The 57,299-nt window shown below is 61.6% G+C and carries 50 protein-coding genes and 7 pseudogenes (1 of these 57 running past the window's edge); 16 read left to right on the top strand and 41 right to left on the bottom strand.

Annotated features, from left to right (window positions below):
* Positions 1-1,105: the 3' portion of an aldehyde dehydrogenase family protein gene (locus tag G3N58_RS07040; protein ID WP_167283392.1), read on the top strand. Its footprint begins 272 nt before the window's first position; 1,105 of the gene's 1,377 nt are visible here — the last part of the coding sequence; its start codon lies beyond the left edge, outside the window; its stop codon occupies positions 1,103-1,105.
* 523 nt (positions 1,106-1,628) lie between these two features.
* On the opposite strand, the gene G3N58_RS07035 is transcribed toward G3N58_RS07040, so the two are convergent.
* From G3N58_RS07035 to G3N58_RS07015, 5 genes are read right to left on the bottom strand one after another with little or no spacing between them, the layout of a single operon-like run.
* Positions 1,629-2,564, bottom strand: coding sequence for an FAD-binding protein (locus tag G3N58_RS07035; RefSeq protein WP_167048534.1), 936 nt, complete (start codon positions 2,562-2,564; stop codon positions 1,629-1,631).
* Positions 2,565-2,594: 30 nt separating this feature from the next.
* Positions 2,595-3,344: an electron transfer flavoprotein subunit beta/FixA family protein gene (locus G3N58_RS07030; RefSeq protein WP_167048532.1), complete on the bottom strand. Its 750-nt coding sequence runs from the start codon at positions 3,342-3,344 to the stop codon at positions 2,595-2,597.
* Between the two features lie 55 nt (positions 3,345-3,399).
* Positions 3,400-5,478: a 3-hydroxyacyl-CoA dehydrogenase NAD-binding domain-containing protein gene (locus G3N58_RS07025; protein ID WP_167048530.1), complete on the bottom strand. Its 2,079-nt coding sequence runs from the start codon at positions 5,476-5,478 to the stop codon at positions 3,400-3,402.
* Between the two features lies 1 nt (position 5,479).
* Positions 5,480-7,588 (bottom strand): acetate--CoA ligase family protein, encoded by a 2,109-nt coding sequence (locus tag G3N58_RS07020; RefSeq protein ID WP_167048528.1) that lies wholly within the window; start codon positions 7,586-7,588, stop codon positions 5,480-5,482.
* 29 nt (positions 7,589-7,617) lie between these two features.
* The gene (locus G3N58_RS07015) at positions 7,618-8,763 is read right to left on the bottom strand and encodes an acyl-CoA dehydrogenase family protein (RefSeq protein WP_167048517.1); all 1,146 of its coding nucleotides are present in this window, start codon (positions 8,761-8,763) and stop codon (positions 7,618-7,620) included.
* A 106-nt stretch (positions 8,764-8,869) separates the two neighbouring features.
* Between G3N58_RS07015 and gcvA the strand changes: the two genes are divergently transcribed.
* Complete coding sequence (gene gcvA, locus G3N58_RS07010; protein ID WP_167048515.1) at positions 8,870-9,775, top strand: transcriptional regulator GcvA; 906 nt, start codon at positions 8,870-8,872, stop codon at positions 9,773-9,775.
* A 56-nt stretch (positions 9,776-9,831) separates the two neighbouring features.
* Here the strand turns inward: gcvA and G3N58_RS07005 are convergent, their stop codons facing one another.
* The 3 genes from G3N58_RS07005 to G3N58_RS06995 form a co-directional block, all read right to left on the bottom strand.
* Complete coding sequence (locus G3N58_RS07005; RefSeq protein WP_167048513.1) at positions 9,832-11,214, bottom strand: MmgE/PrpD family protein; 1,383 nt, start codon at positions 11,212-11,214, stop codon at positions 9,832-9,834.
* 62 nt (positions 11,215-11,276) lie between these two features.
* Positions 11,277-12,092 carry an alpha/beta fold hydrolase gene (locus G3N58_RS07000; protein WP_167048511.1) on the bottom strand — a complete coding sequence of 272 codons (816 nt, stop codon included), beginning with the start codon at positions 12,090-12,092 and terminating at the stop codon, positions 11,277-11,279.
* Positions 12,089-13,408: an MFS transporter gene (locus G3N58_RS06995; protein WP_167048509.1), complete on the bottom strand. Its 1,320-nt coding sequence runs from the start codon at positions 13,406-13,408 to the stop codon at positions 12,089-12,091. The genes G3N58_RS07000 and G3N58_RS06995 overlap by 4 nt, the downstream gene beginning before the upstream one ends.
* Before the next feature lie 730 nt (positions 13,409-14,138).
* Here G3N58_RS06995 and G3N58_RS06990 point away from each other — a divergent pair.
* Complete coding sequence (locus G3N58_RS06990; protein ID WP_241017026.1) at positions 14,139-16,007, top strand: DUF3857 domain-containing protein; 1,869 nt, start codon at positions 14,139-14,141, stop codon at positions 16,005-16,007.
* Between the two features lie 151 nt (positions 16,008-16,158).
* On the opposite strand, the gene G3N58_RS06985 is transcribed toward G3N58_RS06990, so the two are convergent.
* Positions 16,159-17,067, bottom strand: coding sequence for a DMT family transporter (locus G3N58_RS06985; protein ID WP_205998837.1), 909 nt, complete (start codon positions 17,065-17,067; stop codon positions 16,159-16,161).
* 364 nt (positions 17,068-17,431) lie between these two features.
* Between G3N58_RS06985 and G3N58_RS06980 the strand changes: the two genes are divergently transcribed.
* Positions 17,432-18,157, top strand: a complete 726-nt coding sequence (locus G3N58_RS06980) for a helix-turn-helix transcriptional regulator (RefSeq protein WP_167048647.1) — start codon at positions 17,432-17,434, stop codon at positions 18,155-18,157.
* A 500-nt stretch (positions 18,158-18,657) separates the two neighbouring features.
* On the opposite strand, the gene G3N58_RS34615 is transcribed toward G3N58_RS06980, so the two are convergent.
* The 9 genes and pseudogenes from G3N58_RS34615 to G3N58_RS06945 all read right to left on the bottom strand — a co-directional run bounded on the left by G3N58_RS34615 (position 18,658) and on the right by G3N58_RS06945 (position 26,263).
* Complete coding sequence (locus G3N58_RS34615) at positions 18,658-18,843, bottom strand: YadA C-terminal domain-containing protein (RefSeq protein ID WP_275692082.1); 186 nt, start codon at positions 18,841-18,843, stop codon at positions 18,658-18,660.
* Between the two features lie 95 nt (positions 18,844-18,938).
* Positions 18,939-19,252 (bottom strand): annotated as a pseudogene (locus tag G3N58_RS34610) (hypothetical protein); the annotation flags it as partial.
* A gap of 220 nt (positions 19,253-19,472) precedes the next feature.
* Entirely contained in the window at positions 19,473-19,919 is a 447-nt protein-coding gene (locus G3N58_RS06970) for an SRPBCC family protein (RefSeq protein ID WP_167048503.1), read from the bottom strand.
* A gap of 112 nt (positions 19,920-20,031) precedes the next feature.
* A complete protein-coding gene (locus G3N58_RS34050; protein ID WP_167048645.1) occupies positions 20,032-20,424 on the bottom strand; it encodes a VOC family protein in 393 nt (130 codons plus the stop codon).
* A gap of 114 nt (positions 20,425-20,538) precedes the next feature.
* A pseudogene (locus G3N58_RS34045) lies at positions 20,539-21,384 on the bottom strand (DMT family transporter); the annotation flags it as partial.
* A 139-nt stretch (positions 21,385-21,523) separates the two neighbouring features.
* A complete protein-coding gene (locus G3N58_RS06960) occupies positions 21,524-22,543 on the bottom strand; it encodes an alpha/beta hydrolase (RefSeq protein ID WP_167048501.1) in 1,020 nt (339 codons plus the stop codon).
* Positions 22,540-23,934 carry an MFS transporter gene (locus tag G3N58_RS06955; RefSeq protein ID WP_167048499.1) on the bottom strand — a complete coding sequence of 465 codons (1,395 nt, stop codon included), beginning with the start codon at positions 23,932-23,934 and terminating at the stop codon, positions 22,540-22,542. The genes G3N58_RS06960 and G3N58_RS06955 overlap by 4 nt, the downstream gene beginning before the upstream one ends.
* The gene (locus G3N58_RS06950) at positions 23,931-25,079 is read right to left on the bottom strand and encodes an alpha/beta hydrolase (protein ID WP_240159266.1); all 1,149 of its coding nucleotides are present in this window, start codon (positions 25,077-25,079) and stop codon (positions 23,931-23,933) included. Before G3N58_RS06950 ends, G3N58_RS06955 begins: the two co-directional genes overlap by 4 nt.
* A 62-nt stretch (positions 25,080-25,141) precedes the next feature.
* Complete coding sequence (locus G3N58_RS06945; protein WP_346778244.1) at positions 25,142-26,263, bottom strand: porin; 1,122 nt, start codon at positions 26,261-26,263, stop codon at positions 25,142-25,144.
* Positions 26,264-26,439: 176 nt separating this feature from the next.
* On the opposite strand from G3N58_RS06945, the gene G3N58_RS06940 reads away from it, so the two are divergent.
* Positions 26,440-27,363: a LysR family transcriptional regulator gene (locus G3N58_RS06940; protein ID WP_167048497.1), complete on the top strand. Its 924-nt coding sequence runs from the start codon at positions 26,440-26,442 to the stop codon at positions 27,361-27,363.
* Positions 27,364-27,497: 134 nt separating this feature from the next.
* A complete protein-coding gene (locus G3N58_RS06935) occupies positions 27,498-27,890 on the top strand; it encodes a VOC family protein (RefSeq protein ID WP_167048495.1) in 393 nt (130 codons plus the stop codon).
* 36 nt (positions 27,891-27,926) lie between these two features.
* On the opposite strand, the gene G3N58_RS06930 is transcribed toward G3N58_RS06935, so the two are convergent.
* The 5 genes from G3N58_RS06930 to G3N58_RS06910 are packed head-to-tail and all read right to left on the bottom strand — an operon-like array spanning position 27,927 to position 32,604.
* A complete protein-coding gene (locus G3N58_RS06930; protein ID WP_167048493.1) occupies positions 27,927-28,829 on the bottom strand; it encodes a transporter substrate-binding domain-containing protein in 903 nt (300 codons plus the stop codon).
* 41 nt (positions 28,830-28,870) lie between these two features.
* Positions 28,871-30,076, bottom strand: coding sequence for an aminotransferase class I/II-fold pyridoxal phosphate-dependent enzyme (locus tag G3N58_RS06925; protein ID WP_167048491.1), 1,206 nt, complete (start codon positions 30,074-30,076; stop codon positions 28,871-28,873).
* 39 nt (positions 30,077-30,115) lie between these two features.
* On the bottom strand, positions 30,116-30,796 hold the full coding sequence (locus tag G3N58_RS06920; protein ID WP_167048489.1) for an RraA family protein: 681 nt from the start codon (positions 30,794-30,796) through the stop codon (positions 30,116-30,118).
* Between the two features lie 33 nt (positions 30,797-30,829).
* Positions 30,830-31,330, bottom strand: a complete 501-nt coding sequence (locus G3N58_RS06915) for an alpha-IPM isomerase (protein WP_167048487.1) — start codon at positions 31,328-31,330, stop codon at positions 30,830-30,832.
* Positions 31,327-32,604 carry an aconitase/3-isopropylmalate dehydratase large subunit family protein gene (locus G3N58_RS06910; protein WP_167283391.1) on the bottom strand — a complete coding sequence of 426 codons (1,278 nt, stop codon included), beginning with the start codon at positions 32,602-32,604 and terminating at the stop codon, positions 31,327-31,329. The genes G3N58_RS06915 and G3N58_RS06910 overlap by 4 nt, the downstream gene beginning before the upstream one ends.
* A gap of 250 nt (positions 32,605-32,854) precedes the next feature.
* Between G3N58_RS06910 and G3N58_RS06905 the strand changes: the two genes are divergently transcribed.
* On the top strand, positions 32,855-33,778 hold the full coding sequence (locus G3N58_RS06905) for a LysR family transcriptional regulator (RefSeq protein WP_167048483.1): 924 nt from the start codon (positions 32,855-32,857) through the stop codon (positions 33,776-33,778).
* A 136-nt stretch (positions 33,779-33,914) separates the two neighbouring features.
* Positions 33,915-34,718, top strand: a complete 804-nt coding sequence (locus G3N58_RS06900) for a transporter substrate-binding domain-containing protein (RefSeq protein WP_167048481.1) — start codon at positions 33,915-33,917, stop codon at positions 34,716-34,718.
* Between the two features lie 236 nt (positions 34,719-34,954).
* Here G3N58_RS06900 and G3N58_RS06895 read toward each other — a convergent pair whose 3' ends face one another.
* From G3N58_RS06895 to G3N58_RS34040, 4 genes are all read right to left on the bottom strand, one after another.
* Positions 34,955-35,371: a VOC family protein gene (locus tag G3N58_RS06895; RefSeq protein WP_167048479.1), complete on the bottom strand. Its 417-nt coding sequence runs from the start codon at positions 35,369-35,371 to the stop codon at positions 34,955-34,957.
* Complete coding sequence (locus G3N58_RS06890; protein ID WP_167048477.1) at positions 35,368-35,907, bottom strand: AraC family transcriptional regulator; 540 nt, start codon at positions 35,905-35,907, stop codon at positions 35,368-35,370. The genes G3N58_RS06895 and G3N58_RS06890 overlap by 4 nt, the downstream gene beginning before the upstream one ends.
* Positions 35,908-35,954: 47 nt before the next feature.
* Positions 35,955-37,028 carry an AI-2E family transporter gene (locus G3N58_RS06885; protein WP_167048475.1) on the bottom strand — a complete coding sequence of 358 codons (1,074 nt, stop codon included), beginning with the start codon at positions 37,026-37,028 and terminating at the stop codon, positions 35,955-35,957.
* Positions 37,029-37,324: 296 nt separating this feature from the next.
* Positions 37,325-37,801, bottom strand: a complete 477-nt coding sequence (locus G3N58_RS34040; RefSeq protein ID WP_241017025.1) for a hypothetical protein — start codon at positions 37,799-37,801, stop codon at positions 37,325-37,327.
* A 626-nt stretch (positions 37,802-38,427) separates the two neighbouring features.
* On the opposite strand from G3N58_RS34040, the gene G3N58_RS06875 reads away from it, so the two are divergent.
* The gene (locus G3N58_RS06875; RefSeq protein WP_167048471.1) at positions 38,428-40,023 is read left to right on the top strand and encodes a phospholipase D family protein; all 1,596 of its coding nucleotides are present in this window, start codon (positions 38,428-38,430) and stop codon (positions 40,021-40,023) included.
* A gap of 141 nt (positions 40,024-40,164) precedes the next feature.
* On the opposite strand, the gene G3N58_RS06870 is transcribed toward G3N58_RS06875, so the two are convergent.
* Together G3N58_RS06870 and G3N58_RS06865 are read right to left on the bottom strand one after the other, a co-directional pair.
* The gene (locus G3N58_RS06870; protein ID WP_167048639.1) at positions 40,165-40,632 is read right to left on the bottom strand and encodes a hypothetical protein; all 468 of its coding nucleotides are present in this window, start codon (positions 40,630-40,632) and stop codon (positions 40,165-40,167) included.
* Positions 40,633-40,930: 298 nt separating this feature from the next.
* Positions 40,931-41,314, bottom strand: a complete 384-nt coding sequence (locus tag G3N58_RS06865) for an SHOCT domain-containing protein (protein ID WP_167048469.1) — start codon at positions 41,312-41,314, stop codon at positions 40,931-40,933.
* Positions 41,315-43,319: 2,005 nt separating this feature from the next.
* Here G3N58_RS06865 and G3N58_RS06860 point away from each other — a divergent pair.
* Positions 43,320-44,637: pseudogene (locus tag G3N58_RS06860) on the top strand (IS5 family transposase).
* A gap of 170 nt (positions 44,638-44,807) precedes the next feature.
* Positions 44,808-44,900, top strand: a pseudogene (locus tag G3N58_RS34605) (3-hydroxyacyl-CoA dehydrogenase family protein); the annotation flags it as partial.
* 25 nt (positions 44,901-44,925) lie between these two features.
* Here the strand turns inward: G3N58_RS34605 and G3N58_RS34030 are convergent.
* The gene (locus tag G3N58_RS34030) at positions 44,926-45,108 is read right to left on the bottom strand and encodes a hypothetical protein (protein WP_240159394.1); all 183 of its coding nucleotides are present in this window, start codon (positions 45,106-45,108) and stop codon (positions 44,926-44,928) included.
* A 44-nt stretch (positions 45,109-45,152) separates the two neighbouring features.
* Here G3N58_RS34030 and G3N58_RS06850 point away from each other — a divergent pair, with 44 nt between their 5' ends.
* The 4 genes from G3N58_RS06850 (at position 45,153) to hisI (ending at position 47,502) form a co-directional block, all read left to right on the top strand.
* The gene (locus G3N58_RS06850) at positions 45,153-45,662 is read left to right on the top strand and encodes an SET domain-containing protein-lysine N-methyltransferase (RefSeq protein ID WP_345889867.1); all 510 of its coding nucleotides are present in this window, start codon (positions 45,153-45,155) and stop codon (positions 45,660-45,662) included.
* A 303-nt stretch (positions 45,663-45,965) separates the two neighbouring features.
* Positions 45,966-46,451, top strand: coding sequence for a transcriptional repressor (locus G3N58_RS06845; protein ID WP_167283388.1), 486 nt, complete (start codon positions 45,966-45,968; stop codon positions 46,449-46,451).
* Positions 46,452-46,756: 305 nt separating this feature from the next.
* A complete protein-coding gene (locus G3N58_RS06840; protein WP_167050401.1) occupies positions 46,757-46,981 on the top strand; it encodes a hypothetical protein in 225 nt (74 codons plus the stop codon).
* A 53-nt stretch (positions 46,982-47,034) separates the two neighbouring features.
* Positions 47,035-47,502 carry a phosphoribosyl-AMP cyclohydrolase gene (gene hisI, locus G3N58_RS06835; protein ID WP_167050400.1) on the top strand — a complete coding sequence of 156 codons (468 nt, stop codon included), beginning with the start codon at positions 47,035-47,037 and terminating at the stop codon, positions 47,500-47,502.
* An 11-nt stretch (positions 47,503-47,513) separates the two neighbouring features.
* On the opposite strand, the gene G3N58_RS06830 is transcribed toward hisI, so the two are convergent.
* The 10 genes and pseudogenes from G3N58_RS06830 to G3N58_RS06785 all read right to left on the bottom strand — a co-directional run bounded on the left by G3N58_RS06830 (position 47,514) and on the right by G3N58_RS06785 (position 56,342).
* A complete protein-coding gene (locus tag G3N58_RS06830; protein WP_241017024.1) occupies positions 47,514-48,866 on the bottom strand; it encodes a dihydroorotase in 1,353 nt (450 codons plus the stop codon).
* Positions 48,867-48,874: 8 nt separating this feature from the next.
* The gene (locus tag G3N58_RS06825) at positions 48,875-49,447 is read right to left on the bottom strand and encodes a 6-carboxytetrahydropterin synthase (protein ID WP_167050398.1); all 573 of its coding nucleotides are present in this window, start codon (positions 49,445-49,447) and stop codon (positions 48,875-48,877) included.
* 16 nt (positions 49,448-49,463) lie between these two features.
* The gene (locus G3N58_RS06820; RefSeq protein ID WP_167050397.1) at positions 49,464-50,024 is read right to left on the bottom strand and encodes a carbonate dehydratase; all 561 of its coding nucleotides are present in this window, start codon (positions 50,022-50,024) and stop codon (positions 49,464-49,466) included.
* Complete coding sequence (cysS, locus tag G3N58_RS06815) at positions 50,021-51,415, bottom strand: cysteine--tRNA ligase (protein ID WP_241017023.1); 1,395 nt, start codon at positions 51,413-51,415, stop codon at positions 50,021-50,023. The genes G3N58_RS06820 and cysS overlap by 4 nt, the downstream gene beginning before the upstream one ends.
* Positions 51,416-51,429: 14 nt before the next feature.
* On the bottom strand, positions 51,430-52,614 hold the full coding sequence (locus tag G3N58_RS06810) for a GTP-binding protein (protein ID WP_167050395.1): 1,185 nt from the start codon (positions 52,612-52,614) through the stop codon (positions 51,430-51,432).
* A gap of 103 nt (positions 52,615-52,717) precedes the next feature.
* Positions 52,718-52,903: pseudogene (locus G3N58_RS06805) on the bottom strand (hypothetical protein); the annotation flags it as partial.
* 543 nt (positions 52,904-53,446) lie between these two features.
* Positions 53,447-53,851 (bottom strand): hypothetical protein, encoded by a 405-nt coding sequence (locus G3N58_RS06795; RefSeq protein WP_205193434.1) that lies wholly within the window; start codon positions 53,849-53,851, stop codon positions 53,447-53,449.
* Positions 53,852-54,130: 279 nt separating this feature from the next.
* Positions 54,131-54,739, bottom strand: a complete 609-nt coding sequence (locus G3N58_RS34600; protein WP_345889866.1) for an amidohydrolase family protein — start codon at positions 54,737-54,739, stop codon at positions 54,131-54,133.
* 53 nt (positions 54,740-54,792) lie between these two features.
* Complete coding sequence (locus G3N58_RS34595) at positions 54,793-55,155, bottom strand: hypothetical protein (RefSeq protein ID WP_345889865.1); 363 nt, start codon at positions 55,153-55,155, stop codon at positions 54,793-54,795.
* On the bottom strand, positions 55,152-56,342 hold the full coding sequence (locus G3N58_RS06785) for an MFS transporter (RefSeq protein WP_167050394.1): 1,191 nt from the start codon (positions 56,340-56,342) through the stop codon (positions 55,152-55,154). Before G3N58_RS06785 ends, G3N58_RS34595 begins: the two co-directional genes overlap by 4 nt.
* Here G3N58_RS06785 and G3N58_RS06780 point away from each other — a divergent pair.
* Positions 56,269-56,829, top strand: a pseudogene (locus G3N58_RS06780) (DUF2950 family protein); the annotation flags it as partial. The gene G3N58_RS06785 and the pseudogene G3N58_RS06780 sit on opposite strands and share 74 nt — an antisense overlap.
* Before the next feature lie 250 nt (positions 56,830-57,079).
* On the opposite strand, the pseudogene G3N58_RS06775 reads toward G3N58_RS06780, so the two are convergent.
* Positions 57,080-57,232, bottom strand: a pseudogene (locus G3N58_RS06775) (IS6 family transposase); the annotation flags it as partial.
* Between the last annotated feature and the right edge of the window lie 67 nt (positions 57,233-57,299).

Here is a 57,299-nt window from a genome sequence, read left to right as displayed (position 1 = left end):
CCTCGACTATTACGCCAGGAACGGCGAACGCTTCCTCGCCACGCGGACTTTGCCCGACGCGCCTGGCGCCATGGTGGTGTCCGAGCCGATCGGCGTCATCCTCGCGATCGAACCGTGGAACTTCCCCTTCTATCAGTTGGCCCGCGTGGCGGGGCCGCAACTCGTCGCAGGAAACGTGGTGCTAATGAAGCATGCACCGAACGTGCCGCAGTGCGCGCTTGCGTTTGCGCGGCTGTTCGAGGAAGCCGGCGCTCCGCTCGGCGCATACACCAACCTCTTCTGCAGCGTCGAGCAGATAGCGGACCTCATCGACGACTTCCGTGTGCGCGGCGTGGCGCTCACCGGTAGCGAGCGCGCCGGCATGTCGGTCGGTGAACGCGCCGGGCGCAACGTCAAGAAGACGATCCTCGAACTGGGCAGCAGCGACCCCGCTCTGATCCTGCCGGGCGCGCCGCTCGAACACGCGATCGAGCAGGTCGTGATGGGCCGCACCTTCAATTCAGGCCAGGGTTGCGTGAACATCAAGCGCGTCATCGTGGTCGGCAAGGAGCGCGGCGAACAGATGCTGACCGCCTTGAAAGAACGATTCTCCGCGATCAGGGTAGGCGATCCGACCGACGCGGCAACCGATATCGGCCCGCTCGTCAGCGAACGCGCACTGGCAACGCTGTTGCAGCAGATCGCCGATGCGAAGGCAGCGGGCGCGGAAGTCGTGTTCGGCGGCAAGCGCGTCGAGCGGCCCGGCTTTTTCCTGGAGCCGACGATCATGACGAACATCTCGCCCGAGAATCCGCTGTTCGACCAGGAAGCATTTGGTCCGGTCCTGTCCTTCTATGTCGTCGATAGCGAGGAAGAGGCCATCAAGCTCGCCAACGCCACGCGATTTGGTCTGAGCGGCTATGTTTTCGACGCCGACACCGCGCATGCTCAAAAGGTCGCGGCACAGCTCGATTCCGGCATGGTGTACATCAACACCTGCTTCATGGATGCACCGGAAACGCCCTTTGGCGGCACCAAGAATTCCGGCTTTGGGCGCGAGCTTTCGGAACTTGGTATCGGCGAATTTCTCAATCACAAGCTGATCAAGGTCACGGAGATCGCCTGAGCGCGGTACCTGTGGCGATCGCCCTGTGCGCGCCCGCTGGCGGCCAAAGCTGTTCCGGCGGGCGCACAATTTCAAAGCATGAAGCGCTTGCGCAATGCAGGCGCTTCGATCATGTTCTCGCCCGAGCATGCCGGTTCAGGCGTGCAGACTATCGGCCTGAAGAGCTGCGCGACGATGACGGACTCCCTTCGACAGCGCGACGTGTCTTCCTTACGGGCGATTGCGCCTGGCTTGCGGCCCACTGCAGTCGGGAGATGGCGCGGCGGATGGCCTCGTCGAAACTTGGTTCGCTTGCGAGGTGGCGGTGATCGATCGATACGAGCCATCCTTGCGGCGAGTTACACCAGCGAATACGCCGTTCCTCGTACAGTTGTGAAAATGTTCTCCACAGACAGGCATCTTCCTGATTCGCGGAAGCTGCCGCGGCCAGCCGGCGCATCTCAAAGCCAGTCATTGCATTCACGAGCCCCTCCGGCTGCCACGTTGCAAGAATCAAATACGCTCGATAGCGATGGACACCGCTTTACCCGAGCGCGTCGACAAGCTCCGGAACGATTGTGAACAGGTCGCCCACGAGACCGTAGTCGGCGACACTGAAGATCGGCGCTTCGGGGTCCTTGTTGATGGCCACGATGACCTTCGAATCCTTCATGCCTGCCAGATGCTGGATCGCGCCGGAAATGCCAACCGCGATGTACAGTTGCGGCGCGACAATCTTGCCGGTTTGTCCGACCTGAAAATCATTCGGAACGTACCCCGCGTCAACGGCGGCTCGCGAGGCACCCAAAGCAGCACCCAGCTTATCGGCAAGCGGCTCCAGCACCTTCGTGTAGTGCTCGCCGCTGCCGAGGCCTCGGCCGCCCGACACGACGATGTTTGCTGCCGTCAGTTCCGGACGGTCCAGCTTCGTCACTTCACGGCTCACGAATTGCGACACGCCAGCGTCCGCTGCCGCTTCGACCCGGTCGATCGATGCGCTACCGCCTTCTGCCGCAACGGGGTCGAAACCCGTCGCGCGCACCGTGATGACCTTGATCGGATCACTCGACTGCACCGTCGCGATCGCGTTGCCAGCGTAAATCGGGCGCTCGAATGTGTCGGCCGAATCGACCGCTGTGATGTCTGAAATCTGCGCCACGTCCAGCTTCGCCGCGATACGCGGTACGACGTTCTTGCCGTAGGCCGTTGCCGGCGCCAGGATGTACGAGTAATCCTTCGCGATGTTCAGCACGGTCGCCGCGACGTTTTCCGCGAGACCTTCAGCGAGTTGTGGCGCGTCGGCGAGCAGCACCTTGCTGACGCCCGCGATTTTCGCTGCCGCATCAGCCGTCGCCTGGGCATTGTGGCCTGCAATCAGTACGTGTATCTCGCCGCCGATCTTCTGGGCCGCGGCGACCGTATTGAATGTTGCGGCCTTCAGTTGCCTGCCGTCGTGTTCGGCAATCACCAGAATCGTCATATCCCCTTTCTCCACCACCTGCGGTTGTCTTCAAAGCACCCTGGCTTCGGTCCTGAGCTTGTCGACCAGCGTCATCACGTCCGGCACTTTCACGCCTCCCGCACGCTTCGGCGGTTCGCTGACCCTCAGCGTCTTCAGGCGAGGCGAGACGTCGACACCCAGATCCTCAGGCTTCAGGGATTCCAATGGCTTCTTCTTCGCCTTCATGATGTTCGGCAGGGTGACGTAGCGCGGCTCGTTCAGCCGGAGGTCGGTGGTGACGACCGCGGGCAATCGCACTGAAAGCGTCTCGATTCCCCCGTCGACTTCGCGCGATACGATGGCCCGCCCCTCTTCGAGCACCACTCTGGAAGCGAACGTGGCCTGCGCAAATCCCGTGAGTGCCGCGACCATCTGGCCGGTCTGGTTGGCATCGTCGTCGATGGCCTGTTTGCCAAGGATCACGAGCCCGGGCTGCTCCCGGTCGATCACAGCCTTCAGCAATCGGGCAACGGCAAGCGGTTGCAACTCCACGTCGGTCTCGATCAGCACCGCCCGGTCCGCGCCCATCGCCAGCGCCGTACGCAACGTCTCCTGACATTGCACGACGCCTGCCGACACCGCGACCACCTCGCTCGCCACGCCGGCTTCCTTCAGGCGGACAGCCTCTTCGATGGCGATTTCATCGAACGGATTCATCGCCATTTTCAGGTTGTTCAGGTTCACCCCCGAATTGTCCGAGGCGACCGTCACTTTCACGTTAGCGTCCACGACACGCTTCACTGCCACGACAATTTTCACTCCATCACCTCTACTGTCCGGTCGTTCAGAGCGAGATCGACGCTCGCCCGATCCTTCATTTTGCGAGCATCGCGTCGATATCGCCCACAACGAAGTCTGGGCCAGATGCGGCTTGCACGCGCTTTATCATGTCGTGCATCTCGTCAGTACCACGCTGCCGTGCCCAGAAAACGGGGCCGCCCAGGTAACGCGGGAACCCGTAGCCATGCACGAGCGCCACGTCGATATCACTGGTACGAGAGGCAACGCCCTCTTCCATCACTTTCGCCGCTTCGTTGACGATGGCGGCCATCGCACGCTCGACGATTTCATCGTTGCCCAGCGAGCGCGGAACGATGCCCCTCTTCCGCTGCTCACGAGCAATGATCGTGTGCACCTCCGGATCGGGAACACCGCGCCGGCCACCGGCCTCGTACAGGTAATACCCGGCACCGGTCTTGCGGCCAAACCGGCCGGCTTCGCACAACGCGTCCGGAATCGTCACATAGCGGGCGGGCCTGCTCACCGCATTCAGGCGCTGACGCATCTTCCAGGCGATGTCGAGCCCGGAAAGATCCGCGACGGCGAACGGGCCCATCGCGAAGCCGAATTCCTCCAGTGCTTCATCGATCTGCTCGGGCAACGCGCCCTCTTCCAGCATGTACTCGCACTGCTTGCGGTAGGCCGCAAAAATACGGTTGCCGATAAAACCTTCGGCGACCCGAGCGACCACCGGCACCTTTCCCAGACGTTTCGCGATTGCAATCGCGATGTCTACCGTCGCGGCATCCGTGTGCTCCGTTTCGACGATCTCCAGAAGCCGCATCGCCTGTGCCGGACTGAAGAAATGCAGGCCCACAGTACGGCGTGGACGACCCGCGTCCGCCGCAAGCCGGTTGAGGTCGAGATACGAAGTATTCGAAGCCAGAATGGCATCGGGCGGCAAGACATCGTGCAGCTTTGCCATGATGTCGCGCTTGACGTCGAAATCTTCGAAAACAGCTTCGATAGCGAGGTCGACCTTGTTCAATTGCCCGAGATCGCTGACCGTACGGACTCGTGCGAGCCGCTCGCGCATCTCGCGTTCGTCGAGCTTGCCCTTTTTCAGCAGCGAGTCGTAGGTGCGCTGAAGCTTCTCCGCGACTGCCGCCAGTGCGATGTCATGGGTGTCGAACAGAACGACTTCATAGCCCGCGTCGGCAAAGCATCCGGCAATGCCGACACCCATGGTGCCCGCGCCGACCACGCCGATTCGACGAATACCCGCCGTGTCGGGACGACCGCCATAACGCGAACGCTGGCACTCCCGCTCGGCGAAAAACAGATGGCGGAATGCGCGCGCGGCAACGCTCGTGCGCAGCACGTCGAAAACCGCGCGCTCCCGTGAGAGTGCCTCATCGAACGGCACGTCGCCGGCCATGTTGACCGCGTCGACCGCCTGCTGGATATGAGGCAGGTTCTTGCGCAGCCGCATGGCGGCGCCGATGGCCGACTCGATTTCCCCGGCCGATGCAAACGGAACCTCGCGGTCGCGAATCCGCCGCTTCCTTGCCGCGAACGTCAGCGCGAACTGTGCGGCGGCATCGGCCAGATCGTCGTCGACGAGCTGGTCGATGAGTCCGAGCTGCAACGCTTCGGCTGCCGTCAGCCGGCGCGAGGAAGCGACAAGTTCGATGGCTTTCGCTTTGCCCGTGATGTATGCGACGCGCTGGGTTCCGCCGGCGCCGGGAATCATGCCGAGGCTGACTTCGGGCAATCCCATCGTCGCCCCGGAAACCGCAATGCGCCCATCGCAACCAAGTGCCAGCTCAAAGCCGCCACCGAGCGCATGACCATGGATCGCAGCGATGACCGGAACGGCTGCATTCTCGATCGCGAGAATCACCTCGGGCAACGACGGCGCCTGAATCGGGGCATCGAATTCGCGTATGTCCGAGCCGGCAATGAATGTGCTTCCGTCGCCAATGATGACGATGCCGCGCAGCGTGGCGTCGTTCCCGAGGGCAAGAATGCCTTCGAGCAGTTCGCGGCGAACTTCCACCGAACTTGCATTCACGGGTGGATTGTCGATCACGAGAAAACCGATGTCGCCATGCTTTTCACAACGAACCGGTTGCGCCGCCACCTCGAACTCAGGGCCTGAACGTCTGTCCATACTAGCCCCCGATCTTCACGAGAGCATCCACCGCGAGAACACCTTGTCCTTCTTCGAGCACCATCACCGGATTGACTTCCGCCTCCAGAACCAGGGCACCGGGCAGCGTAGCCAGCTTCGACACAGCGACGATGGCATCCGCCAGTGCTTCGAGGTCGCCGCGTGCCTTGCCGCGATAGCCGTCGAGCGCACGCATGGCCTTGACCTCGGAAATCATTTCGAGCGCCGCTTCCCGCGTAACGGGGGCGAGGCGCAGCGCGCGATCCCTGTAAATCTCCGTGAAGATGCCGCCTGAGGCCAGCATCACAATCGGCCCCACTTGCGCATCGCGACGGTATCCGATGAGAACTTCGCCCAGTCCCCGGGTCATCTGCTGGACAAGAACGCGCTGCAGTTCGAACCCTTCGACGTTGCGGGCCACGTTCGCGCGGATTTTTTCGATCGCGGCATCGAGTTGCCCGGCGTCACGGATGCCGAGTTCGACACCGCCAACATCCGTCTTGTGCGGTACGTCGGCCGATAGCACCTTCACTGCAAGCGGATACGGCAGGTTATCCGGAAGACTGCCGTCGCCCGTTACGTCGATCGCCACGGCGGGCGCATGAACGACGCCGACCTTCGCCAGCAGTTCGTAAGCCGCCAACTCGTCCAGAAGTATCGGCGCACCTCCCGCTTCGACTGCGGCCGGCTCGACGATCGCGAGCGGGCTGCGTCGCGCATAGGCCGATGCGATCGAGTCCGCGCAGGACTCGGGCGTGCGGAAACACGGCACGCCGCTCGCGGTCAGACGCCGCAGCGCTTCGGGGGCGTCCGGCACGACAAACGCGGCGAGCGGAAGCAACGCCGGTGACTGCGTTGCGCTATCGATAATCGGACGCACCGCAAGCTCGGGAGAGAATCGCGCGGAGGAGCCGGCGACCGCCACGACCAGGTCGAATTCCGGCGCCGATCGCAGCACGCCGAGGGCCGCGCTCATCACGTCATAGCGGGTGCCCGCGAGCGTGAGGTCGACGATGCGGCCGCTGTTCACCTTCACGCCCGCAGCGGCCAGACGCTCGTAAGTCTGCGCGCTCGGATGCTGGACCTCGATGTTCCGGACTCCGAGCTGATCGACGACCATGGCCGCGCCGCCGCCGGTCGTCGTCACGACCGCGACGCGCGGCTTGCTCGCCGTGGCGGCTTGGGCAACGGGAACGCATGCCAGCAGAGGCAGGCATTCGAGAAACGCATCGAGCGTTTCGACGCGTGCGATACCGCAATCTCTCAGGAAAGCATCGGCGACGTCGTCCTCGCCGGCGAGGGCTCCCGTATGCGAGACCGCCAACTCCGCGGCCGCACTCGAACGGCCGAGTTTGTAGGCGACGACAGGCTTGCCTTTCTGCGCAGCCTGAACGGCGAACTGGCGAAGTTTGTCGGAGTGCCGCAAGGTCTCGAGGAAGAGCATGTAGCCCGTGACCTGGGGGTCGTCCAGCGTCGCCGCGCAAATTTCGCCGACGCTCAGGTCGACCTCGTTGCCGACCGAAACGAGCCCGGCAAAGCCGACTCCGCGCTCCTTGCCTCGCGATACGAGCGCCCCGATCATGCTGCCGCTATGCGACGCGACAAAGATTCCGCCCACCGGCAGGTCCGGTTCCGCGAACGCCGCGTTCGCGGTCAGCGCAAGCTTCCTGCGCACGTTGACCATGCCGAGGCCGCTCGGGCCCAGCACGCGAATCCCGGTCCGTTGAACGATCTTCCGTACGCGTTCCTCGCGAGCCTCGCCCTCCGGACCGCTTTCAGAGAAGCCCGCGGCGAGAATCGTGGCAACGGGAACACCGAGTTCGGCGCACTCCTGCAACGCGTCGATCGCGGCGTCGGTCGGCGTGAGAATGAAGGCATGCTCCGGCACGACCGGCAGTGCGCGAACACTGGGCCAGGCCTGTTCACCCAGCACGGTGTCGCGGTTGGGATTGATGGGATAGACGTCACCGTCGAAGCCGGCCTGGCGGATAAACCGGAGCGGACGCGCCGCGGTTTTCGAGGGGTCGTCCGATGCGCCAACAAGTGCAACGCTGCGCGGTGCAAGGAGCACGTCTGCCAGCGACCTGCGCTGCGATTCGCCCTGGGGCATGATGCTGTTCTCCATGTTAGACGCCCCTCTTATTTGCGCTGATCGAAGCGGCGCTGGAACACGTTCTCGGCGATCCGGTTCTTCAGCACTTCGATCGAGCCGCCCGCGATCATCCAGCCACGCGTGCGACGAACGCAGTATTCGACCAGCGACTCCTGGCTATAACCCATGCCGCCCATGACCTGCAGTGCCTCGTTCGAAACATCGAAGCCCGTCAGGTTGCAATGCGCTTTTGCAATGGCCGTGTTGTACGCGGTCGGCAACTCGCCGTTCGGAACATTGGCCGCGCGATAGAGCAGCAGTTGCGAGGCTTCCAGCTTCAGCGCCATATCGGCGAACTTCCATTGAATCCCCTGGAACTCGCAAAGCTGCCGGCCAAACTGTTCGCGGATCAGCGCATGCTCGCGCGCCGTATTGAAAGCGTAACGCCCCAGCGCCAACGCACGCGATGCGTTGCCGACGCGCTCGACGTTGAAGCCCGAGATCTGCTTCTTGAATCCGCCCGGTCCCAGCAGAACATTCTCGGCGGGAATACGGCACTCTTCGATATACAACTGCGACCACTCTTCGCCGCTCATGAAGCTGGACGGCTGACCGACCGTAAATCCGGGCGTACCCTTTTCGATCAGTACGGAGCCGATGTTTTCCACACCGGGACCGAATCGGCAATAGACGAGAAACAGGCTGGCATCCGGACTATGAGTCGAGAAGATTTTCGTCCCGTTGATGACGTACTCGTCGCCCTCGCGCCGTGCCGACGTCTTGAGTTGCGTGACGGCCGAGCCGGCGCCGGGCTCCGTCATGCCCAGCGAAATCACTTTGCGCCCGCTGAGCAGATCCTTGAGATAGCGCTTCTTCTGCTCGGCCGTCGCATACTCGACGAACGTGCGAATCGGCCCGAAATTCCCGGCCTGCACGATGTCCGCGCTCTTCGGACAAACCAGCGCGATTTCCTGAATCGCGATGACCGCATCCATGAGGGTGCCGCCCTGGCCGCCATCCTCTTCGTTCATCGTGATGCCGAGCAGGCCTTGCTCCGCAAGCTGCCCTGCAACGTCGAAATCGAAACCGGCATGATGCGCGCGCTTGAGTGCGCCTTCCGCCAACGTGTCTCGCGCGAATCGCTGCACTGCATCAGCGAACGCGGTCTGCTCCTCAGTAAGTGCGAAGTCCATGTTTTCCTCTTTGACCGTGGAACTGCTATGCGATTGATTATTCCAGCCGGTCGATTGACACACTACTTCGCATACGGTACGTTTCTGTGACTTTTTGGAACATCTCATGCCCCGGACAGTCCCGCCCCTGAACCCTCTTCACGTCTTCGAAGCCGTCGCCCGATTGGGCAGTCTGACGAGTGCCGCCGCGGAGATGTACGTGACACATTCGGCCGTGAGCAGGCAACTCGCCACGCTCGAAAACTATCTCGGCGTGAGTCTGTTCGACCGGGGACCCAGAGGCGTCAAGCTCACGAAGGTGGGAGCGGCTTACTACAAGCAGATTGGGCCGGCGTTCGCGTCCATCGTGAGCGCGACCGAGACGATCGTCGGCCGCGTGGAGGGAGAGCCGCTACGGTTATCGGTCTACAACACGTTCGCCGCAAAATGGCTCATGCATCGGCTGCATCGATTCGAGAAGGCACAGCCGAACATCCCGGTCGAACTCAGCACGACCGTCGCGAAGATCAATTTCAGCGAAGTTCAGGTCGATGCGGCCATTCAGTTCGGAGACGGCAACTGGCCCGGCATCAACTGCGAACGTCTGTTCGATGACGTCATCGAACCGGTATGCAGTCCGGAACTGTTGAAGAACGGCCCAGCTCTCGCCACTATCGACGACCTGGCCAATCATCGGCTGCTTCAGTCGCGATACCGGCGCAACGACTGGTTCGACTGGCTGCGAGCGGTGGGCCGCGGCGACCTGGAAGGATTGGTGAGCCGTCAGCGAGGAGGATTTCAGAATTCCCTGCTTGCGTACCAGGCCGCAATCGAAGGGATGGGCATCGTCATCGGCCAAACGCGGCTGCTTGCGAACGACCTGACCACCGGCGTTCTGGTCCGGCCTTTTGACCGGCCGGTGACCCGCGAGCTCGCTTACTATCTGCTGGTTCCAGACAACCGGAAACACTCCCGGAAGGTCGAGGCGTTCAGAGCATGGCTTCGTTCTGAAATTCAATCGATGCCGGGCTAAACGTATCCGGGGCCCAGTTGATTGGCGAATCACGCCGGCCCCGGTGGAACACACTTCTAGCGACCGTCGCGGTCTCGCTTGAATCCTGCCGGCAACAGGTTCGACAGGTTCAGATCCGATACGTCGAGTTCTTCCATCCGCCACAGTTTTTCCAGAAGTTCGTGAGCGGCTTGCGAGCCGATCACGGGCTCGGCGAGTTCCCGGAACTTGTCGTCGATGTCCGCGTCGCTGAGCGGCGCTTCGGGGTCACCGCGCCGGTAAGGCGCGAATGCCTCGACTGTCTTGCCATCGACGGACGTCAGTTCGACGCGGGCAGCACGCATCCTCGGAAAATTCCGGGTTATTTCCGGGTCCGCGACCAGTTCGATCTTCTTCATCCACTCCCGCACGTGACCATCGCGCAGACGTTCGTCCGAAAAAGCCTCCAGACGGACCGAGCCGTACACCGCCGCATGTGCCAGAACGTAGGGCAAGCTGAAGCGCGCTTCAAATGCCGACTTCGGCTCACGAATACCCGCGACTTCAAGAGCAGGCGCGTATGTTCTGACGACCACCCGGGCAATTTGCTCCCAGCGTAGTCCGCTGGTTTTCATCGCATCGAGCAAGGCGTCGATAGCTGCGAATGTGTGGCCGCAGCAACCATGGTTCTTCTGGGTGATGCGCTCGATGTTGAATACGTCGCCCAGTCCGTCCGTTACCGAACGCCAATCGGGCGAGTCGCAAAGCGCGGCGCCGAATCCGGCGCTTCCTTCGAGAATGTCGGCCACGCCCGTCACGCCGGCCGACGCGCCTTGCGCCGACGTCACGCCGACCCAGGCCGCATGTCCCGCGTGAAGCGCCTTGGTCATCGCATCGGACCTGAAAGCCTGCTGCAGACCCGACGCAAACGTCGCCGATGTGGCCATGGCGTGCAACGCCGCCTGAGCGTCGCCGGGAGAGGTCAGGAGAACACCCGCGGCTGCCGCGCCAAAGCAGCCGACCGTTCCGGTGGTGTGGAAGAACCGATAGTGAGCCGGCTGGATCGCCGCTCCGATGCGTGTCGATACCTCGTAGCCCGCGACGATCGACTTCAGAAGCAGCAGACCGGAGGCATGCGAATCCTCGGCGAGTGCGAGAGCGGCCGCGATGGTGGGGCAACCTGGATGGTAGATGGCGTCGCGGAAAATGTCGTCGAATTCCACCGCATGCGAGATGCTCCCGTTGAGCCATGCTGCCGTCGCCGCGAACGCGGTCGTCTCGTTGCCGGGCAGGCTCGATCGTCCATGTCCGAGTTCGGCGCGATGCGCTTGCAACAACTGGATGCCGGGCGCGACCTGAGTACCCGGCAATAGCGCTGAAAACCAGTCGATCAGCACGCGTTTGGCCGCGCGAAGCGTGTTCGGCGTCAACTCCGCTGTCGCCTGCCCTTCAACATACTTTGCAAATGATTCCAGTATCATGGCTGCCTGTTCCGAGATGAGTTGGGCAATATCGGCTTACGCCCGATGAAAGCGGTGAAGAGCTAGGAGATGAATTCGCTCAGATGTCTGTTGAACCACTCGGCGCGCTCGTACTGGAGCCAGTGAGCGGCCGCTTGCACCGACGCACGATTCCTTGCGGAAAGGCTGTGAATCCAGCCCTCGCGCGCAGCCACCTCGTGAGCCTGATGCGGATCCTTCGAGCCGAGCACCAGCCATACCGGCGCCTGAACTCTTTCGATAAGCGCCCGGGTAGGATTGCTGCGGGCAATGGGCCGGGTCAGAACCCGGGTTGCGCGAACGTGCCGCGCCGCGAGCGCCGTGAGTTCCGGTGTCACCAGCGATGGATCCGACAGCATGATTTTCTTCAGCGAGACTTCCACACCGCCCTCCATGCCCACACTGCGAGCGACCTCGGCAGCCTCTTTCTGAATCTGGCTCAGTGAGGCCGAAACCGGCCCCATGCCCGCGGGATTGACCAGTGTGAGCGTGCGAATCCGCTCAGGCCTGCTCGCCGCCATATATCCGGCAACGCAACTGCCGAACGAGAATGCCACGAGGTCGAACTGCCCGACGTCGAGTTCGTCCAGCAAATCGAAGACACGTTGCCCGGCAACTTCGAGCGAGAAAGTTTCGGCGGGAGCCGACGATGCGCCGAAGCCCGGAAGATCGGGGGCAATCACTCGCCGCCCTTGCGCGAGTGCCTCGATGTTGACTATCCAGTGATACCAGCCGCCGTGCCCGCCGTGAACGAAGACAACCGGCTGGCCCTTGCCGAGGTCCACATAGCTGAGGCTCCCGTTCGCCGCGGTCTGTTGCCTCGCCTGTCGCGACAGTCGCTCGAAGGCCGCCGCGATCATGACTCCACCGTCGAACGCTCGATGCGCTTGCCGTTGGTTTCGGCCATTACCAGGTAGGTGACCAGGCTTATCGCCGACCCCACGCATACGTAGATCAGAAAGAACCGTTCCAGGCTGCGCTCCTGAAGCCAGGTCATCAGATACGGCGTCGTTCCACCCAGCACGGCGACAACGAGATTGAACGGCAAGCCGATGCCCAGCGCCCGCACGTCGGTGTCGAACAGCTCGGCCATTACCGCCGGTGCGATGGACGTGTACAGCGCATAGAGCACCATGCCGAACAGTTCGACGCGCAAAATGGACCAGAAGGTATCGCCGACCGACAGTACGACCGGATAGAGAAACACCGTGTACGCTGCGGCCATCACGATCAGTTGAGGGCGGCGGCCGAACCGGTCCGAGAGCATGCCAAACAGCGGTTGAACCACCGTGAACGCGATGAGGCTCCAGGTACTGGCCGCGTAGGCGGTCGCGGGCAGCGCACCCGAGCGGTGAATCGCATACACGGGAACGTAGACGATGAAGAGATAGAAGGCGAAAGCGCCAAGAATGCTGGTACCGATCAGCGTCAGCACTTCGCGCCGATGATCGGCGAGCAGAGCCCGGATCGAACCGCTGGTTTGCTGGTTCTGCTGTTCCGCGGCTTTCGTAAACGCTTCCGTTTCGGCGACCCGGGTACGCAGCCAGTATCCGAACAGACCTCCGGCGGCGCCGATAACGAACGGTATGCGCCATCCGAAGCTCGCCATCTGGTCATGGCTCAGCGACTGCGTCAGCGCCCAGGTAATGCCTGATGCCAGAATAAGTCCGATCCCGGTGCCGAAAAACAGGAAGCTGCCGTGATAACCGCGTCTATCAGGCGGCGCTGTCTCGGCGAGGAAAGAACAGGCCGCGGCAAATTCGCCGCCCACCGACAAGCCCTGCAACAAACGCGCGACCGTTGCGATGAGCGGTGCGGCAAGTCCAATCGTCGCGTACGTCGGCAAGACGGCAATCATGAGCGAACCGAAGGCCATTGACGTGACGGACACGGTGAGCGCCGTTTTACGGCCGTAACGGTCGGCGACGACACCGAGCAGCCATCCGCCGACTGGCCGCATCACGAATCCGAGTGCATATACGCCGAAAGCGGCCAGAAGCGCGGAGCTCTGGTTGTCGGCGGGAAAAAGTTGCGCGCCGAAGAAAATGGCGAGATTGGCGTATATCGAGAAATCGAACCATTCGATGGCATGCCCGATACACCCGGCGATGCGACTTCGAAGATACGCTCTGGTCGAGGCCTCCGTTGCCTCGGCTGTGGATAGGGTGTCTGACACATTGTCTCCTTTGAGGCGGTTATCGCTCTTCCGGTGTCCCCTACGTCAATCTGGCTTCAAGACAGCGGATAGGTGCGCAGAGTTTGGCGCGCACAGCCTGCGTTGAACACTTCCTATCGCTCACACTGATGTTCCAAAAAGTCACAGTGCGCAAACGGAACTGCTGCGGCATCGACGTGCTGGAATGGAAGAGTCGTCAACCAGATCGAGAGGCTCAAACGCGCCACCAGCCTCTGCCTCGCGGGAAATCATACCGACTGCCGGATTTCCCAGAAGTTACCTGATAAACCCACACGAATTAATATTAAAAAATACATAAATACCATCTAAAAAATATTTACCTAAAATCATTTAATCCTTCAGAAAAACACCACAATAAAACCGATCTTCATTTTCTTGACACATATCCGGCGACTGCTAAAATAAACCGAAAATGCAAGCATTTCCGGCTTAAATAAGGCGTTACGATCCGTAAAAACCAGCTGATTCGATGAAATCCATTCGCCTTTCCAGTGCAATCAATCTCCCAACCATTTATTAATACAAATTCAATGCATCAAACATGGAAATTATCCATGCAATGTTAAATATACAGAAAGGAAATCGTTAAAAACGATACCAGTATGTTCGATGCGCAGTCATTAGCCGGGCCGGAAAAATCACACGCGAACCGTCGTCGCACCCAACCGGCCACGGCACCTTTTCTAACACGTTGCGAGACAGGAATTCCATGCGCGGACTGATCCCTTCCCTGTGTACGGTCGTATTGCTCGCGACTCATTGTGCCGCCGCGATGGCGGGCTTTCAGTCGAACATCACGAACCTCTCCGATGACATCGTGTATGACATCAGCGAGAACGGCGCCAGTACGCGGACCGTTGCGAGACGCGTGCGGATCAATACCGAGCAGGGTGTCGCGCAGAGCGGGCAGATTTCGCTGCGTTACAGCGAATCGCAGCAGAATCTGAAGGTCGAGGAGGCCTACACCACGACGAAAGATGGCGTGCGTCTCGATGTCACGCCGGACAGGATATTGACGCAACAAAGCCCGAAAAGCGCAGGCGCGCCGATGTTCGACGACGACGAGGTCAAGGTCATCGTATTTCCCGGCGTCGCGGTCGGCACCGTGCTGACGCTGCGCTACGAGTTGACCCGGAACAAGCCGCTGTTCCCCGGCCAGTTCTCGATGAGCGAGTACTTCAGCAACGCGATTCAGCGAGATTCGATGCGGTTGACCGTGCATGCCCCGGCGTCGATGGCGCTTCACGCGGACGCGATCGGGCTCGATGGCGGGCGGATCGACACCAACCAGCCTGACCGGCAAGTGTGGCAATGGACGCTGACGAATCGTCCCGCGCATCCGCCCGAGTTCGGTTCGGTCAGCAACCTCGACTACAGTCCGCGTGTAGTGATGACGACCTTCCCGGACTTCGCGGCTGCCGGCGCCGCCTATCTGGAGCGTGCGCGTCCGAAGTCGGCTGTCACACCGGCGATCCGATCCCTTGCCGACCGTCTCACGCAAGGTGTCGACGATCCGCGACGTCAGGCGGAAATTCTGTACGACTGGGTCAGCACGCACATTCGCTACGTCGCGATCAATCTCGGCACGGGCAGCATCGTACCTCACGAAGCGGATGCGATTCTCGCGTCCGCCTATGGCGACTGCAAGGACCACGTGACGTTGCTGGAGGCGCTGCTTGCGGCGAAAGACATTGCCAGCGCGCCGGTGCTCGTCAATCTCGGCACGATGTACTGGCTGCCAGGCGTTGCCGATCCGCTCGCGGTATTCAATCACGCGATCACGTACTTGCCGGCCTTCAAACTGTTCGCCGATTCGACCGCGGAAGTTGCCCGCTTCGGCGTGCTGCCGGGTTCCGAACTCGGCAAACAGGCACTCCTGACGGATGATGGTACAGGCGCGGCCCACGTCATCACGCTGCCGCTGTCGACGCCCGACACCGGACGTGTGCAGGTCACCACGAAGATTTCGCTCGACGCGCAAGGCAACGGCTCCGGAACGAGCCGGATCGACAACACCGGTACGTTCGACTGGGCGGCGCGCCGGATATTGACCCCGTTGCCGCCCGGCACCGAGTCGCAATTTGCCGCACGCATGCTTACGCTAACGGGGCAGGACGGCTACGGTACCTATCTGCACGGCGATTTGCTCGATTTGCGCAAACCGTTCCAATACGAGACGCGCTTCACGTTGCCGGATTATGCGCAGCTACCGGGCCCGGGCGCTTTTCAGGTGCCGCTCGGCCTCGGCAGTTTTTCCGGAATCAGTACCGCGTTCGAGACGATCATGGTCGACACGCGCGACTTCGCGATGCCGTTCCCCGGACGCCACGTGACGGAAACCACGACCATTACGCTGCCGGAGGGCATCACGGTGCCAAGGCTGCCACGCCCGGCCGAAATCCGCTCCCCGCTCGGCACCTATACCTCGTCGTACCAGACCGACGGCCGGACCGTCACCATTACGCGCAACCTCGACATCAGTCTGCCGACCGCGCTGATCGAGCCCGCCCAGTATCCTGCGTTCCAGCAATTCGGGCGGGCAGTGAGGCGGGACTTGCGCACCGTACTCGTCTATTGACGGTACTGACGTGGTCCCACGGGATTAAGACCTGGCTCTGGCGCGCCGACGAAGCGAGAACGAAGCGATCCGTCTAACCGGGCTCGTACAGGGCGAGTGGTCGATTCAACACGTTTCGCGCCATCGACCACTCGCGTGAAGCCCGAACGCATCACTCCCGCACGACGGCCGACCGGCGCAGCACAGAGCGGCCGAGCCCCTGCGCAACGCCCACACCGAGCAAGGCAGTACCGCCGCCGAGCAGATGATAAAGATGCAGGTTTTCGCCGAGCAACACGATCGCGATCAGCGCGGTAGCAATCGGCAGCACGTTCATGAACAGCGCGCAACGGTTCGGGCCGAGATGCCTGACGCCCTGCATCCACAGATACGGAAGCACGACCGAAGCGAGCACGCCCGCATACAGGATCAGCGGCACGCTCGCGCGCGTCGGCAACGCTTCGGCGGCCGGCAGGCACAGCAGCATCGGCAGCATGAAGACGAGCGCGAACAGCGCCTGCAGGTACGTCGATTGCCAGGTCGGCAGACCGACGTGCCAGCGCTTGAGCAGCACGCCATACAGCGCGTAGGCGAGCGCTGCGAAGATCATCAGCAGATCGCCGAGATGCACGCCGTTCGCGAGCAGCGTCGCCGGATTGCCTTGCGTAATCAGATAGACCACGCCGAGCAACGACAGCATTCCGCCGCCGACCATACCGGACGTCGGCGTTTCGCCGAGCAGCACCGTACTCGCGACCATCGTCATCAGCGGTACGAGCGCGGTGATGATCGACATGTTGGTCGCGGTGGTGGTTTTCGCCGCTTCGTACGACAGGCTCTGGAACAGCGCCAGCGCGAGAAAGCCGAGCACCGCGAGTTTCGGCAGTTGCGGCACGATCGCCGCGCGGTTGCGCCACGCCGGCTTCAGCATAAATACGCTCATCAGCGCGACGGCCAGCAGCAAACGGTAAAACGTGATCGCCGACGGGTCGATCGTGTGCGCCGACAGCTTCGACACGATCACGTTGCCGGCCCACAGCAGGATTGCCACAAACGGAAACAGGAAATACGATCTCTTCATGTCTTGCTCTGCTTTGATGTCGTTGATTGATATCGTTGAGACGGGATCGAAGCGGTGCGTTGATCGCTCGTGGACGCGGCTCGCGCACGGCTTCAGGGTGAAGTACCATCGTGCGCCCGCGGCCTCGCGGCTGTCTCACGTCAAAAAGTCTTTACCTGTCGTGAAACGGTCAAGTGAGCGGTCAAATAAGCAGTCAAATGAGAGATCACGCGGGCGATCGAAAGCGCACTCGACCGCGCATCCATCTGCCTGTTTCCATACCCTGTTGCCAGCACGAATGAACACGCGAACCCATTCCGATGCGCGCGGCGCGACCGACACGCCTGTCGCGCCCAACGCTCACGTGCCGTTCGAAAGCACGCCGATGCCGGTCTCGGCGATGGCGGCCTGGTATCCGCACGGCACCGTGATTGCCGCGCACCGGCATCGGCGCGCGCAGTTGCTGTATGCAATCGAAGGCGTCATGCAGGTCGAATCGGCGACCGGCTCGTGGGTCGTGCCGCCGACGCGCGGCGTGTGGCTCGAACCGGAAGTCGACCATTCGGTACAGATGAGCGGTGACGTGAAGATGCGCACGGTATTCGTCGAGCCGGGCGCGGCCACGCATCTGCCGGCGCGCAGTTGCGTGGTCGAAGTGCATCCGCTATTGCGCGAGCTGATTCTCGCGGCGATCGACATACCGCTCGACTACGCGGCAGGCTCGCGCGACGATCATCTGATGCAGTTGCTGCTCGCGGAGTTGAATGCGGTGCCGTTGCTGCCGCTTTATTTGCCGTGGCCCGCCGAGCGTCGGCTGCGTGAAGTCTGCGACAGTCTGCTCGCCGCCCCCGACGACAACCGCACGATCGGCGCATGGGCACGCACGCTCGACGTATCGGAGAAGACTTTTCAGCGCTGGTTTCAGCGCGAAACCGGTATCACGTTCGGACGCTGGCGTCAGCAGGCGCGTCTGCTGCTCGCGTTGAAGCACCTCGCTCATGGAGAGAAGATCATCGCAGTCGCGATGAATCACGGCTACACGAGCCAGAGTGCGTTCGCCGCGATGTTCAAACGGCACTTCGGGGTCGTGCCGTCGGCGTTTTACGCGTAGTGGCGCGTGGGACCAGCGAGGGCTCGACGGCGACCGTGCGCTGTATCCCCGAATGCTGACGCATGCACGCGTCGGCGCGCGGTCTGTGCAATCTGGGGGGGCCCGCTTTCTTCGCAATCTTCTTTGCAAGCTTGGGGTTGGATGGGGAAGTTTGAGGTTGACGCATAGCGGGCTTGACCGTTAGTTGCGTTAAAAAGTAAGCGTCTCTTGCCCCCCATAGATGCCCTTCACTGTTCGACTGGTATGCCATGTGTCGTCAGGGGCGATCTGCACCGAGCCTGGCTCTCTCAGATCAGGCCCATGCCGCGACCGAATGCGACGCACTGCTGACGGCCTCGATCGGCTTCGATCTCTCACGCAGACAAGCTCGCAAGAATCCGTGAAAAATCGACACGCTTGCCGATGCCCGGAAAAACTCGCAACGCCAGTCGACGTGCAACCCTTGCTGCGCGTCGACTGGTGCACCGGGCCTGGCTTGTGATCCGATTAATGGACGCCGCTCACCACTGCATCGCCGCCCCCACGCCAACTGTCGTCCCCGCCGCGCTGGTGCCAAAGCCGGCCTTGACCTTGATGCTCTCGGAAATGCGAGCCGTTCCGCCAATGGCAACGGCCTGATATCCCCGATAGCCGGCGGTGCCCACTCCCAATGAAAGCGTCTTGCCCGGATCGACTTCGGGAATCATGGTCAAGGCCGTCGCCGCGACAATGCCGGCATACGCATAGCGCGCGGTCGAATTGATTCCGTCCTGCAGTTGGGCGGCACGCTGGTCTGTGTAGGCAGCTTCGCCGTACCTCGTTGAGTCAGCGTGCCGTATCCTGACCAGTCCAGGCTTGCCGCAAACCTGCCGCTGCCGTGTCTGAATCATGCACACCGAACACAATACATCCGGCCTTACTTGCCATTGTCGGCTCCGGCAGCACGCATAGCGCTCCCGCCCCGACCATTTCCAATGCGCCACCGACGATCTGAAGTCCGCCCCAGAGCCGATTGGAGAGCATCTCCGCCTGGCTGATCGACTGGCGAGCCAGAACTGCCGCCAGTTGAGGTGCACTCAGTACGACACTCACGCCACTCGAGTCCTCATTTGACATTCACATACCCCTGTCGTTATTCAGGCAGCCACATTAGCCGCCAGGCACAGGGGTATGGAATGGGCGCAGGATGATTTTTCAGACTTCTTTGTGCGATTAGCGATAAGCCGCCGCGCGACACAGCAGTGCAGTAGTCCTCATATAGCCTATCGACGAAAACAAATAGAACCGCGTCATCTACCGCGACCAGTAGAACAGCACCTGATACCTGCAGACAACATCAATCAGGAATCTCCGGCTCAACCAGCTTCGCCAGTTGCGCCAGCGACTCCTGCCAGCCGAGGTAGCACATCTCGGTGGGAATAACCTCGGGAATACCTTCCTGCACGATGTTGACTTCGGTGCCGCACAACACCTGCCGCAACGAAATCGTCGTGTTCATCTCGCCGGGCAGATTCGGATCGTCGAAACGATCGGAGTAGCGAATCTTCTCGAACGGCACCAGCTCGACATACTCGCCGCCGAACGAGTGGCCGTTGCCCGAGCCGAAATTGCGGAAAGACATCTTGTACGTGCCGCCGACCCGCGCATCCATGTGATGAACCTGACACGTGAATCCGTACGGTGGAAGCCACTTCGCTATCGCATCGGGTTCGAGAAACGCGCGATAGATCCGTTCGGGCGTCGAGCGCAAGACGCGATGGAATTTAACGGTTCCGGTAGCCATGATGAGTTCGCCTTTCACGAGAGGGGTTGAACATACTCTCACGACGAGCCGGCGCTGCGGAGATCGACACCGCGAAGACCAGGAGAAACCCGTAGATACGTCTTACGCGCGTCTAATTCCGCGCGAGCGTTTGCCCGATCACGAAGCGGTGTCCCTCGGGTGTCGCGACGACGAATTCACGCATGGCGTACGGACGGTCCATCGGCGGCTGAAGAATACGCGCGCCTTTTTGCACGAGTTCTTCATGGAGAGCGTCCACGTCGTCGACTTCCATGTAACCGAAGTAGCTGTGATCGCCGATCGCGGACGGCGCTAGCGCGCCTGGACATGAGCCGAGCATGATCCGCACCTGCCCTCTCGACACGAGACGCCAGTCGGATGCGTCGGCCCATTCCTCGCGAAAGCCGAGCACGTCACGGAAATACGCCGCGCTACGGTCGAGGTCCTGGACTGCGAGGACATAGGCGAATGGCCTCAAGGTACTCGCGTTGTTCTGCTCCGACATGAAGGTGTCTCCGCACGGCAAGTGCGATGCGATTGCGCCGGGAGCGCGCGAACCAGGGCGATCAGCCGGACACGCTCGAAACGCACGCTTACGTACTACGCACCAAGCCAGCCGAAGCTTCCTTGTCGCGAGCGCAGTACCCACGAGAATGATCACACAGCCGATGAGTATCCTCGGCGTAATCTTCTCGTCGAGAAACAACGCGCCCCACGCCACGCCGAAGAGCGGAATCAGAAACGTCACCGACGCCGCATAGGCCGCCCCGACATGCTCGACCAGCCGGAAAAACAGCACGTAGGCAAAGCCCGTGCAAAGCATGCCCAGCGCGGCCACGCACAGCCACGTCAGCGGCATGACCGAATGCCGCGGCCATGACAGCAGCGCCAGAGGAATCAATACGATCGAGGCGAAGAACTGGCTGCCGAAAGCCACGACAAGCGGCCGAATACCCGCGAGGCGACGTTTGGAGTAGTTGACGGCAAAGCCGTAGAACAAGGTTGCGAGCAGCGCCGCGGCAATCGCCGGCGTGGCGCCCTGGATGCCCGCACTGAGCGTGTCCCACACCAGAATCACGACGCCGATGAGGCCCAGCAACAAACCGGGAAGCTGCCCGCGCATCATCGGAGACTGGAACAGCGTGGCGGCGATCAATGCGGCCCACAGCGGTGTGGTCGCGTTCAGTACCGAATCGAGCCCGGCGTTCAGATACAGCGTCGAATAAGCAAGCAGGCAAAACGGAATCGCGGAATTGGTCAGGCCGACGATAAACAACGGCCACCATCTCGCACGAAATTGCTGACGTGCTTCGGCGGCACGCAATGCCGGTATCAAAACCAGCGCGGCAATGCCGACCCGAAGCGCGATCAAGGCAATCGGCCCGAATTCGGGCGTCGCGACGCGCATGAACAGAAATGAAGCGCCCCAGATTGCCGCAAGCAGAAAGAGTTCGATAAGGTTCATGGCGCCGGAATCGGGTTGACGGGGACGGTCATGACTCGACTGTAGCGGAAGCGCGGCGACGACTCTGGCCGGATTCGGACATGTGCATCACCACGCACTTCGCCGCGCCTCTCAAGCAGCGCCTCTCAAGTAGCGACCCTCAGGCCCCTCGAACCGGTTCCCCAAACAATGCCGCCAGCCCGGCAGGCGAGCCGAATACCGCGTCGGCGTCGTGCCCCGCGCCGTCGATCTCGATCGTGCGGTGAGCGAAACCCTGCGGGTGCCGCTCGCCCATGTAGCGCGTATAGGCGCGGCCGCGCGCGAGGCGATGCGGTCCCTGGGCGAGCGCGGCACAGGAGCGGTCCAGTGCCGGGTGTGCCGGATCGCAGTCGTTAGCGCCCAGCAGCAAGGTCACGTCGCGATGCACATAGGCGGCTTCCAGCGCGGCGGCATCCGGCAGCGCGTTGCCGTCGCGGGCATAGGCCGGCAGTTCGTCGAGGCCGTATTTCCAGCGGTTGAAGCCGGCGCAATGCGCCTCGTCGTAGCGGGCGAAGCAGCTCGTGCCGAGCGGGCGCTGCGTATCGAAGTACACATAGGACGACGGATTGGCGATCACATAGCGCAGCGCCACGCCGCGCCCGGCGAGGGCCGCGTCGCCGCGCACCAGCACCGCGTAGCGCTGTACCACCTGGCCGCCACCCGAGTGGCCGGCAACCACGACTTCGCGCAAGTCCGGAAACTTCCGCGGGTCGGCCAGTTGGGCCAGCACCGTGTCGAGTACGTCGAAGGAACTGAGCGGGGCTGGCGCCAGCGCCGTGCCGCCGCCCATCCAGTCGATCCACTCCCAGCGCAACGTGGACGCCGGCAGATGGTGTGCGTCGACGTCGGCGGCAGCGAGGAATTGCGGCACGATCAGCAGCGTGTCCACCGAATTGCGGCCCGCGCGCGTCCGTGCGCGATGCGCCAGCTGGAAATACGCATCCGCGTTGCGCAAACGGCCGTGAATCAGAATCACCGCGCGCTCGACACCCGGCTGCGGCGCATTCCATTCGCCGGTCGCAAACAGCGGCACCGTGCCGCTGCCGCCCCTCGCCTCGACGGTCAGGTGCTGGGGAGCGACGACGCTAACAGGTCGTTCGTTGGGCGCGCGCTCGTCGTTCGCGGACAAAAACTCGGTCATGCAGGAGGGCTCCTTTTGGCCGCCGAAGCGGTCAGGCTGTCCGGTTCGCCGAGCCTGGCGCCGTACGGGCCGCGCCGGGCCCCGTAGACCAGCGCAAGCGAGACGAAGCCGGCAAAGATCAGATAGAACGCGGGCGTCAGGCTGCTGCCGGTGAGCCGCGTGAGCCAGGTCACGGTTAGCGGCGCGAGGCCGCCGAACAGCGTGACCGCGACGTTGTACGACAGCGCCACGCCGGACGAGCGGCTGCGCACCGGGAAGAGCATCGCCAGCATGCCGGGATGCGCGCCCGACATCGCCGCGAGAAAGACCGTCGACACGATCTGGGCGAACAGCAAACGCTCGGCCGAAGGCGCCGAGACCACGAAGGCGAACAGCGGCCACGCGCAGAGCATCCACGCGATGGTGACCGGATAGAACAGCCGGTAGGGGCCGTAGCGGTCAGCGAGTCGCCCGGACAGCGGAAACAGGAACAGGTTCAGCACGCCGCTAAGGAACGCTCCGCGCAACGCCACCGCCAGCGGCAGATGCAACTGCCGCTCGACATAGACGGCCAGGTACGAATGCCACACGTAGTTGGTGGCGGCGCCCACCGCGATCACCCCCATCGCGCAAATCGCGGCGCGGCCGTTGTTGCGGAAGAACTGCCGCAACGAGACGCGCGGCGGCGGCGCTCCGTTCTCGCGCAACTGCTGGAACTCCGGCGATTCGGCCACGTGATGGCGGATATAGAAACCGATCGGTCCGGCCAGCACACCGCACAGAAAGGGCACACGCCAACCCCATGCCACCAGTTGCTCATGGCTCAGCCAGGAAGTCAACAGATAGCCGGCCCCCGAAGACAGCAGCAGCGCAAACGCCTGGGCCGACATGTTGAAGCTGCCGTAGAACATCTTGCGGCCCGGCGGCGCGTACTCGACCAGCATGGCCGACGCGGTCGCGAACTGGCCGCCCACCGAAAGCCCCTGCAGCACGCGTGCCAGAACGACCAGCGCCGGCGCGGCAAGGCCGATGCGGGCGTAGCCTGGCGTCAGCCCCATCAGCAAGGTGCTGCTCGCCATCGAGATAATCAGCAGCGAGAGCGCCCGGCTGCGCCCCACACGGTCCGCATACATGCCCAGCAGGATGCCGCCGAGCGGCCGCACGCAAAAGCCGATCGCGAAGGTGGCGAAGGTCAGCATCAGCGACAGATAGCCGGTGCCGGTCGGAAAGAACACCTGGGCGATGATCTTCGAGAAATAGCCGTAAATCAGGAAGTCGAACCATTCGAGACCGTTGCCGAGCACCGACGCGAAGATGGCCCGCCGCACCATGGCCCGCGACATGGGTGCGGCGCCGCTGCCCGACGCCGTGCCCGCCGATGCGATGCCGGCTTCATTGCTGGCGGCGCTCATGGCTTGCACCCCGGCGTATCGTAGATGGCCGCCAACGCGCAGACCGAACCGAGCATGCGCGCGCCGTCATGGCCCACGCCGGGCACCACGTGGAAGCTCTGGTTCAGGCCCTGCGGATGGCGCATCTGCAAATAGCGAAAATACCCTTCGGCGCGCGCGACGCGCTGAGGCCCCTGGGCCTCGGCCGAACAGCTCTGGTCGAGCGCCTTCTGTTGCGGATCGTTATCGTCGCCGCCGACGAGGTAGTAGACGCGCCGCGTCGCATAAGTCGCTTCGAGTTGCGCGGCGGTGCGCTCGCTCAGATAGGCGGGACGCTTTTCCATGCCGTACTTCCAGTCGTTGAACGCGGGACAGGCCGCCGCGTTGCCGAAGGGCGCCGGCTTGCCGTCGGCATCGGGCCGCTCGGCATCGAAATAGGCATACGACGACGGACTCGAAATCACATAGCGCACGTCGATGTTCTCCTTCGCGAGCAAGCCCGATTCGCGCGCGGCCACGGCATAGCGCTGCACCACCTGGCCGCCGCCCGAGTGGCCGGCGAAGACCACGTGCCGCAGGTTCGGAAAGCGCGTGCGGTCGGCGAGGCGCTCGACAATCGCATCGAGCACCGCATAGGAGCTGAGCGGCGCCGGAGCCACGGCGTTGTCGCCGGCCATCCAGCCGTTCTGGTCCCAGCGCAGCAGATCGGCGGGTTCGTCGCGCATGCCGAAATCGAGCGTGGCGAGAAATTGCGGCGCGATCAGCAGCGTGCCGTCGACATTCGCGCCGCTCTCCCGCGCCGCCTCGCGCGCCTTCTCCGCGCTGCGGAAATAGGTGTAGGCGTTGCGCAGCTTGCCGTGAATGACGATCACGGCTCGCGTCACCTGCGGCTGCGGCTGGTTCCAGTCGAGCGACAGATAGAGCGGAAATTCCGCCCGGCCGGCCGGCGTGCCGGGTAGGTCGACCGGCATCCGCGTGTCGGCGATGCGCGACACGGGGCGCAGATGCGGGTTGTAGACGTGAGCCGGGTCGGCCAGCACCGCGCGGGCAGGCAGGCTGTAGGCGCCGGCAAGTACGGCCGCGGCGGCAACGGTTGCCGTCATCGACGCGGCGAAACGGCGAGGCGAAAGACGACGCGAACGACGATGGAATGGAACGCGGATCATGCGGGCTAACTCCTTCGAGGCGTCTCGCGACAGGCAGGACGCACCAGACGACGAGCAAAAAATCAGAACTTGTGGAACATGCCGATCGTCACGCCGGTCTGGTTCGGGCCAAAGGCGGTGTTATCGGTCGTGCCGACCGGCGTATAGCTGCCGTCCGCAAAACGGGTGGCCTGCGCGTAGGCGACCATCGCATAGAGCGAGGTGCGTTTGGACAGCGCGTATTGTGTACTGAGCACGCCCATCCACGCATTCGACGTGCCGGGCACGCTGTTCTGCTCGTAATAGTAAGCGGCGGTCAGTTTCAGGCGACGCGCCACCGGATAACGCACACCGCCCCACCACAGCGCCTGGACCTGCGAGCTGCTCTTCGTCGGCGTGTACAGATAGTGTTCGTAGCCGGCCAGCAGGCGAGCCCGGCCGATGTCCTGGCGAACCGAGAAGCTCAGGTTGCGCGAGCGGGTCCAAGTGTTGCTCGAATTGATCGCGCCGTTGCGGTAATCGTAGGCAACCGCCGCGCCGAACGAGCCGCCGTCGTAGTCGAGACCGGCGCCGTAGGCCGCGCTGCTCTGGAACGATGCCGCGTCGCCGCCGAAGCTGTAAGCGGCAATCGCGGTGAGACCGCGGAAGCTGCCCACGTACTTGACCGAGTTGTTGTTGCGCGCGCGGAACGCAAAGCTGTCCTGCGAGCCGGTGGTCGGAAACCACGTGTATTGCTGCGCGAACATCATCGGATCGTAGCGCAGCAGGATGTCGTACATCGGGGTGTACTGCAGACCGAACGACAACGAGCCGTAGTGGTCGTTGGACAGACCCACCGCCGCCGTGCGGTTGAATATCGTGTTGGCGCTGGCGAAGGAGCCGTCGTTGGAATTGAAACCCGACTCGAGCACGAACCAGACCGAATTGCCGCCGCCGAGCGGCTCGGTCCCGCGAATGCCGAAGCGCGAATTGTGGATGCCGCCGGAATTCATCTGCACCAGCGAGCCGCCCTTGCTGCCCGCATGCGACAGAAATTCGACGTTGGCGTCGATCACGCCATACAGGGTGACCGAGCCGGGACCTGCCTCGGACGAACCGCTGGCGAGCGCCAGCGCCGGATCAGTCTCCTCGGCCTGGGCATGAGCGAGCGGAGCGACGGCCCAGCCGGCGAGCGCCAGAGCGGTAGCGATACAGGTCTTTTTCACGGGGGATCTCCTTGAATTGTTATCGGATGCCGCGACAGACACGCCTGCCGCGGGCTTGAGTTCACAAAATCGCAGCCATCCTAGCGTCGGCAGATATAGATGTAAAATACATATTTAATGAGGTTCGTATATTTATTAAATATGTCTCGCGACGCATCGTTTCTGGAGACGGGTTGATGGAGCTTCGACATTTGCGCTACTTCCTGGCCGTGGCCGAGGAAGGCCAGTTCACGCGCGCGGCCGAACGGCTGGCGATGCAACAGCCGCCGCTATCGCAGCAGATCCGCCTGCTGGAGGAGGAGGTCGGTTTCGATCTGTTCGTGCGACTGCCGCGCGGCGTGGAGCTCACCGAGGCGGGCAAGGCCTTCGCACAAAACGCGGAACTGGTGTTCGATACCTTGCAGCAGGGCCTCGCGCATGCGCGCCGGATCGCACAGGGCAAGCTGGGCACGATTTCCGTCGGACTCACGAGTTCAGCCGGTTTTCATCCGGCGACGACCGAGGCGATCCGCGCCTTTCGCGCCGCCGAGCCGGGTGTGGAGATCGAACTGGCCGAACTGAACGCGGCGGAGATCATCGAACGGCTGTCGTCGGAGCAGTTGCATGTGGCCTTTCTGCGCAAGCCCGTCGACACACCCGAGGACGTGACCTTCGAGCCGCTGCTGGACGAACCGATGGTGGTCGTATTGCCGGTCGGACACCGGCTACTCGCGGGCATGAAAAAGACGCCGCCGGAGTTGCCGCTCAAGGCGCTCGAACACGAGGACTTCATTCTCGTGCGGCGGCCTGGCGCGCCGGGCATGTATGCGGACATCCTCGCAGCCTGCAAGCGTGCGGGGTTTCTGCCGCGCGTGGCCCGCGAGGTGCCGCGCATGCTGACGGGCATCCATATGGTGGCAGCGGGTTTCGGCGTCACCCTGGTGCCCGCCTCGATGCAGCATTACGAGCATGCGAGCACCGTGTACTGCCGTCTGAACGAAGCGGCGAAACTGACTGCGCCGCTGTATTTCGCCTACCCGACAGTGATCCGGCACAATCCGGCTGCACTGCGTTTCGTCGAGTTTATGAAGACGCAGCGGCGTATGGGGGGGACGGGATAGGCGGTTGGGCGTATCGGCGGGGTGTTGGTTGACGGCGCATTATCTGCACAGGAAGATAGTCGAGAACGCCAACGCATGCTGTCGCATTGCCAGCAACAAACGTCGACTGCCACCGCCCCACCCGGAGCCGCACATTGATCTCGCACATTTTTATCGGCGTCAACGACTTCGACCACGCCTTCGAGTTTTATTCGGCTCTGATGCAGGAACTCGGACACTCGTTGAAATTCTGCGAGCGCGATAAACCTTGGGCCGGCTGGATGGCAACGGATGCACCACGACCGCTCTTCCTTATCGGCAAGCCCTATAACGGAAACGCGGCACGCAGCGGCAACGGTCAAATGATCGCGTTGCTCGCACGTGACAGGCACACGGTCGATCGCGCCTACGCCCGGGCAATCGCCAACGGAGCGACCTGCGAAGGCGCTCCTGGCCTGCGGCCACAGTACCATCCTCACTACTATGGCGCGTACTTCCGCGATGCCGATAACAACAAGCTCTGCCTATGCTGCCACGACGAGCCGTGAAATAACGGACTCATCGCGCGCGCCGTTCCGTTCTGCTCAATCATCCATCGGCCGGTCGTTCGGATGCTCGAACACGGCCTTCATGGTATCGCTCATCGGCATATCGAGGTTGATTCCCTTCGGCGGAATCGGCGACATGAACCACGTTTTGTAGAGCTTTGCGCCTGTGCCGTTCTGCTCGATCTTCGCGATCGTGCGGTCGACGATCGCCTTCATCGCAGTGTCGCCCTTCGGCAACATGCAGGCGATCGCCTCATGCGTCTGCGGCTCGCCGATCACCACATAGTCAGCCGGATTACCCGAAGTCGCCCGCTCGGCAGACAGCACGTCCGAGTCCATAAAGAACGCTTGCGCGCGCCCCGTCTCAAGATTCAGGAACGAGCCGCTGTGATCGCGGGCGGAGATAATCGTGATATTCGCGTGCTTCTCCTCGACGTATTTACGCAGATAGCGCTCCGACGTCGTGCCGGCCGTCACTGCGACCGTCTTGCCATTCAGGTCGTTGAACGAATGAATACCCGAATTGGCTTTGGTCAGCAGCCGGGTTTCCGTGACCGAGATCGTATTGGAGAAGCCGACCTGCTGAGCCCGTTCCTTGTTATTGGTCGTGCCGCCGCACTCCAGATCGATCGTGCCGTTCTGCATCAACGGTATGCGGTTTTGCGCATTGACCGGAATCATCCGCACCTGTAGCGACGGCGCGTTGATTGCCTGCTGAATCTCCTTGACGATTTCCTGCGCGATATCGCGCGAATAACCGACGACTGCCTGATTATTGTCGTAGTACGAATAAGGCAGCGACGACTCGCGGTAGCCGAGCACGATCGTATTGCGCTGCTTGATGTCGGCGAGCCTGCCCGTGAGATCCTGCGCGTGCGCGGCAAACGTCAGGCAGCCGAGCAGCAGTGCCGGAATCGCGCGTTGTATCAGCGTATGCATGTTGTCTCCTTGTCAGCTTTGTTATCAGTTTCAATTCATGCTTATGCCCGCAGCGATTCGCAAGCGAGCGCGATGCGCCGGCAGCCCTCCTGAAGCTGTTCGTACGACGTCGCAAACGAGATCCGGAATGCCGGCGACAAACCGAACGCCGCGCCCTGAATCACGCCGACGTCCTGCGTCTCCAGCAGGTACATGACGAAGTCGCCGTCGTTTTCGATCACGCGTCCGTCCGGCGTGCGTCGTCCTATCACACCTGCGCACGACGGATACACATAGAACGCTCCCGTGGGATTCGGACAATAGAGGCCGTCGATGGCGTTCAGACGCTCCACGACGAGATCGCGCCGCCGCTGGAATTGCGCGCGCCATTCGGCGAGAAAATCCTTCGGACCAGTGAGCGCCGCGAGCGCGGCGGCCTGGCTGATCGCCGAAGGGTTGGTTGTACTTTGCGACTGCAGCTTCGCCATCGCCCCGATCAGCGCCTTCGGGCCACCCGCGAAGCCGATGCGCCAGCCCGTCATCGCATAGGCCTTCGAAACGCCGTTGACGGTCAACGTACGTTCCTGAAGATGAGGGTTGCACTGCGCGAACGTTGCGAATTTGAAGCCATCGTAAATCAGATGCTCGTAGACGTCGTCGGTCAGAATCCAGACGTGCGGATGGCGGCTCAGTACTTCGCCGAGCGCCGCCAGTTCGCTTTCGGTGTACGACGCCCCGGTCGGATTGCATGGCGAATTCAGCACGAGCCATTTCGTGCGCGGCGTGATCGCGGCTTCCAGTTGCGCGGGCGTCATCTTGTAGGCGCTGCCGACATCGCATTCGACAATCACGGGACGTCCGCCATTGAGCAGCACCATGTCCGGATACGACACCCAGTAAGGTGCCGGCACGATGACCTCGTCGCCCTTATCGACGGTGCAGGTCAGCGCATTGAAGATGACCTGCTTGCCGCCATTGCCGACGCTCACTTCATCCTGCGCAAACACCAGGCCGTTCTCGCGCTCGAACTTCTCGCGAATCGCGCGCTTCAATTCAGGCGTACCGTCGACGACCGTATAACGCGTCTTGCCGCTTTTCATCGCGTCATAAGCCGCTTCGATGATATGCGGCGGCGTGTCGAAGTCGGGCTCGCCGACGGTCAGCCCGATAATCTCGCGTCCCGCTGCCCGCAACTCTTTCACCCGCGCGGTCGCCATCGAACTCGGCGACGGTTTGATCCGTTCGAGGCGTGCTGCAATCAGTTTCATGTCGATTCCTTCATGTCGATGCTTTTTTTCTTTGCGTGCTTATGCGATCACACCCTGCTCTTTCAGGTACGCGTCGATCCAGCCGCGCTTGTCCTGCCCCGCCAGAATCGCCTCTTTGCGCTGCTGTTCGCGCTTTGCCTGCGCGCGCGCCGCCTCGAGTACCGCGTCGAGCCGATTCGCAGGCACGGCGACGAGTCCGTCTTCATCGCCGACGATCAGATCGCCCGCCTCGATCACGAGACCGCCGATCGCGACCGGCACATTGATTTCGCCAGGGCCTTCCTTGAACGGACCGCGATGCGTATTGCCGCGCGCGAAGCACGGAAAATCGGCGGCATGGAAGGCCGCCACGTCGCGAATCGCACCGTCGATCACAAAGCCGGCCACGCCACGTACCTGCGCGTGCATCTGCATCAGTTCGCCGACCAGCGCCTGCGTCACCTCCGCGCCGCCGTCGACGACGATCACGTCACCGGGCTCGGCGATATCGATCGCCTTGTGAATCATCAGGTTGTCGCCCGGACGCACCTTGACCGTCAGCGCGCGGCCGACCAGCTTTTTCTCGCGGTGATAGCGCCGCAATCCGATCACGCCGCACAAGCGGTACATGTTGTCGCTGATATGCGGCGTGACGATCGCTCTGAACGCCTCGATCGTGGCAGCCGGAATCGATGCCGACATCGGCAATATCCGGAATCCTAAATTGTTGGAATGGCTCATGGATTGACTCCTGAATACGCTCGAATAGGAAAATCAGAAACTCGGATTTCGCAGCAGATACGGCACGAGTCCACCCGCATCGAGAATCGCGAGCATGTCTCGCGCGATCGGCGCCGCCTGCAAAGGTTCCGTCATGCCTTCGCATCGCACGATCACCTGCTCGCCCAGTTCGATGGACAGCGCGGCGCCCTCGGCAATGCGGCTCGTGTCGCACTCGATCGGATAAAGCCCGTTGTTCACCGCGTTACGGAAATAGGTGCGAGCGAAACTCTGTGCAAGCACGACCTTGATGCCGGCACCGACGACCGCCGTCACCGCGACTTCCATCGCCGAACCGCAACCGAAGTTCTTGCCCGCGACGACGATGTCGCCCGCACGCACCGACGCCGCGAATTCAGGCGCGATCGTCTCGAACAGATACTGTTTCAGGACCGCGGGATCGAGTGATTCCCGCTTGCGTCGCGAAGAAATGATGTAGTCAGTATTGACGTCGTCGCCGAAGCGCCGCGCCATGCCGTTGATCGAAGTTGTCATCGTGATTGATGTCCGGCAAGGAGCATTCTGGGGCTCGCGATGTGGCCGGCGATCGCGCTTGCCGCACACACCTCGGGCGACGCAAGAAAAATATTCGCGGTCGGATTGCCCATGCGGCCTTTGAAGTTGCGGTTCGCGGTTGAAATCACGTTCGCGCCGTCCTCGGGAATCGCACCGCTCGTGCCACAGCACGCGCCGCAGCCGGGCGTGACGATCACCGCGCCGAGCGCGATCAGTTCGGCCAGTTCGCCGCCCTGCGTCAGCTCCAGCAGCACCTCGCGCGAAGCCGGTGTCACGACCAGTTGCACGCCGCTCGCCGGCTGGCCGAATTCACGGAACACGCCGAGCGCCTGACGAAAGTCTTTCGTGCGCCCGCCGGTGCAGGTGCCGAGAAACACCATCTGCACCGGCGTCGCGTCGAGCGTTTCGACACGCACGTTGCCGGACACCTGATGCGGCACCGCGACAAACGGTTCGAGCGACGCGAGATCGATGTCGAGCGTGCCGGAATAGATTGCGTCCGCGTCAGCGTGCAGCGCGCCCGACAGATCATCCACGCGGCCTTCGAGGTAACGGCGACACGCCTCGTCGTAGGGAAAAATCGCGTTCTTCGCACCGAGTTCGACCGACATATTGGCGACCACGAGACGATCCTCGAAATCGAGGCTCTGCACGCCGTCGCCGGCGAATTCGAGCGTCTCGTAGGTCGCGCCGTCGGTGCCGAGCAATTGCGCGAGATATAGCGCGAGGTCCTTCGGATAGACGCCTTGCGCGAGCCGGCCATGCAATCTCACGCGAATCGATGCGGGAACCTTCAACCAGACCTTGCCGGTTTTCATCACCCCCGCGAGGTCGGACGAACCGATCCCGGTCGCAAAGCAGTTCGCCGCGCCATACGTGACCGAATGGCTATCCGCGCCGACGAGCAGGCGGCCCGGCGCGGCAAAACCCTTTTCGACGACGAGTTGATGGCCGATCCCCTCGCCGACATCGAATAAGGGTATGCCCTGTTCTTTCGCAAAGCGCCGGATGCCGGCCTGCAGCAATGCCGCTTTCGGACTCGGCGCAGGCGCGTAGTGATCCAGCGCGAAAAGCAGCCTGCGAGGCGCGTGCACACGTTCGCCGCCCATCGCGGCGAAGTAGTCCATCGCCATCGGAATCGAGCCGTCGGTGCCCAGCGCGTAATCGACCTCGCAGATCACGACGTCGCCCGCGCTCACGTCGCGGCCCGATTTCGCCGACAGAATCTTTTCCGACAGGTTTTTTCCCGACATAGCTCGATCTCGCCGATAAACTCAGCATCGACCCGACGGTCGACGCGACATGGGCACAGTATCGCAAAGACACCCATCGGGAACACGGAGTAATCGGCATCGCGACCCATGAAAAAAATTCCTGGTTCGGCAAGGCCTGCGGCCATGGCCGCGGCCTCGCCACTTGCCAGAAAACCCCTCGGCAACCGATACTGTGCATCATTGCCGAACCGGCGCGAACGCCGGCCCCACACCCTGTATTCCGACCTCAGTGATCACACTCAAGCAGCTCGAAGCGGTCTACTGGGTGGCTCGCCTTGGAACGTTCGCGGCCGCCGCCGATCGCCTTCATACGACGCAATCGGCCATCTCGAAGCGCGTCAACGAACTCGAGGTTTTTTTCTCGACGCCGCTGTTCGACCGCAGCCACCGCACGCCGCGCCTGACGCCGAAAGGCCGCGATCTGCTCGACACGGCGGAAGAAATGCTGCAGTCGCGTGACCGCCTGCTCGAACGGATGGGCAAGCAGGTCGAAGAAGTGCGGCGTTTGCGCATCGGCATTACCGAGCTGATCGCGCTGACGTTCCTGCCGCGACTCGTGCGCGAGATGCGGCTCGCCTATCCGGCGGTTTCGTTCGAGCCTGAAATCGACGTCAGCACGAAACTGACGTCGCGGCTGCTGGCCGGCGAGATTGATTTCATCATCGCACCGACCGCGATCAGAACAGCGCGCTTCTCATCGATACCGCTGCGCAAACTGCATCTCGCGTGGATGGCGAGTCCGTCGCTCGTCGGCGAAGCACGCACGCTGTCACTCGATGAAATCGCCGCGTGGCCGATCCTGATGCAGGCGGGCACGTCGGGCGTCGATGCGATCTACGAGCGCTGGTTCGAATCTCACAACGTATCGATTCGCCGCGCGTTCGCGGGCAACAGCCTGATCTCGCTGTGTTCGCTGACGATCGCGGGCGTCGGCATCAGCTATCTGCCATCGCTTTATTTCTCGGACTTCGTTCGGCAAGGCGAACTCGCGGTACTGCATTCGACGCCCGAGTTGCCGGCCGTGCGCTACTACGCGGTCTATCGCAATGACGGGCCGCTGCCGCTCTACTCGCATGTGGCGAGCCTCACGCGCGAATTCTGCGACTTTTCGAAGCCGGATTTTCATCCGCCGGTGAATAGCCGGAGCGCTTGAGGCTCCCAACGCAGGCCGCCTATTTTTAAAGTGCTACGATAAATCCCGTGACTCGCCGTATTCCCGCACAACGTGTGGAATCGTTGCGTCGTGCAGCCCGATACTCAAGCAAAGTCAAGCACAGAGGAGACACTCCATGAAATTCTCGAAGCTGCTGCTCATCAACGCGCTGGCTCTCTCGGCCCTCGGCTTTACCGCCGTTGCCGCTCATGCCGAAGACCTGCTCGATAGCGTCAAACAGGCTGGCGTTCTGAAGATCGGTCTCGAAGGCACCTATCCGCCGTTCGACTCGCGCAACAAGGACGGCGAGCTCGAAGGCTTCGACGTCGACGTCGCCAAGGCCGTGGCAGCGAAGCTCGGCGTGAAGCCGGTGTTTATTCCGACCGAATGGAGCGGCATTATCGCGGCGCTGCAAAGCGGCAAGTTCGACGTCATCGTCAACCAGGTCACCATTACGCCGCAACGCAAACAGATTGTCGATTTCAGCCAGCCGTACACGTACTCGGCCGCGCAATTGATCCAGCGCGCCGACGACAAGCGCGAGTTCAAATCGCTCGACGAATTCAAGGGCGACAAGAAGATCGGCGTGACGCTCGGCACGAACTACGACCAGATGGCGCGAGCCGTGCCGGGCATCAACGTGCTGACTTATCCGGGCGCGCCCGAAAAGCTGCGCGATCTCGCCGCCAAACGTATCGACGCGACGATCGACGACCGGCTCATGCTGCCGTACATCATCAAGAACTCGCAGTTACCGCTGCGCACGGGTGCGGTGCTGAAAGGAGCCGATCAGGAGATGGGCATCCCTTTCCGCAAGGACAACCCGAAGTTCGCGAAAGCGCTCGACGATGCGCTAACGCAGATGAAGCAGGACGGTACGCTGAAAAAGATCTCGATGCACTGGTTCGGCACCGACGTGACCCAGCCTGTCGCGCAGTAACTTTCTGAATCTGGTTCGGGTCACGCACCTGCGCCGATCTCTGCCTGACGATCGGCGCAGATACACGGTCTGTTCACTCCCGCCCCTCTCCCGCAGCAGCGCCAGCGACCAACGCTGCCAACGCCCCGACGAACGGCGCGCGACGGTCAGACGCCGGCCATACCGTATCCGCTGACCGCCTGCGTGGTCAGCAACATCCGACTAGCGGCACCCAGGCATCCACGCGCGACTCGCGCTCACTTCGTGCCCGCCGGCGCCTGGACCATCTTCCATCCGTTGCCGGCCGGATCGCGGAAACCGGCATCGACACTGCCGAAGCGATCCGTCGGTTCCTGGGTGAATTCGACGCCGCGCGCTTTCATCTGCTCGTAGCTCGCGCGGCAATCCGCGACGGAAAGAACGAGCGGCGGCATTGCCCCTTTCGCGACCATCGCACGCAGCGTTTGCGCGGTGGCCTCATCGTGAATCGGCGGCCCCGGCGTGAACAGGCCGAGCTGAAACGATGGCTGCTCCGGATGCTGGACAGTGAGCCAGCGGTACGAACCGTTGCGCACGTCCGTGTGAACGCGGAATCCGAGCTTGTCGACGTAGAAAGCGAGCGCTTCGTCCTGATTGTCGACATACAGGCCGACCACATTGATACCCTGATTCATGACACCTCCCTGGTTGAGGGCTCGACTGTATCGTCGGCGTCGCGGCGGCGCTTCTCCAAAACTGCGATCGTGAGATCGGGACGTTGCGCGGCCTTCAGCACACAGGCGGGCACACATTCGAGCCGCGACTGGCTGGCTCTCGCCTCGACGCGCATCTCGCCGGGACTGCGGCCCGTGATGTCGCGAAAGATACGGCCGAAGGTGCCGAGGCTTTCCCAACCGGTCGCGAAAGCGATGTCGGTGATGCCGAGGTCGGTATCGCGCAATAGCGTGACCGCCTGCTCGATACGCCGTGTCAACAGATAGCGATGCGGCGGAACGCCGAAAGCCCGCTTGAACGAGCGCGCGAAATGCGCTTCCGACACGCCGCTGACTTCGGCGAGCCGCCGCACCGGCCACGCCTCGTGCGAAGCGGCGTCCATGCGGTCTTTGGCGCGCAACAGCCGGCGCAACAGCGCCGGGGCTTCGAGCGCGCCGGCGCTGGCCTGTGCCTCGGTGGACGGTGGAAGATCGTGATGGTCTCGACGACGGGGCATGAGTTCGAACGGGCGACGCTGACAGTAAGCGGTAAGTTTAGCTCGTCTCAAGCCGTCCGCTGCCCCTTACCATAAGCAAGCCGGCCGTTCTTCGACAGCAACACCGCAACCGGTCTCGTCATGTCGAACTCGGAGAAAATGATCGTCACGCTGACGGTAATCGGCACCGCCAGAAAAGCGCCCGGCACACCCCACAGCGCCGACCACATCGCCATGCTCGCGAGGATCGCAAACGGACTCAGGTTCAGCGAGTTGCCCGTCATATACGGGTCGAGGATGTTGCCGATCACAAAGTGAATCGCGGTTAGCGAAAGCAACACGATCAGTATCGAGTTCAGATCGCCGAACTGCAGCACCGACATGAGCACCGGAAACACGATCGCGAGTACCGAGCCGATATACGGCACGTAGTTGAGCAGCGCGGTCAGCACAGCCCACAGCCCCGCGAATTCGAGGCCGACGCTGCGCATCGCGAACCAGCAGATCACGCCGAGCAGCACGCCGAGAAACGTCTTCAGCGCGAGATAAGCACCGATGCGCCGGTTGATGTCAGTGACGACGGCCCTGATCCGCGCCGCGTTGGTCGAATTCGCGGTCATGTTCGCGAGCTTTTCGCCGAACGTGCTGCGCTCCACCAGCAGAAAGCTCGCATACAGCACGATCACGAAGAGGTCGATGATGACCGACGACAGCGACGTGAGCATGCCGGTCACGACCGCCTGAATGTTCAGCTGCGTGAGCATGTTCCGCCGCAGCGACTCCCAGGTCGGCTCGCTGTCGAGTTGCAGCAGCACCGAGATCTTGTGGATCATCACGAGAACCGAGTCCTGGTAGCGCGGCGCCAATGCGACGAGCGCATCGTAATTCGCGACGAGCATGTCGACCACGAAGAAGATCGCCGCCGCGATCAGGAACATCGAAAGACCGTAGCGCAACTGCACCGGCAAGCGCGGGCCGATCACCGGAATGCGTTGCAGCAGACGTGTGAAATCGACGACCACATAGACCGCGATTGCGCCGAACACGATAGGAACGAACACCGCGCGGCCGATATACAGCACCCAGCCCACAATCAGCAGCAGCACCACCACGCATACGGACGCCTGCAATCTGTCGGTCATCGGTCAGTGCTCCATTGATCCGCAAATGGTTCGCTTCGGGGTCCACGGTACGATCGGCTCGCATGGCTGTCGAACGGCGGACAGCACCGATATTCGCATATAACGATGACGGACACGGCACGGAGTACACGATGCCGCAACGTCAGCCGTACCCGATACGCCGACGCGCGATCGTCATCGCGAACTCGCCGCCGCGCTGCGGGCGCAAAGGCGTGCGCAAGACGCGCTCGAGGGCAAAAGCCCGGCGAATTACGCCGCAAATTGCGTGGCCGAGCGCGTGGCGACCGTGCGCGGCATCAACGCGGCGGGCCCGTGCGACCGATGCCGCCCGGACGCCGCGAGCCGATCCCCGTGGCAGAACGCGACGCGACATTCGCGACCAGAATCATCGATGCACCGGCAAGCCCACTCGACACATGCTTCAATGCATGGCCCGCGATCATGTGATGCGTCAGCTCCCAGATCTGCCAATCGAGACTTTCGAAAATTTTCGCAATGCCATAGAAAACGATCACGAGCATCCACGCGAACACACCGTTCACCTTGCGCGTGAGCGTCATGCCGACGATCAGCATGAGCCCGCCGAATTGCAGAATCGCATAAGGCCACAGGCTGCTGAAGACGAGCCAGTAGGCAACGGTCGCCGGCGATACGACGACCATGATCAGCATCTGCGTCCAGCCCACGCGCTCTCCGGTGGCCGAGGTCCATAGCATCGCGAGGATGCCGGCGAACACGATCGTCATCGGCAGACGGCCACACAAGCGTCGCATCGGTCGGCGCCATGTGATAGTAGGCCGAACCAAATGCCGTCAGGAGCAGCCCGAACGCGGCGACGACCATGCCGGGGAATTGCGCCGGCTGATTCGACGCATGCCGCTTCACCCAGCCAAGACAAAGAATGCCGGCGAGCAGAATGACGAGATTCGACAATACGTCCGATGCGTTATGCAGTGAGCCAAGCGAACGTTGATCGGCAAAGTGGTGATAGGCGGCGGGCTGCGCGAGCGGCCATATCGTCTGCAACACCGTGCCCACCACGAATAGCATGACGCTGCCAAGCAGCAAGCGGGAAATCTTCACGTTGCTCGACTCCGGAATGGGCGAAACGCTCGATGGACGCTCACGCAAACATTGACGCGCAGCGGCTCGAACGTTACCCGGGTTGCTCCCCGTTCGAATTCGCACGGCCTGCCCGTATCATCGGACAAACCGGTCCGCGCAACAAGACCGTTTTGCCGGCACCGATTGCTCTGCGGCCATAGTATTCTGCTCGTTCCCGGCAAGACGGCATGCGGAACATGCATGCAAGGCGCCGGGTGCGGCAGGCAGTGCTGGCGCGATGTTTTCATGTGTAAAACCAGCGGGTCACGATGATCCAGAGGAATCCCTGAACTCCATGCAACGGCAGAAACATGACCCGTCCTATTCGCGCCGCCCGTCTCGTCACTGGCCGGGCGTCATGCCCACGCTCCTGCTATGTGCGAGTCTGCTCGGCGGCTGTGCGTTGCCGTCGCTCGACAACCGCACGGAATCGAGCGCGTTGACGCCCACGCAAGCTGCCGCAACCGATCTGGGCCGCGCGGTTGCTCCCGAGCTGGCCGCGCATGCTGGCTTCGCAGGCATCTATCCGCTAGAGGATGCACACGTGGCGTTCGCTGCCCGCATGGACCTGATCCGCTCGGCGCAGCGTACGCTCGACATCCAGTACTACATCTGGCGCGACGATCTGACCGGTACGCTGCTGCTCGAACAGATCCACGAGGCCGCGGACCGCGGCGTACGCGTGCGGCTGCTGCTCGACGATCTCGGCATTCCTTCCGCGCTCGACCCGACGCTCGCGGCGCTCGACGCGCATCCGAACATCGAGGTGCGGCTCTTCAATCCGTTCGTCGTGCGCAGCCCGAAATTTCTCGGCTTTCTGACGGACTTTTCGCGCGCGAACCGGCGCATGCACAACAAGTCGCTGACGGCCGACAGCACCGCCACGATTCTCGGCGGCCGCAATATCGGCGACGAGTACTTCGATGCAACCGACGGCGTGGTCTTCGCGGACCTCGACGTGCTAGCCGTCGGGCCGGCCGCGGCCGACGTTTCCCGCGACTTCGACCGCTATTGGGCGAGCGCGTCGGCTTATCCGGTCGAGCGGATTCTGCCGCACGAGAGCGTCGACCAGTTGGCCGAACTCGAACGCAAGGCACACGCCATCGAGCAGCAACCCGCGGCGGCCGCCTACATGGACGCGCTGCGCGGCCCGCACGTCGTGCAGAAGATGCTCGACGACACGCTGCGATTCGACTGGGCGAAAACGCACATGATCAGCGACGACCCCGCGAAAGGTCTCAACAACGCGCCGCCCGAAGCCCTGATTCCCAATCAGATGCGTGAAGTGCTCGGCGAGCCCTCGCGGGAAATCGACCTCGTGTCGCCGTATTTCGTGCCGGCGCGTACCGGCACACAGTATCTGACCGACCTCGCCGCGAAAGGCGTCGAGGTGCGCGTGCTCACGAACGCGCTCGAAGCGACAGATGTGGCCGCCGTTCACTCGGGCTATATGAAGCGGCGCGTCGAATTGCTGAAGAACGACGTCCACCTGTACGAATTGCGGCGCGTGCCGGGCACGCCCAGCAAGAAAGAACCGTCACCGGGGCCATTCGGCAGCTCGGGGTCGAGCCTGCATGCGAAGACTTTCGTGGTCGACTCGCAACGGGTTTTTGTCGGCTCGTTCAATTTCGACCCGCGCTCGGCTTACCTCAACACGGAACTCGGTCTCGTGATCGACAGCCCCGAACTGGCGGCTCAGGTGGACAAGACGTTTCTCGCGCTGCTGCCGAAAGTCGCGTACGTCGTGAAGCTCGACGAAAACGGCAAGCTCTACTGGATCGAACGCAACAGCGACACCGAAATCCGCCATGACGTCGAGCCGAATACGACCTGGTATGGCCGGCTCGGGGTGTGGATGCTATCGGTTCTGCCGATCGAATCGCTGCTATAGCAGCGGCGCAGAGACTCGCGGAAAGACTCAGCGAGATGCACGAGCGCGATGGATCATCATCAATATAGCCAGGCATTTCGCCAAATGCCTGGCCTCTGAATCATCACTGAACCGCTGCATCGCGAGAATCATGACGAACGCTCAGAAGCGCCGCACATCGGGATCACGCAATGGGTCAGGCGTGCGCGCCGTTTCGCGCAAAACACCGCTGGTATCGAACGAGAAATTGAACAGCAGCTGCGTAATGTTGTTTTCGGTGTAACGGTACGACCACACTTCGCGTTGCGAGAGGCGGAAGAACTGCGTTTGCACGGGCCGGCCGAAATTGATCAGCACGTCGTCGCGCGTCCATTTGCCGATTTCCGCGCGATTGAATTCGCGAATCTGCGAGACCTGACGCACGTTCACGATCTTGCCCGATGCGTCGATGTCGGCGGCCACGGTGGTCGAGCCCATCGGCTGCGTCGGCCACATGAGCCGGCGGCCGCCATTCGGCAACTCATAGACTTCGCGCGGCGGCCCCATCCTCGCAATGATCGCGGACTGATCCTGACCGGCCTCGAATTGCTGCCACGGCTGCGCACAGGCCGCCAGCAGCAACGCTGCCATGCACGTCACTGCCGCGCGACGCAAAGTCACGGACGCGCGCGCGGTACGCGTGACAAAGTCGGGAACGTGGGCAAGGCGGCGGATCGACATGGATTTCTCCCGTTACGCTCAGTCATGCAGATCGCGCATGAGAGGCGTGTGATGTGTGTGAAAGTCACGCCACCTGACAGGTCTCGTGCTAGGCCTCATGACGGCCCTCGACGATCGCGCTGGCACGGCGCGAGGCCGGCAACGAACCCCACCATGAATGACAGGAAGAACCCCCGCGCACCCATGGCGGTTATGCAGCAGGCGAGGCTTACTGCACGAGCTTGGCGCGCAGACGCGCGTGCTCTTCAGCCGAAATCGAACCGGACGCCTTGAGCTTGTCGAGCTTTTCCAGTTCGTCCGCCACACTGAAGCCGACGACCTGGCGCAGGTCTTCGCGCACCTGTTTGGCACGCGCCTGATCGCGCTCGGCCATGCCGCGATGTTGCGTGAGCAGATACGCGAAGATGCCGATATACGGCAGGATGATCAGGAAAATCACCCAGAGAACTTTGCCCCATCCCGAAACATCGTGGCGGCGGAACAGGTCGCTCGAGACCGTAATAAGCAGCCAGAACCACAGGATAAACATGAAGATGGAAAAAACGTCGGCCAGGAAATTCGGGAAGGTGAAACCATCATTAAAGAAAAGCATCCTTGTTCTCCAGTCATTCCGGTTGCAATTGAAAGGCTTGACGTATTTCGAGCTAGTGATTACCTGCTATGGATCATGCATATAGTCATGCATAGCAGCATTGAAATTTACCATGAGAGTATCTCGACTGAGCACGCGATTCGATACGCATTGCATGAAAATTGCGTATCGGCCTGAGATGGTCCACATGAATTCACTAAATTCACAAACGCATTATCCATCTCGTCTCCTTGCGTCGCTCGACGTAAGCCGTTAATGCCGACCCTTTTTAATATTTATAGCGTAGATCGACACGATAGCGCGAGGATTTTTTTGAGGTTTCCGATTCATTTTGCATTGAATTCCACTCTCCCCTGAGGTCACGTTCGCCTCATTGCACAAGTGTGTATTCCTGCTCGAACGTTGCGTGGAAACAGTAAAGATATGGCGAGAAATCAGCGCAGGCCACGCATGCGTTAAACACTTACCCGTCGACGTTTGTGCTTGGTCTGGCGGCTGGGATCCGTACCATACGCATCGGCGAATTTCTTCGCCGGCGCTCGAAACCTGAAAGATCGGTTCGGCCCGAGGTGTAGAAGAAGTACTGATAGGTGGCTGCCTGCTGGAGGCACTGCATGAATCGGATTTTGTCCGGGTGGAGTATGGTTTTGCGCCAGTGACGGTTTTCTAAATTATAAATTAACCCAACTAATAATCTGTATCGGAAATCTATTTTTACATTATCAGTACGTGTTCTTTTTGATCCGTGATGCTCACGGAGATTGGTGGCATTGTCTTATGCGCAATGCGATATGTACACTGCGCATTGCGATATGTGCATTGTGCAGTGTACATAGGCGCTCGTAGCGGCCGTTCGTCAGGCTGCGACGGGGACAACATAAGAGACAACACTACTGTCAAGATGGTTTCTCGAGCGTAAAATTGGTCGCCGAAGGCGACATAATAAATAGTGCGAATCCCGTCGACGAATCAGGCAACGTGTTCGGATTTTATCAGTGGGCCAGAGGGTTCGTTGCACCATATTGTACAACGAACCCCCTCAATCCACGCTTAAACCATTGTGCAACGAACCCCCCTCAACACCGACCATTTGAGACTGGCGAAGCTGGCATCCGGACAGTTTCAACTGCATCTCCTCCTCAGGGTTTTGAACCCCATCTCCAGTGTCGTGAGTTAGAAGTTCGTTGAACAATTTGCTGCTTGTAGTGCCGTGTAGTGAATGCCACGGACACGAAGAGGGGGCAATAAGCGGAAAACCTAAGGCAGCCCGTGGGTCAGGATTCCGTGCAAATCAACACCGATCCGTCCTGGCAGACTACCGCGCCCTGAGTTTCAACGATGCTTGCGGAGTGGAGCCGCACTGCCCCGCTCCGCATAAATGTGTAACTGGAAATCTGGAAATAAAGGCCGCCGCCGTCAGCGTAATAACCGGAATCGACCAATTTGGCGGAGCGCAGTGTCGACAGCCGATGAAGTTGCCTAGATTGAGATTCCGCAATTCCCCCCACTTTCACCCCGACCTGATGGGTTGATTCCGTCGGTATGAGGCGAAAGCAGCAACAAGCCCCCAACCTTGCTGTTCCAGGGCTTTGGGGGTCTGATGGAACCGGGCGGATTTTCCCGGACCGCCTACTGGCGGAGACGTCACATCACAACATCGGGTGTCGCCGTCACGGCGGAGTTGCGCTTATACGACAGGCCGTCGTTTTTTTCAAGGCAACCGCAGGCAAGTACATCAATGATGTACATTGCTAATAGACAGAATATAAAAATATGTTTTAAATCAATCAATTAAAACTTAAATTCCAGTCCTCTCCTAGGCGCCATAAAATTAGCACTAGATCATTTGGTCAGTTTATGTATGCAAAAAAGCCCGCTTTTTAGTCGGCCCTGAATAATCTGCCGAAGCCTATGCATCAAGGCTGATGAGCTGAAACGGTGTTGTGGGATTTGCAAGGCACAGGCATATTGGTGCGAGTTTCCTGCAAATTTCGACGAGGTTTGGATGGGTCCGAAGACGCCTGTGACCGAGGGAGATTTCTTCCGCCAACCGCTGCGCGAGCAGATCAACTTGAAGCATCCGCTGGTGCGGTTGACCGATCTGATCGACTGGGATCGGTTGGGCACGGCGATGAGCGCGAGCTTTGTCTCGCAGCGGGGCCGGCCGGCGACCTCGCCGCGCCTGATTGCGGGACTGCTGTACTTGCAGCACGCATTCGACCTGTCGGACGAAGACGTGGTCTGGCAATGGCTCGAGAATCCGTATTGGCAGGTGTTCACCGGCGAGACGTACCTGCAAACGAAGCCACCGATCGATCCGTCGAGTCTGACGCGCTGGCGCAAGCGGCTCGGTGAAGCCGGCGTTGAAGAACTGCTGGCGGAGACGATCGAAGTGGCGAAACGGGCGAACGTCATCAAGAGCGCAAGCCTGAAGCACGTGATTGTCGACACGACGGTGATGGAGAAGGCAATCGCGCATCCGACCGATTCGCGCCTGCTGGAGCGCTGCCGTGAACATCTGGTGAAGGCAGCCGCCCGGCACGGTCTGAAGCTGCGGCAGAACTACAACCGCGAGGCGCCCCGTCTGGAGAGCCAGATTGATCGCTACGCACACGCGAAGCAGTACAAGCGGATGAGGAAGGCGCTGCGGACTTTGCGTTCGCGTGTGGGCCGTGTAATGCGTGACGTCGAACGGCAACTCGATGACGTCGCGCAGCAAAGCCGCGCGGCACTGGAAGACCTGATCGGCCGCACGAAGCGGATTCTGTCGCAGAAGCAAAAGGACAAGAACAAGCTGTACGCGCTGCACTCGCCGGAAGTCGAGTGCCCGGCGAAGGGCAAAGCGCGCAAGCCCTACGAATTCGGTGTCAAGGTGTCGATCACGACGACGCACCGGGAGGGCCTGGTGGTGGGAGCGCGCTCGATGCCGGGCAATCCGTACGACGGGCATACGCTGGCCGAAGCCTTGGAACAGGCGGCGATCCTGAGCGACGTTCAAGCGGAGATCGCCGTCGTCGACCACGGCTATAAGGGCGTTGCCGTCGATGGCGTAAAGGTCTATCACCCGGGTTTGCGACGTGGCATCACGCGCGGCCTGCGCGCGATGATCCGGCGACGCAGCGCGATCGAGCCAGTTATCGGTCATATGAAGGCCGACGGCAAGCTCGATCGGAACTGGTTGAAAGGGACGCTGGGTGATGCGATCCATGCGGTGCGGCGCAGGCCACAACCTGAGGATGATTCTCCGGAAGCTGCGGCTTTTTTACGCGCTGATTCTCGTCGCGTCGCTCGGCTTCAAAACCGTTATGCCGTCGGCAGCCTGACCGCATCCGCGCGCCGAAACGAATTGTTCAAGGCCGACTTTTTAGTGGGCTTTTTTGCATTCCAGGCACCGGCAGATTCACACTTTAAAGGATAAGCCGTCGTTAAATGAGTACGTTTTTGAGTACATTGAAGTTCGAACTCCAAGAACGTACTCACTGTGCACTGATCGATTCTTGCGAGCAATACGTCTGTCATCCCCATAACCGAAATCGGCGCACACCTCGGCGAGCAGGCTCGCTTTCGCCTCGTCGACACACACTGGTGGAATCCCCCGCATCTCGTTCCCCTCACTGAAGTCGTATGCACTCGGTGTTCGGATCCGTCTCGATCGCCATCACCTGGACGTACTTGCCGCCGATCTGCGAAATCAGGTCGGCATACTCGTTCTCCACGCCAATTGCCTTGATCTCGCCTGGCGATACGGCGCTCGCATTTCCGCTGCACATGGCCAGGGCAACCATCGCGATCATGGCCGGCAGGATCCGGCTGCACATTCTCGCGGCAGAGCCCCAGAATGATTCGCATAACGCCAGATCAGCGAACGCAGGACCGATCCGGTGACGGTCATATTGGCAGCCAGCCGTATTGTCCTTTTCATGATCAAACTTTAATGCAACATTGTTGCATTAATATCCGCCGACGGCGTTATACTGTCAGCAAAGATCACGTTACGTCAGCCCACCTTCTCCCATGCCCCGTCGAATCTAGGGTCCGGCGCAGTCCCATCCACGGCAAGGGTGTTTTTGCCCTTGTCGACATTCCACGGGGTACACGCATCATCGAGTACAAGGGTGCGCGGATCACCCACATCACGGCGCTGCGCCAGCATCCCGCGAATCCCGAAAATCCGTTTCACACGTTTTTGTTTGCCCTGAGCGACGGTCGCTACTGCATCGATGCGCGCAACGGTGGCAACGCGGCCCGCTGGATCAATCACCGCTGTGCCCCCAGGAACGCGGCCGTGAGGGTGTCCTGCGTGTGTATCTCCACGCGAAACGCGGAATCCGCACAGGCGAGGAACTGAGCTTCGACTACCGTCTCCAGCTCGATCGCCCGGCCACGGACGAAGACCGCCGCAATTACCTGTGCCGTTGCCGTTCGTGGAATTGCCGGCATACGATGCTGGCGCCGATCGCGTCATGACACTACACGATGAACCAGGCCATGAATTCGGATATACCTGGACAGCAAGGCATGGCTACCGACCTCGAATCATTCAGGACGCTGGTGCGTAACCCGACCCCGCTGCCTGACGATAGCCTTCCCCGCTCCGCCGGCGTGACGATGTATGATTTCGCTATCAGCCCGTATCCCGTTACCTTTATCCATGCCGACCCGCCGCCCTGCCCGTCCGTCCGCGCCGCAACCTGTTACCGACTGGCCTTCCCGGCTGCGGGAGGCGGGACTGCGCTCGACGGCACTCAGCGTTGCCGTGCTCGAATGCCTCGAACGGATCGACCTGCCGCGGTCACACGATGAACTCGCGCGGGATCTGGCCGCCACAACAAACGGAGAAAAGGTAGACCGCGTGACGCTGTACCGGATTCTCGACCGGCTCACCGCAGCCGGGCTGCTCATCCGTCTCCAGGGATCGGACCGCACCTGGCGCCATGCGCTCGCACAGCGCCAGGGCGCGAGCGGCTATTTCGAGTGCGACCAGTGCCACAGTATTTCCGCACTACCCGCGGATCCGGAATTGGCCGGTGTACTGGCGCGCATCGAGCGCAAGCTGAGTCGCCGTGGCGTACACAGCACGAACTCCGCCGTCACCATCCACGGCACCTGCCGGGACTGCTCGAGCCACAGCACGTAACCCACAGGCTGGAACAACCGCCCGCTGCTGAGGCACCGGAACCGGCGCCCCGACGCTCCTCACCGCGCGGCATTGACCGTCACTGCCATCGCGCGCGTCGTCTTTCTCGAAGGCGCGTGAATACCGCGTAGCCACGCATGGTCTGCCCCGTTGTCGCCTTCGTACCAGACCTGCCAGCGCAGACGTTGATCAGCATATTCCCAGTATCCAGCACCGCTGCGGATATCAACCCATTAACGCAACTGTGTTGCATTAATGGGTTGACCTCGCTAACATGAAGCCCTGTTCGAGTACAAGGAGTACCCATGACTGCACCGATCCCGCAGACTTTCGATGCCTGGCAGCACTGCATCGAGCACGAGTGTGGTATCCCGCTGATGCCCGGTTTCATCCGCGAGCGTCTGGCGGTGCTCGGCGATGCAGACCATGCCGAGACGCACCGGTTTGTGCGCCTGTACGGCGAAACGCGCAGGCAGCGTGTGCTGGACTGGTTCTCCCGGGCCCTGGAAAACACATCCGTTCACGCGTGAAACCTGACGCCCGCGCGCCCACCAGACTGCCCTTCTCTGGAAACCCTGCCGCCATGACTTCTCCGTCTGCTTTTGCGCCCCGTACGTCCGTTGCCGAGGTTGAGGAAGGCGACTCGTTCGCACCCAAATTCGGCCCCGACGGCCTGATCCCCTGTGTCGTCAGCGATGCAGGAAGCGCTGATGTCCTGATGGTCGGCTACATGAACCGTGAGGCACTCGCGCGCACGATCGAGACGGGCATTGCCCACTACTGGAGTCGCAGTCGGGAGCTGCTCTGGCGCAAGGGCGCTACGAGTGGCCTCACACAGCGCGTGGTCGAGATGCGCATCGACGATGACCAGGACGCGCTGTGGATTCGCGTCGAGGTGGACGGCAATGGCGCCAGTTGCCATGTTGGCTACCATAGCTGCTTCTACCGGGCAGTCAATCTGCCGAATACGTCACTGCGCTTCACGGAAAGTGCAAAGACCTTCGACCCGATTGCAGTCTACGGCGACGTGTCCAATCCCACACGGCTTTGAGACGGTCGGCATCATGCCGACGTGACGGCCATCTCCTCGCTGAACCGGACCGGCTTTCCCACCGGCTGCGCCAGCACGGCATCGTCGCGCATCACGACGTGACCCCGGATGATCGTGGCCACTGGCCAGCCGGTCACGTGCAGGCCGTCGTACGGCGTCCACCCGCAGACGCTGGCGATCCACCGGTTCGTGATCTCCCTTTGCGCCTTCAGGTCAACCAGCGTCAGGTCGGCGTCATAGCCCACCGCGATCCGTCCCTTCCCCTCAATTCCGAACACTCGCGCCGGACCGGAGCTGGTCAGCTCCACGAGACGCAGCAGTGACAATCGCCCGTGGCTGAGGTGGTCCAGCATGACCGGCAAGAGCGTCTGCACGCCCGTCATGCCGCTGGGCGACTGCGGATACGGCCGCGCTTTTTCCTCCAGCGTATGCGGCGCATGATCGCTGCCGAGCACGTCCACCCTGCCTTCGCGCAGCGCGTGCCACAGTGCTTCCCGGTGCCGGGCGTCGCGAACGGGTGGATTCATCTGCGCGAGCGTGCCCAGCCGCTTGTAGCATTCGGGCGCGCACAGGGTCAGGTGGTGCGGCAGCACCTCGACCGTTACCCGGTTCCGGTACGACGCCAGAAACGCGAGTTCCTCCGCCGTCGAAACATGCAGGACATGCAGCGGCCGTCCCGTTTCGCCGGCCATCGTGACAATCCTGCGCGTCGCATTGAGGGCGCTTTCCACGTCCCGCCAGTGCGGATGATCCCGCACGTCGCCCGATGCCTCCGCGATCCGTCTGCGTGAACGCAGTCCCGCCTCATCCTCCGCATGAACGGCCACGCGCCGCCGGCCGTGCGCGAGAATCCGGCGCAGCACGGCATCGTCGTCCGCCAGCAGATCGCCGAACGAGCTGCCCATGAACACCTTGACGCCCACACATCCCGGCAACCGCTCCAGATGGCCGAGTTCGCCAGCGTTGAGTGCCGAGCCACCCACGTAGAACGCGAAGTCGCACCAGGCACGGCCCGATGCTGCCGCACTCTTCCTTTCGAGGTCAGCTCGATACAACGTCAGCGGGTCGGTGTTCGGCATCTCGAAGACCGCCGTCACGCCGCCCAGCACCGCGCCGCGTGTGCCGGCTTCCAGGTTCTCCTTGTTCTCAAGGCCTGGCTCGCGGAAATGCACCTGGGTATCGATGACGCCCGGCAGCACATGCAGGCCATTCGCGTCGATGATCTGGTCCGCACTCCAGCCATGCGCGTCGAGGCAAACGATGCGGCCGTCCACACAGGCCACGTCCGTCTTTCCACTTCCTTGCGGCGTCACCACCGTGCCGCCTCGAACGAGCAGGTCGGCATGACGCCCGAGCGCGTCCATTGTTCTCGTCAGCATGCTGGCACGCACACCGCGGCACTCGCCAGTTCGTCGACGATGCCGCTTGCCGCTTCGCGGCGCACAGCCTCGGAGAATTCGATCGCACCGGGACTGACCCGTCCCATGCGCGCGTTGTACGCATCGCGCCGGAAGCACTGCGCGTAGCCCGTCGCCGTCTCGTGCACAATGACCGAGTGGACCCTCACGTCCTTCTCGCCGTTACGCATCGGCATCGCGCGCATCACTGCATCGACCAGCACGAAGAACACGCGAGAGAGCTGCTCCGCGCTTGGCGATACGGGCAGCGAGATCCAGCGCTGCGAATGACTGCGGCACATCGCGATGTATTGCGGATCGTCGCTGTTCCAGAACACAAGTGTGTGATCGAACGCGTCGACGATCTCGCGGACCTCACCCTTGAGCAGGCCAAAGTCATAGACCATCTGGCCGTGATCCAGTGCATCGGCCTCCAGGACAATCTCGACCCGGTATGAATGGCCATGGATCGACCACGCGCAACGGTGCGACGACGCATGCCGCACAACATGTGCGCCTTCGAATGAAAAGAGCTTGCGGATAAGCATGGGAATTCCAGTAATGTCAGAGTTCGTTCGCGATGCGGCGGTATCCCTGAACGAGCTTCACGTTGGTCTGGGCGACGTCCTCCGAAAACTCGGATGCGCTCGCCGTCACCTTCGGAATGCCCGACAGGTTGGTGCCCGGACCGATGCGCTGCGTGGACGGCACGTAGAAGCCCGGCGGAAGGCTGCAACCGTCGACCACGGCGTTGTGGCGCACGACACAGCCTTCGCCGACCGTGCAGTTGAACAGCACGCTGTTAAAGCCAATGAATACCCGGTCGCCGACCTCGCACGGGCCATGAACGATCGCGCGGTGAGCAATCGACGTATGACAGCCGATCGTCACCGCGGCGCCGGACTTCGAGTGAATCACGACACCGTCCTGGATATTCGAGTGCGCGCCGATATGGATCGGCTCCATGCCGCCCGTGGCATCTGTCTCGTCCGCGCGGATCACCGCATACGGGCCGATGAACACGTTCTCTTCAACGATCACCCTCCCGCAGAGAATGGCCGTCGGATCGACAAATGCACTTTCGTGGACGACCGGCAGATCACCTCGTGGATTCTTGCGGATCATGCCGGTACTCCTTGACTCCGATACCAGACCGTTCCCTGCAGCGTATCCTCGATCTGAATACCCGCGCGCACCAGTTCGTCGCGCAGCGCATCGGCTTCGGAGAAGGCTCGCCGACGGCGTGCTTCGGTACGGCGGGCTACATGCGATTCCACCCATGCGTCGTCCGGTGCGTGCCGTTCACCGGCGTGCCGGCGCAATGCGTCCATCGCCTGCGCCGGCGCCTGCTGTAGCAGACCGAGCAGTTGCCCGGACGCCAGCAGCCGCGCCTTCGCGCCCTGCTGCGCCGGCCCGTCTGCCGCCTTCTCCAGATCCGCCACCAGTTGATGCAGGCGAACCATCGCGCGCGGCACATTCAGATCGCTCGCCAGCGCCGCTTCCACCTCGCTGTCCGGTTCGACTTCCACGTCCGGTACCTGCGAAGCGGTGGCAAGCGCCGTATAGGCCCGCTGCAGCGTCCTGCGGGCTGCATCGAGCCGCTGGGCACTCCAGTCCAGCGGATGGCGATAGTGAGCCGACAGCAATGCCAGCCGGATTGCCTCCCCTGGCGCCTGTGCCAGCAGATCCCGCACCAGCAGCACGTTGCCCAGCGACTTCGACATCTTCTGCCCGTCGGCGGTGACGAAGCTGTTGTGCATCCACATCCGGCAGTACGGTTCGCCACCGTGGGCACAGACGCCCTGCGCGATCTCGTTCTCGTGGTGTGGAAAGATCAGATCCTGGCCACCGCCGTGAATGTCGACCGTGCGGCCCAGATGACGTCCGATCATCGCCGAACATTCGATGTGCCAGCCCGGCCGCCCACGGCCCCACGGACTGGCCCAGCCGGGCAGATCATCGGTGGAAGGCTTCCAGAGCACGAAGTCGAGCGGATCGCGCTTGAACGGCGCGACCTCGACGCGGGCGCCGGCCATCATCTCCTGCGTGCGGCGCCCTGACAGCCGGCCGTATTCCGGAAAGGACGGCACGTGGAACAGCACGTGCCCCTGCGCGACGTAAGCATGTCCACGTTCGATCAAAGTCTCGACGAGCGCGATGATCTCCGGAATATGTGCGGTCACGCGCGGTTCGATATCCGGCGGGAGAACGCCCAGCGCCTGCATGTCCGCATGGTATGCATCGATGTACTGCGCCGTGACGTTCGCGATCGGTACTCCGTCGCGACGCGCAGCCTCATTGATTTTGTCGTCGACGTCCGTCAGGTTGCGCGCATACAGCACGGACCGGTAACGCCTGCGCAGCAATCGGGCGAGCACGTCGAACACGACCGCCGGCCGGGCATTGCCAATATGCGCATAGTTGTAGACCGTCGGGCCGCACACGTACATTGTGACGGCGTCCGGCACACCGGTTCGCAACGGCTCCCGGCTACGGGTCAGCGTGTTGTACAGCATGATGGTAGGCAGCGTCATCCGGACCGGGCCTCCTGTGCACGGATCGCGCCCACCTCGCTGAACAGCCGGAACGTTTCTTCTACCGTTTCGCGTTCGACGGCGCGCGTGATGAAGACGATCCGCGAGTGCCGGTCCTCGCCCGGCCACGCATCGAGCGGCACAGGCGGATGGAACACGTGCTGCACGCCGTGGATCACAATCGGCCTGTCCTCGCCCTGCACGTTCAGGATCCCCTTGATTCGCAGCATCGAAGGGCCCATCAGCGACAGCAGAACGTCCAGCCAGTCCGTCAGCACCTGCTCGGGAATCGGCTCGTCGACCGTGAAGCAGAACGCCCGGATCTGGTCGTCGTGACGGTTGACGTCGTGTTCGTGCCCGTGCCCGTGATGGTGGTACGTGTGCGCATGACCATCATGATGTGCATCGCGATAACCGTGTTCGTGGCCTTGTGCCTCCGCATGCGAATCGTCATGACCGTGGTCATGATCGTGATGATCTTCTCCATGAAGATGCTCGTCATCGTCCTGACGGTATCTTTCCTCGGCAAGCCAGCGTTCCACGTCCGCGATCTTGCCGTCCGCCGTGAAAAGACCCAGATCCAGTATCCGGCTCACCGCCAGTTCGCCATGGCTGACACGGATGAGCGTCGCGGCCGGATTGATCGAATGCAGACGGCTGGCGAGCCGTTCCAATGCGTCGGCATCCACGAGATCCGTCTTCGTCAACAGCAGTCTGTCGGCCATCGCGGCCTGCTTGACCGCCTCGACATGTTCGTCGAGCGTCGCTTCGCCGTTGCGTACGTCAATCGTCGTCACCAGCCCATCGAGCCGGTAGCGATCCCGCAGGTCGCGGTGTGTCGCCAAGGTATGCACGATGGGCGCTGGATCCGCAAGCCCGGTGGTTTCGATCACCACGCGGCTGAACTGTCGGCGACCCTCGCGCGCGAACCGCCAGTGGATGTCCTTGAGCGTGCGGACCAGATCGCTGCGAATCGTGCAGCACAGGCAGCCGCTGCTCATCTCGACCACGATGTCTTCACGACTGTGCGCGACGAGCAGGTGGTCGAGCCCGATCTCGCCGAACTCGTTGATCAGCACCAGCGCATCCGCCATTTCCGGCTGCTGCACCAGCCGGTTCAGCATCGTCGTCTTGCCGCTGCCGAGAAACCCCGTCAGCAGGGTGACAGGTATCATGTCCATCGCACACTCCCCGTTTCGTTGATCTCGCTGATCCAGCTTCCCAGGATCCGGCAGTTGCACCGTCTTCGCGATGCCCGGCCGGCGCCCGCGTCAGGCCTCGGACTCATGCCGTACCTTCTGCCTCGGGTAGACGGCCGCCCCATGCAGGGAAAGGATCGTCGTACCGGGTCCATGCCTGCGGACCCTCAGCCATTTCCGCATCGGTAAGCAGACAGGCGTCAAGGTGCTGGCGCAATCCTAGCTCGTCCATATCAACGCCGATCAGCACCAAGTCCTGATGTGCGTCGCCGGCAGACAGGTCCTCTGTGTCGTGACATCGACGCGCACCCTCTCGAACTAGCTATCCATGACCTCGCAGAGGACCGTCGCCAGGAGATCCGGATCGATATCAAATATCATCAATATCGCAACATAGTTGCAATATACCAGTTAACGCAACCATGTTGCATTAATTTGGATTGTGGAAAATCCCGAATCCTGACACAGGCAGTCAGGCCGCGCCGTTCAGCGTCCACTTGACAGAGCTGTGAATCTTTCTATCATTCAATAAAACTTTAGAATGATAGAGAATGAAACCTACCGGTAGCCCCTGCGTTTCTGCTCCACCTACCGTCGTCGCCTCACCTGCCCAGCTTGAGGTGGCGGGCACGATGTTTCACGCACTACGCGATCCATCGCGACTGCGGCTGCTCATTCTGCTGTCGCGAGGCGAGCGAAACGTCACGGAACTGGTTGAAGCCGAGCAAGCGAAGCTGGGAAGTATCTCGGCGAGGCTGAAGGTCCTGTATGCCGCGCGTCTCGTGAAGCGGCGGCGGGAAGCGAAACATGTTTTTTACGCCCTGTCCGACGACCACGTTCTGACACTGCTCAACAGCGTGCTGGCACACGCCGCCGAGCAGGGATAGTCCATCAACATCCTGAAGGAAAAGCCATGACAACCTGCAATGAACCGCATCACGCCCATCATGATCACCAGCATGGCCCGGCCTGCGGCCATACGGCTATCCGGCACGGAGACCACGTTGACTATCTCCACGACGGCCATCTCCATCACCCGCATGGCGATCACGTGGACGAACACCGTCTGGAGGTCACCGCAACCAACCCGGATCGCTGCACGCCCGATCACCAATGCAGTGGACACGCGCCGGGACACGTGCACGGTCCTGGTTGCGGACACGAAGCCGTGCCTCACGGCGATCACGTCGACTATCTGGTCGACGATCACCTCCATCATTCTCATGGCAATCATTGCGACGACCACGGGCCGGTCAACGTCGTTCAGTAATCGCACATCCGGCGTTACTGAGGGATGTCTCAACGGCGCCCCGCTAAAAGCGCGACCATTGCGTCCTTCGGCTGACCGAAGGACGTTCCGGCTTCTGACCGCCCTGTAAGAGTTCGTCGCACAAGATCAGATTGCGGCCTATGACGCGCTCCGCAGACACTGCGGACGCTACCGGCAGACCAAGATTGGCGTCCTATTCTGCAGCTGCAATCGCATTCCCTCCAGCGTCTACACGGGCGAAGACAGACGATAGACCGTCGTTGCAGTGCCTCGGAAAAGGGCCGCGCGTTCCTCCGCACTGGCTTGCCTGGTGAGCCGCTTGAACGCATTCCAGCCGTTGCTGTAGGGATAAGAGCCCTTGTCCACCGGGAAATTGCTCTCGAACATACGGCGATTTACGCCAAAAGCTTCGATACAGGTATGCATCCGCGGCTTCCAGGTTTCCGCGAGTTCCAGCGACGACGGTGGACGCTCGCCTTTTTCAAAGTCGAAGCCGTTGATACGCATACCCAACCCGCCCAACTTCACATACACGTTGTGCAATCGAGCCAGTTGCCGCATCGATCTCGCCCAAGTCTCGAATACTTCCTTGCGACGATCGCGATAGCTGGATATTCGCACGATCCCCGCCGCAGTGATTGATGATGACTGGAATATCCGGATGCGCCTTAGCCAGATCGAAACTTCGGGAAGTTGCGGAAAAAAGAGCCATGCATCGTAAGACAGACCGAGCGAGCCCAGTTGCACCACACCTGCCCGATAGTGTGGATCGAGCAGCAGACCGCGCGGCGCGGCGGACAACGGATTCACGAGAGTCGGGTCACGGTCCCAGGCCACCAGATGCCTCACTCCGCGCAAACGCCTGTCGCTTCGTTCAACTTCTTTCTCGATTACGTCCCGAACGCCGCACCGCGTCGAAGATCGACATAACCAACGATACCTTTTGCGACCTGGATTCCTGTGTTTTGCATGTGGGCAGTCGCTTCAGCAACGTACTCGACTTCGCCCACGGGCCAGAACTCCTCGGGACCCGACCGTCGATAGCGCGTGAGCGCCTGCATATAAACCGACGCCGTGATGTTGTGTCCAGACCGCGCATCTTCAAGATATTCGTCGAGCAGGTAAGTCCATCCCTTGCGATCGTAGAAGTGATGGTGCGCGTCGACGATGGGCAGGTCGGGCTCGAGCGCGGCCTCAGCGCCGGATTCGAGCCACGCCTCGCGAACGGGGAGATAGTTGCCGGAGCTGTTCACTGCGAAATCTGTTCGAGACTCAATCCGCGCACACGCGGGCCGAAAACGCCGATCGTAATGAACACGATCAGCATGGAACCCGCGATGAGCGAGAATACGCCCAGCACACCGAGGTGTCGGAGGAAGAACGCAATCAGGAACCCCGACAACATGGCACTGACACGACTGGCCGAATAGACCATGCCGATAGCGCGTGCACGCATGTGAGTGGGAAACAGCTCCGCCTGATAAGGCCTGTATGAAAAAGCCAACGTCATCAACAGCCCCATTGCGACGACGATCACAGGATCGCGTTGCTGGGCAAAGATGATTCCCAAGACCGCCATGCTGGCGGCAGATCCTGCAATCAGCCATTTCCGCTCCACGCGATCGGCGAATAGCATCGCGACAAGCGGGCCCAACGGACTGGCAATCGCAATGATGAAGGAATACATCAGGCTATGAGTCAGCGCCACGCCCTTCTCGGCAAGCAGCGTCGGTACCCAGCTGGCAAATCCATAGTATCCGATCAATTGAAAGAAATTGAAGACGAGCAGCACGATGGTGCGTTTGCGATACCGGGCGTACCACGAGCCGATGGTTCCATCGGACGCAACTGCCTTGACCGGCGGTACGGTGGCAGGAACCGGAGGCAACGGTTCACCGGTTATCTTTTTAATCTTCGCCTCGATCCGTGCGACGATCTTCGCGGCCTCCTCGCCACGACCTTGCTGGATCAGCCAGCGAGGACTTTCCGGCAATCCGAGCCGCACGATCCAGACGAGAATCGCTCCCGCGCAACCGATCCATACCACCCATCGCCAGCCGTCGAATCCGAACGGTGCGATCGGTACCAGTTGCCATGAAAGGAATGCGATAGTGGGAATGGACGTGTACTGGATGGTCTGGAGAAAGGCGAACGCGCGCCCGCGGATGCGCGCCGGGACAAACTCCGACACGTATGCGTCGATCGTGACGAGTTCGGCGCCCACGACGATGCCCGCGATCACGCGCCAGAACACGATCCAGACCGGGTCCGTCTGCAACGACATGATGGCTGCCGCGATGGTGTAACACAGCAGCGCACCCACGAACACCTTGCGGCGCCCCAGTTTATCGGCAATAAACGCGACGCCGATCGTGCAGGGCGCGCACGGCTGGAGCTTCGACCCGCGCGAGGACGCGGGCGAGATCCTCACACGCCGCATCGGCCGCAACGAGCGCGCCGCGATGCTCACCTCGCTCGCCTATGTCGATGCGCAGAAGGAGTATCACGGCATGATGCAACACTACGCGCAACGCTTCATGAGCACGCCCGGCACGCATGACGGACTCTACTGGCCGGCCGGGTCCGGCGAAACCGAAAGCCCGCTCGACCCGCTCGCGGCCACCATGCCGCATGACGCGAAGGTGACGCCGAAGGAGGGTTATCACGGCTACCACTTCCGCATCCTCACGGCGCAGGGCCCGCATGCGGAGGGCGGCGCGCGCAGCTATGCCGGAAACGGACAGCTCAAAGGCGGCTTCGCTCTGATCGCGTAGCCGGCCGACTATGGCAAGACCGGTGTGATGAGCTTCATCGTCAACCAGGACGGCAAGCTGTATCAGAAGAATCTCGGACCGAACGGCGCGCGCATCGCGGCGGCAATCAGGGCGTTCGATCCTGATCCGTCCTGGCAGCCCACCGCACCCTGAGTTTCAACGATGCCCGCGGGGCACAGCCGCACTGCCCCGCATGATCGCCACTCCAACCCCGAACAAAGCGTTAGACCTTGAGCTAAAACTTCGAGTGATCAACGATCATGTTGTCATGCGCGCAGCGATCAAATCGCCTTCTGCATCGGTGATTTATGGTCCGTCAATTGATTCGTCGCTATATGTACATTGCAGACATGAATCGGCGACTACAGTTTTCCCCGAAGCCGCGTGAAGCGGCAGTTGAAACGATCGTCTTATAGCTAACGATCACGCCACGTTCGAACAGCAGCTCTTCGATATCGCGCGGGCTGAGCTGGAACCGGAAATATCTGCGCATCATTTGAGAGATGACGCCCACCGAGAATCGGTGACTGTGATAGCGCGATTTCGTCTTCTCCATTGCGCTATATGTCAGGCGAGTACCCCGCTAACGTGACAACGCCCTTCAGCGTCATCCGGTTAGTCCC

This window comes from Paraburkholderia sp. Ac-20342 (genome assembly GCF_017104985.1).
Lineage (GTDB): Bacteria > Pseudomonadota > Gammaproteobacteria > Burkholderiales > Burkholderiaceae > Paraburkholderia.
This window is presented reverse-complemented; position numbering and strand designations above follow the sequence as displayed.

Excerpts from the sequence above, each read along its gene's own strand:
- G3N58_RS07035 (WP_167048534.1), bottom strand. The coding sequence starts at position 2,564 with ATGACGATTCTGGTGATTGCCGAACACGACGGCAGGCAACTGAAGGCC.
- G3N58_RS07025 (WP_167048530.1), bottom strand. The coding sequence starts at position 5,478 with ATGGACAGACGTTCAGGCCCTGAGTTCGAGGTGGCGGCGCAACCGGTT.
- G3N58_RS07020 (WP_167048528.1), bottom strand. The coding sequence starts at position 7,588 with ATGCCCCAGGGCGAATCGCAGCGCAGGTCGCTGGCAGACGTGCTCCTT.
- G3N58_RS07015 (WP_167048517.1), bottom strand. The coding sequence starts at position 8,763 with ATGGACTTCGCACTTACTGAGGAGCAGACCGCGTTCGCTGATGCAGTG.
- gcvA (WP_167048515.1), top strand. The coding sequence starts at position 8,870 with ATGCCCCGGACAGTCCCGCCCCTGAACCCTCTTCACGTCTTCGAAGCC.
- G3N58_RS07005 (WP_167048513.1), bottom strand. The coding sequence starts at position 11,214 with ATGATACTGGAATCATTTGCAAAGTATGTTGAAGGGCAGGCGACAGCG.
- G3N58_RS07000 (WP_167048511.1), bottom strand. The coding sequence starts at position 12,092 with ATGATCGCGGCGGCCTTCGAGCGACTGTCGCGACAGGCGAGGCAACAG.
- G3N58_RS06990 (WP_241017026.1), top strand. The coding sequence starts at position 14,139 with ATGCGCGGACTGATCCCTTCCCTGTGTACGGTCGTATTGCTCGCGACT.
- G3N58_RS06985 (WP_205998837.1), bottom strand. The coding sequence starts at position 17,067 with ATGAAGAGATCGTATTTCCTGTTTCCGTTTGTGGCAATCCTGCTGTGG.
- G3N58_RS06980 (WP_167048647.1), top strand. The coding sequence starts at position 17,432 with ATGCCGGTCTCGGCGATGGCGGCCTGGTATCCGCACGGCACCGTGATT.
- G3N58_RS34615 (WP_275692082.1), bottom strand. The coding sequence starts at position 18,843 with ATGATTCCCGAAGTCGATCCGGGCAAGACGCTTTCATTGGGAGTGGGC.
- G3N58_RS06970 (WP_167048503.1), bottom strand. The coding sequence starts at position 19,919 with ATGGCTACCGGAACCGTTAAATTCCATCGCGTCTTGCGCTCGACGCCC.
- G3N58_RS34050 (WP_167048645.1), bottom strand. The coding sequence starts at position 20,424 with ATGTCGGAGCAGAACAACGCGAGTACCTTGAGGCCATTCGCCTATGTC.
- G3N58_RS06960 (WP_167048501.1), bottom strand. The coding sequence starts at position 22,543 with ATGACCGAGTTTTTGTCCGCGAACGACGAGCGCGCGCCCAACGAACGA.
- G3N58_RS06955 (WP_167048499.1), bottom strand. The coding sequence starts at position 23,934 with ATGAGCGCCGCCAGCAATGAAGCCGGCATCGCATCGGCGGGCACGGCG.
- G3N58_RS06950 (WP_240159266.1), bottom strand. The coding sequence starts at position 25,079 with ATGATCCGCGTTCCATTCCATCGTCGTTCGCGTCGTCTTTCGCCTCGC.
- G3N58_RS06940 (WP_167048497.1), top strand. The coding sequence starts at position 26,440 with ATGGAGCTTCGACATTTGCGCTACTTCCTGGCCGTGGCCGAGGAAGGC.
- G3N58_RS06930 (WP_167048493.1), bottom strand. The coding sequence starts at position 28,829 with ATGCATACGCTGATACAACGCGCGATTCCGGCACTGCTGCTCGGCTGC.
- G3N58_RS06925 (WP_167048491.1), bottom strand. The coding sequence starts at position 30,076 with ATGAAACTGATTGCAGCACGCCTCGAACGGATCAAACCGTCGCCGAGT.
- G3N58_RS06920 (WP_167048489.1), bottom strand. The coding sequence starts at position 30,796 with ATGAGCCATTCCAACAATTTAGGATTCCGGATATTGCCGATGTCGGCA.
- G3N58_RS06915 (WP_167048487.1), bottom strand. The coding sequence starts at position 31,330 with ATGACAACTTCGATCAACGGCATGGCGCGGCGCTTCGGCGACGACGTC.
- G3N58_RS06910 (WP_167283391.1), bottom strand. The coding sequence starts at position 32,604 with ATGTCGGGAAAAAACCTGTCGGAAAAGATTCTGTCGGCGAAATCGGGC.
- G3N58_RS06900 (WP_167048481.1), top strand. The coding sequence starts at position 33,915 with ATGAAATTCTCGAAGCTGCTGCTCATCAACGCGCTGGCTCTCTCGGCC.
- G3N58_RS06895 (WP_167048479.1), bottom strand. The coding sequence starts at position 35,371 with ATGAATCAGGGTATCAATGTGGTCGGCCTGTATGTCGACAATCAGGAC.
- G3N58_RS06890 (WP_167048477.1), bottom strand. The coding sequence starts at position 35,907 with ATGCCCCGTCGTCGAGACCATCACGATCTTCCACCGTCCACCGAGGCA.
- G3N58_RS06885 (WP_167048475.1), bottom strand. The coding sequence starts at position 37,028 with ATGACCGACAGATTGCAGGCGTCCGTATGCGTGGTGGTGCTGCTGCTG.
- G3N58_RS34040 (WP_241017025.1), bottom strand. The coding sequence starts at position 37,801 with ATGCGACGCTTGTGTGGCCGTCTGCCGATGACGATCGTGTTCGCCGGC.
- G3N58_RS06875 (WP_167048471.1), top strand. The coding sequence starts at position 38,428 with ATGCAACGGCAGAAACATGACCCGTCCTATTCGCGCCGCCCGTCTCGT.
- G3N58_RS06870 (WP_167048639.1), bottom strand. The coding sequence starts at position 40,632 with ATGGCAGCGTTGCTGCTGGCGGCCTGTGCGCAGCCGTGGCAGCAATTC.
- G3N58_RS06865 (WP_167048469.1), bottom strand. The coding sequence starts at position 41,314 with ATGCTTTTCTTTAATGATGGTTTCACCTTCCCGAATTTCCTGGCCGAC.
- G3N58_RS34030 (WP_240159394.1), bottom strand. The coding sequence starts at position 45,108 with ATGATCGCGATGGTTGCCCTGGCCATGTGCAGCGGAAATGCGAGCGCC.
- G3N58_RS06850 (WP_345889867.1), top strand. The coding sequence starts at position 45,153 with ATGATTCGCATAACGCCAGATCAGCGAACGCAGGACCGATCCGGTGAC.
- G3N58_RS06845 (WP_167283388.1), top strand. The coding sequence starts at position 45,966 with ATGCCGACCCGCCGCCCTGCCCGTCCGTCCGCGCCGCAACCTGTTACC.
- G3N58_RS06840 (WP_167050401.1), top strand. The coding sequence starts at position 46,757 with ATGACTGCACCGATCCCGCAGACTTTCGATGCCTGGCAGCACTGCATC.
- hisI (WP_167050400.1), top strand. The coding sequence starts at position 47,035 with ATGACTTCTCCGTCTGCTTTTGCGCCCCGTACGTCCGTTGCCGAGGTT.
- G3N58_RS06830 (WP_241017024.1), bottom strand. The coding sequence starts at position 48,866 with ATGGACGCGCTCGGGCGTCATGCCGACCTGCTCGTTCGAGGCGGCACG.
- G3N58_RS06825 (WP_167050398.1), bottom strand. The coding sequence starts at position 49,447 with ATGCTTATCCGCAAGCTCTTTTCATTCGAAGGCGCACATGTTGTGCGG.
- G3N58_RS06820 (WP_167050397.1), bottom strand. The coding sequence starts at position 50,024 with ATGATCCGCAAGAATCCACGAGGTGATCTGCCGGTCGTCCACGAAAGT.
- cysS (WP_241017023.1), bottom strand. The coding sequence starts at position 51,415 with ATGCTGTACAACACGCTGACCCGTAGCCGGGAGCCGTTGCGAACCGGT.
- G3N58_RS06810 (WP_167050395.1), bottom strand. The coding sequence starts at position 52,614 with ATGGACATGATACCTGTCACCCTGCTGACGGGGTTTCTCGGCAGCGGC.
- G3N58_RS06795 (WP_205193434.1), bottom strand. The coding sequence starts at position 53,851 with ATGATGGAGGTGATCGTCGACCAGATAGTCGACGTGATCGCCGTGAGG.
- G3N58_RS06785 (WP_167050394.1), bottom strand. The coding sequence starts at position 56,342 with ATGCGGCGTGTGAGGATCTCGCCCGCGTCCTCGCGCGGGTCGAAGCTC.